The sequence below is a fragment of the Pelagibacterium lentulum genome (assembly GCF_003992625.1).
Lineage (GTDB): Bacteria > Pseudomonadota > Alphaproteobacteria > Rhizobiales > Devosiaceae > Pelagibacterium > Pelagibacterium lentulum.
Window position 1 is genome coordinate 57,672 of the sequence record NZ_RZMW01000029.1, and the last position, 54,022, is coordinate 111,693.

The 54,022-nt window shown below is 58.4% G+C and carries 61 protein-coding genes (2 of these 61 only partly in view); 23 read left to right on the forward strand and 38 right to left on the reverse strand.

Going from position 1 to position 54,022, the window contains the following annotated elements; all coding sequences use genetic code 11:
- On the reverse strand, positions 1 to 1,024 hold the 5' portion of the coding sequence (gene ccmI, locus EO133_RS07450; protein WP_244640811.1) for a c-type cytochrome biogenesis protein CcmI. It extends 62 nt beyond the left edge of the window; the window shows 1,024 of its 1,086 coding nt (coding positions 1-1,024); it begins with the start codon at positions 1,022 to 1,024; its stop codon lies beyond the left edge, outside the window.
- Positions 1,025 to 1,142: 118 nt separating this feature from the next.
- Between ccmI and EO133_RS07455 the strand changes: the two genes are divergently transcribed.
- The gene (locus EO133_RS07455; RefSeq protein WP_127072018.1) at positions 1,143 to 2,207 is read left to right on the forward strand and encodes an FAD-dependent oxidoreductase; all 1,065 of its coding nucleotides are present in this window, start codon (positions 1,143 to 1,145) and stop codon (positions 2,205 to 2,207) included.
- The gene (locus tag EO133_RS07460) at positions 2,204 to 4,201 is read left to right on the forward strand and encodes an FAD-dependent oxidoreductase (protein WP_127072019.1); all 1,998 of its coding nucleotides are present in this window, start codon (positions 2,204 to 2,206) and stop codon (positions 4,199 to 4,201) included. The genes EO133_RS07455 and EO133_RS07460 overlap by 4 nt, the downstream gene beginning before the upstream one ends.
- 5 nt (positions 4,202 to 4,206) lie before the next feature.
- Here the strand turns inward: EO133_RS07460 and EO133_RS07465 are convergent, their stop codons facing one another.
- From EO133_RS07465 to EO133_RS07530, 15 genes are all read right to left on the reverse strand, one after another.
- Complete coding sequence (locus EO133_RS07465) at positions 4,207 to 5,451, reverse strand: hypothetical protein (protein ID WP_127072020.1); 1,245 nt, start codon at positions 5,449 to 5,451, stop codon at positions 4,207 to 4,209.
- A 250-nt stretch (positions 5,452 to 5,701) separates the two neighbouring features.
- Positions 5,702 to 6,181 (reverse strand): hypothetical protein, encoded by a 480-nt coding sequence (locus EO133_RS07470; protein ID WP_127072021.1) that lies wholly within the window; start codon positions 6,179 to 6,181, stop codon positions 5,702 to 5,704.
- Between the two features lie 144 nt (positions 6,182 to 6,325).
- Positions 6,326 to 7,678, reverse strand: a complete 1,353-nt coding sequence (locus tag EO133_RS07475) for a sensor histidine kinase (RefSeq protein ID WP_127072022.1) — start codon at positions 7,676 to 7,678, stop codon at positions 6,326 to 6,328.
- 5 nt (positions 7,679 to 7,683) lie between these two features.
- Complete coding sequence (locus tag EO133_RS07480; protein ID WP_127072023.1) at positions 7,684 to 8,343, reverse strand: response regulator transcription factor; 660 nt, start codon at positions 8,341 to 8,343, stop codon at positions 7,684 to 7,686.
- 24 nt (positions 8,344 to 8,367) lie between these two features.
- Entirely contained in the window at positions 8,368 to 8,667 is a 300-nt protein-coding gene (locus EO133_RS07485; protein ID WP_127072024.1) for a hypothetical protein, read from the reverse strand.
- A gap of 171 nt (positions 8,668 to 8,838) precedes the next feature.
- Complete coding sequence (locus EO133_RS07490) at positions 8,839 to 9,075, reverse strand: head-tail connector protein (protein ID WP_127072025.1); 237 nt, start codon at positions 9,073 to 9,075, stop codon at positions 8,839 to 8,841.
- A 144-nt stretch (positions 9,076 to 9,219) separates the two neighbouring features.
- A complete protein-coding gene (locus EO133_RS07495; RefSeq protein ID WP_127072026.1) occupies positions 9,220 to 10,461 on the reverse strand; it encodes a phage major capsid protein in 1,242 nt (413 codons plus the stop codon).
- 17 nt (positions 10,462 to 10,478) lie between these two features.
- Entirely contained in the window at positions 10,479 to 10,961 is a 483-nt protein-coding gene (locus EO133_RS07500) for an HK97 family phage prohead protease (RefSeq protein WP_127072027.1), read from the reverse strand.
- On the reverse strand, positions 10,961 to 11,119 hold the full coding sequence (locus tag EO133_RS20195; RefSeq protein ID WP_164734923.1) for a hypothetical protein: 159 nt from the start codon (positions 11,117 to 11,119) through the stop codon (positions 10,961 to 10,963). The genes EO133_RS07500 and EO133_RS20195 overlap by 1 nt, the downstream gene beginning before the upstream one ends.
- A gap of 2 nt (positions 11,120 to 11,121) precedes the next feature.
- A complete protein-coding gene (locus EO133_RS07505; protein ID WP_127072028.1) occupies positions 11,122 to 11,322 on the reverse strand; it encodes a hypothetical protein in 201 nt (66 codons plus the stop codon).
- A 196-nt stretch (positions 11,323 to 11,518) separates the two neighbouring features.
- Positions 11,519 to 12,679, reverse strand: a complete 1,161-nt coding sequence (locus EO133_RS07510) for a phage portal protein (RefSeq protein WP_127072029.1) — start codon at positions 12,677 to 12,679, stop codon at positions 11,519 to 11,521.
- 349 nt (positions 12,680 to 13,028) lie between these two features.
- A complete protein-coding gene (locus EO133_RS07515) occupies positions 13,029 to 13,463 on the reverse strand; it encodes a type II toxin-antitoxin system HicB family antitoxin (protein ID WP_127072030.1) in 435 nt (144 codons plus the stop codon).
- 12 nt (positions 13,464 to 13,475) lie between these two features.
- The gene (locus tag EO133_RS07520) at positions 13,476 to 13,664 is read right to left on the reverse strand and encodes a type II toxin-antitoxin system HicA family toxin (RefSeq protein ID WP_127072031.1); all 189 of its coding nucleotides are present in this window, start codon (positions 13,662 to 13,664) and stop codon (positions 13,476 to 13,478) included.
- Positions 13,665 to 13,716: 52 nt separating this feature from the next.
- Positions 13,717 to 15,018 (reverse strand): DNA-packaging protein, encoded by a 1,302-nt coding sequence (locus EO133_RS07525; RefSeq protein WP_244640813.1) that lies wholly within the window; start codon positions 15,016 to 15,018, stop codon positions 13,717 to 13,719.
- Positions 15,005 to 15,394 (reverse strand): hypothetical protein, encoded by a 390-nt coding sequence (locus EO133_RS07530; protein WP_127072032.1) that lies wholly within the window; start codon positions 15,392 to 15,394, stop codon positions 15,005 to 15,007. Before EO133_RS07530 ends, EO133_RS07525 begins: the two co-directional genes overlap by 14 nt.
- Positions 15,395 to 15,563: 169 nt before the next feature.
- Here EO133_RS07530 and EO133_RS07535 point away from each other — a divergent pair, with 169 nt between their 5' ends.
- Entirely contained in the window at positions 15,564 to 16,550 is a 987-nt protein-coding gene (locus EO133_RS07535) for a M23 family metallopeptidase (RefSeq protein WP_127072033.1), read from the forward strand.
- Between the two features lie 79 nt (positions 16,551 to 16,629).
- On the opposite strand, the gene EO133_RS07540 is transcribed toward EO133_RS07535, so the two are convergent.
- Positions 16,630 to 17,523 carry a LysR family transcriptional regulator gene (locus tag EO133_RS07540; protein WP_127072034.1) on the reverse strand — a complete coding sequence of 298 codons (894 nt, stop codon included), beginning with the start codon at positions 17,521 to 17,523 and terminating at the stop codon, positions 16,630 to 16,632.
- A gap of 111 nt (positions 17,524 to 17,634) precedes the next feature.
- Between EO133_RS07540 and EO133_RS07545 the strand changes: the two genes are divergently transcribed.
- Together EO133_RS07545 and EO133_RS07550 are read left to right on the forward strand one after the other, a co-directional pair.
- Complete coding sequence (locus EO133_RS07545; protein WP_127072035.1) at positions 17,635 to 18,288, forward strand: class I SAM-dependent methyltransferase; 654 nt, start codon at positions 17,635 to 17,637, stop codon at positions 18,286 to 18,288.
- A gap of 54 nt (positions 18,289 to 18,342) precedes the next feature.
- Entirely contained in the window at positions 18,343 to 19,005 is a 663-nt protein-coding gene (locus EO133_RS07550; protein WP_127072036.1) for a helix-turn-helix domain-containing protein, read from the forward strand.
- On the opposite strand, the gene EO133_RS07555 is transcribed toward EO133_RS07550, so the two are convergent.
- Complete coding sequence (locus tag EO133_RS07555) at positions 18,957 to 19,352, reverse strand: VOC family protein (protein WP_127072037.1); 396 nt, start codon at positions 19,350 to 19,352, stop codon at positions 18,957 to 18,959. The two genes, EO133_RS07550 and EO133_RS07555, sit on opposite strands and share 49 nt — an antisense overlap.
- Positions 19,353 to 19,574: 222 nt before the next feature.
- Here EO133_RS07555 and EO133_RS07560 point away from each other — a divergent pair, with 222 nt between their 5' ends.
- The 3 genes from EO133_RS07560 to EO133_RS07570 all read left to right on the forward strand — a co-directional run bounded on the left by EO133_RS07560 (position 19,575) and on the right by EO133_RS07570 (position 22,293).
- Positions 19,575 to 20,918, forward strand: coding sequence for a hypothetical protein (locus tag EO133_RS07560; RefSeq protein WP_127072038.1), 1,344 nt, complete (start codon positions 19,575 to 19,577; stop codon positions 20,916 to 20,918).
- Between the two features lie 64 nt (positions 20,919 to 20,982).
- Positions 20,983 to 21,864, forward strand: a complete 882-nt coding sequence (locus EO133_RS07565; RefSeq protein WP_127072039.1) for a bifunctional helix-turn-helix transcriptional regulator/GNAT family N-acetyltransferase — start codon at positions 20,983 to 20,985, stop codon at positions 21,862 to 21,864.
- Positions 21,865 to 21,927: 63 nt separating this feature from the next.
- Positions 21,928 to 22,293: a hypothetical protein gene (locus EO133_RS07570; protein WP_127072040.1), complete on the forward strand. Its 366-nt coding sequence runs from the start codon at positions 21,928 to 21,930 to the stop codon at positions 22,291 to 22,293.
- Here the strand turns inward: EO133_RS07570 and EO133_RS07575 are convergent, their stop codons facing one another.
- Positions 22,294 to 22,890 (reverse strand): TetR/AcrR family transcriptional regulator, encoded by a 597-nt coding sequence (locus tag EO133_RS07575; RefSeq protein WP_127072041.1) that lies wholly within the window; start codon positions 22,888 to 22,890, stop codon positions 22,294 to 22,296.
- A gap of 147 nt (positions 22,891 to 23,037) precedes the next feature.
- Here EO133_RS07575 and EO133_RS07580 point away from each other — a divergent pair, with 147 nt between their 5' ends.
- Positions 23,038 to 23,436, forward strand: coding sequence for a RidA family protein (locus tag EO133_RS07580; protein ID WP_127072042.1), 399 nt, complete (start codon positions 23,038 to 23,040; stop codon positions 23,434 to 23,436).
- A gap of 61 nt (positions 23,437 to 23,497) precedes the next feature.
- Here EO133_RS07580 and EO133_RS07585 read toward each other — a convergent pair whose 3' ends face one another.
- Together EO133_RS07585 and EO133_RS07590 are read right to left on the reverse strand one after the other, a co-directional pair.
- A complete protein-coding gene (locus EO133_RS07585; protein ID WP_371870922.1) occupies positions 23,498 to 23,791 on the reverse strand; it encodes an Atu4866 domain-containing protein in 294 nt (97 codons plus the stop codon).
- 71 nt (positions 23,792 to 23,862) lie between these two features.
- Positions 23,863 to 24,585 carry an SDR family oxidoreductase gene (locus EO133_RS07590; protein WP_371870928.1) on the reverse strand — a complete coding sequence of 241 codons (723 nt, stop codon included), beginning with the start codon at positions 24,583 to 24,585 and terminating at the stop codon, positions 23,863 to 23,865.
- Positions 24,586 to 24,747: 162 nt separating this feature from the next.
- Here EO133_RS07590 and EO133_RS07595 point away from each other — a divergent pair, with 162 nt between their 5' ends.
- Positions 24,748 to 25,650, forward strand: a complete 903-nt coding sequence (locus tag EO133_RS07595; protein WP_127072045.1) for an AraC family transcriptional regulator — start codon at positions 24,748 to 24,750, stop codon at positions 25,648 to 25,650.
- Positions 25,651 to 25,745: 95 nt separating this feature from the next.
- Entirely contained in the window at positions 25,746 to 27,353 is a 1,608-nt protein-coding gene (locus EO133_RS07600; RefSeq protein ID WP_127072046.1) for an MFS transporter, read from the forward strand.
- A gap of 42 nt (positions 27,354 to 27,395) precedes the next feature.
- On the opposite strand, the gene soxR is transcribed toward EO133_RS07600, so the two are convergent.
- Positions 27,396 to 27,848, reverse strand: a complete 453-nt coding sequence (gene soxR, locus EO133_RS07605) for a redox-sensitive transcriptional activator SoxR (protein WP_127072047.1) — start codon at positions 27,846 to 27,848, stop codon at positions 27,396 to 27,398.
- 155 nt (positions 27,849 to 28,003) lie between these two features.
- On the opposite strand from soxR, the gene EO133_RS07610 reads away from it, so the two are divergent.
- Positions 28,004 to 28,258, forward strand: a complete 255-nt coding sequence (locus EO133_RS07610) for a GlsB/YeaQ/YmgE family stress response membrane protein (protein ID WP_127072048.1) — start codon at positions 28,004 to 28,006, stop codon at positions 28,256 to 28,258.
- Positions 28,259 to 28,311: 53 nt separating this feature from the next.
- Here the strand turns inward: EO133_RS07610 and EO133_RS07615 are convergent, their stop codons facing one another.
- Entirely contained in the window at positions 28,312 to 29,637 is a 1,326-nt protein-coding gene (locus tag EO133_RS07615) for a HipA domain-containing protein (RefSeq protein WP_127072049.1), read from the reverse strand.
- Positions 29,637 to 29,903 carry a helix-turn-helix transcriptional regulator gene (locus tag EO133_RS07620; protein WP_244640814.1) on the reverse strand — a complete coding sequence of 89 codons (267 nt, stop codon included), beginning with the start codon at positions 29,901 to 29,903 and terminating at the stop codon, positions 29,637 to 29,639. Before EO133_RS07620 ends, EO133_RS07615 begins: the two co-directional genes overlap by 1 nt.
- A gap of 246 nt (positions 29,904 to 30,149) precedes the next feature.
- Here EO133_RS07620 and EO133_RS07625 point away from each other — a divergent pair, with 246 nt between their 5' ends.
- Entirely contained in the window at positions 30,150 to 30,944 is a 795-nt protein-coding gene (locus tag EO133_RS07625) for an ion transporter (protein ID WP_127072050.1), read from the forward strand.
- 6 nt (positions 30,945 to 30,950) lie between these two features.
- Here the strand turns inward: EO133_RS07625 and EO133_RS07630 are convergent, their stop codons facing one another.
- A complete protein-coding gene (locus EO133_RS07630; protein ID WP_164734924.1) occupies positions 30,951 to 31,586 on the reverse strand; it encodes a type VI secretion system-associated protein TagO in 636 nt (211 codons plus the stop codon).
- Between the two features lie 174 nt (positions 31,587 to 31,760).
- Between EO133_RS07630 and EO133_RS07635 the strand changes: the two genes are divergently transcribed.
- Entirely contained in the window at positions 31,761 to 34,667 is a 2,907-nt protein-coding gene (locus EO133_RS07635) for an insulinase family protein (protein ID WP_127072052.1), read from the forward strand.
- Between the two features lie 50 nt (positions 34,668 to 34,717).
- On the opposite strand, the gene EO133_RS07640 is transcribed toward EO133_RS07635, so the two are convergent.
- The gene (locus EO133_RS07640; protein WP_127072053.1) at positions 34,718 to 35,068 is read right to left on the reverse strand and encodes a DUF1428 domain-containing protein; all 351 of its coding nucleotides are present in this window, start codon (positions 35,066 to 35,068) and stop codon (positions 34,718 to 34,720) included.
- Between the two features lie 82 nt (positions 35,069 to 35,150).
- Positions 35,151 to 35,654, reverse strand: coding sequence for a winged helix-turn-helix transcriptional regulator (locus EO133_RS07645; RefSeq protein ID WP_127072054.1), 504 nt, complete (start codon positions 35,652 to 35,654; stop codon positions 35,151 to 35,153).
- Positions 35,655 to 35,738: 84 nt separating this feature from the next.
- Between EO133_RS07645 and EO133_RS07650 the strand changes: the two genes are divergently transcribed.
- Together EO133_RS07650 and EO133_RS07655 are read left to right on the forward strand one after the other, a co-directional pair.
- Entirely contained in the window at positions 35,739 to 36,290 is a 552-nt protein-coding gene (locus EO133_RS07650) for a dihydrofolate reductase family protein (protein WP_127072055.1), read from the forward strand.
- Positions 36,287 to 36,745, forward strand: coding sequence for an SRPBCC domain-containing protein (locus tag EO133_RS07655; RefSeq protein ID WP_127072056.1), 459 nt, complete (start codon positions 36,287 to 36,289; stop codon positions 36,743 to 36,745). Before EO133_RS07650 ends, EO133_RS07655 begins: the two co-directional genes overlap by 4 nt.
- On the opposite strand, the gene EO133_RS07660 is transcribed toward EO133_RS07655, so the two are convergent.
- From EO133_RS07660 to EO133_RS07675, 4 genes are read right to left on the reverse strand one after another with little or no spacing between them, the layout of a single operon-like run.
- Positions 36,740 to 37,249: a DUF1697 domain-containing protein gene (locus EO133_RS07660; protein WP_127072057.1), complete on the reverse strand. Its 510-nt coding sequence runs from the start codon at positions 37,247 to 37,249 to the stop codon at positions 36,740 to 36,742. The genes EO133_RS07655 and EO133_RS07660 overlap by 6 nt on opposite strands.
- Positions 37,246 to 37,752, reverse strand: coding sequence for a DinB family protein (locus EO133_RS07665; protein WP_127072058.1), 507 nt, complete (start codon positions 37,750 to 37,752; stop codon positions 37,246 to 37,248). The genes EO133_RS07660 and EO133_RS07665 overlap by 4 nt, the downstream gene beginning before the upstream one ends.
- Entirely contained in the window at positions 37,749 to 38,945 is a 1,197-nt protein-coding gene (locus EO133_RS07670; protein ID WP_127072059.1) for an FAD-binding domain, read from the reverse strand. Before EO133_RS07670 ends, EO133_RS07665 begins: the two co-directional genes overlap by 4 nt.
- Positions 38,942 to 39,502 carry a TetR/AcrR family transcriptional regulator gene (locus tag EO133_RS07675; protein WP_127072060.1) on the reverse strand — a complete coding sequence of 187 codons (561 nt, stop codon included), beginning with the start codon at positions 39,500 to 39,502 and terminating at the stop codon, positions 38,942 to 38,944. Before EO133_RS07675 ends, EO133_RS07670 begins: the two co-directional genes overlap by 4 nt.
- A 337-nt stretch (positions 39,503 to 39,839) precedes the next feature.
- On the opposite strand from EO133_RS07675, the gene ilvD reads away from it, so the two are divergent.
- Positions 39,840 to 41,687, forward strand: coding sequence for a dihydroxy-acid dehydratase (gene ilvD, locus EO133_RS07680; protein ID WP_127072061.1), 1,848 nt, complete (start codon positions 39,840 to 39,842; stop codon positions 41,685 to 41,687).
- 73 nt (positions 41,688 to 41,760) lie between these two features.
- On the opposite strand, the gene EO133_RS07685 is transcribed toward ilvD, so the two are convergent.
- Positions 41,761 to 42,720: a hypothetical protein gene (locus EO133_RS07685; RefSeq protein WP_127072062.1), complete on the reverse strand. Its 960-nt coding sequence runs from the start codon at positions 42,718 to 42,720 to the stop codon at positions 41,761 to 41,763.
- A 152-nt stretch (positions 42,721 to 42,872) separates the two neighbouring features.
- Positions 42,873 to 43,184, reverse strand: coding sequence for a hypothetical protein (locus tag EO133_RS07690; protein ID WP_127072063.1), 312 nt, complete (start codon positions 43,182 to 43,184; stop codon positions 42,873 to 42,875).
- A 158-nt stretch (positions 43,185 to 43,342) separates the two neighbouring features.
- Here EO133_RS07690 and EO133_RS07695 point away from each other — a divergent pair, with 158 nt between their 5' ends.
- Both EO133_RS07695 and EO133_RS07700 read left to right on the forward strand, forming a co-directional pair.
- Positions 43,343 to 44,284 carry a DMT family transporter gene (locus tag EO133_RS07695; protein WP_127072064.1) on the forward strand — a complete coding sequence of 314 codons (942 nt, stop codon included), beginning with the start codon at positions 43,343 to 43,345 and terminating at the stop codon, positions 44,282 to 44,284.
- A gap of 317 nt (positions 44,285 to 44,601) precedes the next feature.
- Entirely contained in the window at positions 44,602 to 46,407 is a 1,806-nt protein-coding gene (locus tag EO133_RS07700; RefSeq protein WP_127072065.1) for an ABC transporter ATP-binding protein, read from the forward strand.
- Positions 46,408 to 46,531: 124 nt separating this feature from the next.
- Here the strand turns inward: EO133_RS07700 and trhA are convergent, their stop codons facing one another.
- Together trhA and EO133_RS07710 are read right to left on the reverse strand one after the other, a co-directional pair.
- The gene (trhA, locus tag EO133_RS07705; RefSeq protein ID WP_127072066.1) at positions 46,532 to 47,218 is read right to left on the reverse strand and encodes a PAQR family membrane homeostasis protein TrhA; all 687 of its coding nucleotides are present in this window, start codon (positions 47,216 to 47,218) and stop codon (positions 46,532 to 46,534) included.
- 179 nt (positions 47,219 to 47,397) lie between these two features.
- On the reverse strand, positions 47,398 to 48,459 hold the full coding sequence (locus tag EO133_RS07710) for a GGDEF domain-containing protein (RefSeq protein ID WP_127072067.1): 1,062 nt from the start codon (positions 48,457 to 48,459) through the stop codon (positions 47,398 to 47,400).
- Positions 48,460 to 48,564: 105 nt separating this feature from the next.
- On the opposite strand from EO133_RS07710, the gene EO133_RS07715 reads away from it, so the two are divergent.
- Positions 48,565 to 49,056, forward strand: a complete 492-nt coding sequence (locus EO133_RS07715; protein WP_127072068.1) for a GNAT family N-acetyltransferase — start codon at positions 48,565 to 48,567, stop codon at positions 49,054 to 49,056.
- Here EO133_RS07715 and EO133_RS07720 read toward each other — a convergent pair.
- Positions 49,053 to 50,276 (reverse strand): lytic murein transglycosylase, encoded by a 1,224-nt coding sequence (locus tag EO133_RS07720; RefSeq protein WP_127072069.1) that lies wholly within the window; start codon positions 50,274 to 50,276, stop codon positions 49,053 to 49,055. The two genes, EO133_RS07715 and EO133_RS07720, sit on opposite strands and share 4 nt — an antisense overlap.
- A 214-nt stretch (positions 50,277 to 50,490) precedes the next feature.
- On the opposite strand from EO133_RS07720, the gene aac(3) reads away from it, so the two are divergent.
- The 3 genes from aac(3) to EO133_RS07735 are packed head-to-tail and all read left to right on the forward strand — an operon-like array spanning position 50,491 to position 52,444.
- A complete protein-coding gene (gene aac(3), locus EO133_RS07725; RefSeq protein ID WP_127072070.1) occupies positions 50,491 to 51,297 on the forward strand; it encodes an aminoglycoside 3-N-acetyltransferase in 807 nt (268 codons plus the stop codon).
- 51 nt (positions 51,298 to 51,348) lie between these two features.
- Positions 51,349 to 51,696 (forward strand): ArsR/SmtB family transcription factor, encoded by a 348-nt coding sequence (locus tag EO133_RS07730; protein ID WP_127072071.1) that lies wholly within the window; start codon positions 51,349 to 51,351, stop codon positions 51,694 to 51,696.
- Positions 51,697 to 51,715: 19 nt separating this feature from the next.
- Positions 51,716 to 52,444, forward strand: coding sequence for a DNA alkylation repair protein (locus EO133_RS07735; RefSeq protein ID WP_127072072.1), 729 nt, complete (start codon positions 51,716 to 51,718; stop codon positions 52,442 to 52,444).
- Positions 52,445 to 52,459: 15 nt separating this feature from the next.
- Here EO133_RS07735 and EO133_RS07740 read toward each other — a convergent pair whose 3' ends face one another.
- Entirely contained in the window at positions 52,460 to 53,512 is a 1,053-nt protein-coding gene (locus EO133_RS07740) for a dipeptidase (protein ID WP_127072073.1), read from the reverse strand.
- A 118-nt stretch (positions 53,513 to 53,630) separates the two neighbouring features.
- Positions 53,631 to 54,022 carry the 3' portion of a curlin gene (locus EO133_RS07745; RefSeq protein WP_127072074.1) on the reverse strand. It continues 19 nt past the right edge of the window, so 392 of the gene's 411 nt are visible here — the last part of the coding sequence; its start codon lies beyond the right edge, outside the window; its stop codon occupies positions 53,631 to 53,633.

Consider the following 54,022-nt stretch of genomic DNA (forward strand, 5'->3'; position numbering starts at 1 on the left):
CAACTTCTGCAAGTGCGCGCGAAAGATCGTCCTGTGCTGCATCGGCGCCATCGAGCACGTTGCGTGAGCGGACAAGCTGCATCCATTCTCCGACCGATCCGCCCTCGTCATATAGCCTTGCGGCCAACCCTTCCACCATGCCCCGGATCAAAACATCCTGAGTGGCATCGGGCACAGGTTCATCCAGTTGTCCAACGAACAGCCCCGCCTGCGCTGCCGAAAGGCCGGATTGCGCCGTTGGAATCCATGGCTCCTCACCGGTAGCCAGCGATAGCAGATATTCCCACGCCGGCACGGCTTCCTCAAAGGCCCCGATGCGGGTCAGTTCACCTGCGATGTAAAAGCGTGAGCGAACATGCTGGCTGTCGCGTTCGGCGGCGCTTTGCAACAACCCCATCGCTTCCGCGCTCAACTCGCCATCATTGGCCATGATTATGGCCTCTGCAAGATCGGTTTCCCGGTCCGCCGTCGGCTCCTCAAGGCTCAGGACACGTCGATAGGCATTGGCAGCTTCCTCAAAGCGGCCGGCCTGCATATAGATTGGCGCCAGTGCGAGCCACCCGCGAATATCGTTGGGTGTTTCCTCCATCCGCGCCTCAACCTGGGCGATGGCGGTTTCCAGCGTCAATTCCTGTTCGGACCCGGCAAAGCTGCGTTCTGCAAACGGCTGTGCAGGCAGATCGGCGCGGCCGATAAGGACGTAAAGCCCGATGGCGGCAATCGCCGCGATTGGCAAACTGGCGAGAACTACGCCCGTTGCAATTCGGCTGGTGCCCGAGGATGGCGCGGCCTTTTTGGCGCGCATGACTTCGCGGGCAAGCTCGGCCTTGGCCGCAATCGCCTCGGCTTCCGAAATGCGGCCACCCGCGAGATCTTCTTGGATGCCCTCAAGCTGACTCTTATAGAAAAGACGCGCAGCTGCATCGTCAGGCGTCTCATCCTGATGATCCTGCCGCTTGCGCACCGCGATCAGCAGAGCGACGCAGCAGGCAATTGCCACACCAATTGCAATTATCCAGAGCAATGCGTTCCCTAGCCCTTGAAAACAAACACGATCCTGCTTCTATAAGCGAAATCGTCACAAAATGCAGGTGGTTGCGGTAGCGCGCTTTGCCGCACCATAGGAGATATTTTATTTCGCCATGCCTGATACGCCGCAAACCATAGCCGTTGTCGGCACGTCTGTATTTGCCGCCTTTCTGGCAGGTTTGCTGGCCGGGCACCATTCAAAAGATGTTGTTCTGATCGCTTCCGTTGCGAGCCCTCATCGCCTGCCGCGCTCGATTTCGCTCTCTGTTGCACCGGTGCTTCGGCCCGAGACATGGCAGGTCGCTATTGCTCAATGGCCTGAAACCCGCAAGCTGCTTGCCCGGATCGGCCCCGAAATTGTCTCGCGCACCGATCCGGTTATCGCTGCCAGCGGGCTTGAGGCAGAAACAGCGCTATCGCATCTGCGCCATCTTGCCGCTGGCTTCGGTTTTGCCACCGAACCGGTCGCCCCGGCACCTGGCGATGGGACCAATGCGATTCGGATGCGAGATGTGGAATGGATCGATCATATCTGGCTGTCGACTTATCTGCCCGCGTGGCTTGAAACCACTGGCGTTCGATCCATCCTGCCGCAAGTCGCACAGCTATCGATCAAACGGGACGGCAGTGGCCGGATTGAGGATCGCAGCGTGGATTGCGTCATTCTTGCTGACGATGACGCTATGATCGCCCATATCGCTCCTGAAATTCTCGCCGAAGTTGCCCAGACGACAAGCGCTCTGGCCGTTTTGAGCGAACCGTCACCCCGACAGTCCATGGCGCATGTAATGCGCCTGGACAGCGCCACTTCGATCTACCAGCAGGCCGATGGGAGCCTGCTTTGCCATGCCCTTGATCCCGATGGCTTTGGCGAAACACGTATCGCCAATGCGTTCGCCGCATCTGCAAATACTCGTCAGGCAGCCCGTGTGCGTTATGAACGTTTACTGTCCCATGACGGCGCGCCCCTGATCGGCTCCATGCGGCAGTTCCGCGTTTGGACCATGAGCGCATTGGGTGGTCTCGATCTCACGCTTGCGCCGATGTTGGCGCGCTTTGTGGCGGGTGTTGCCAGCGCTGAGGAAATGGAATGGTGCGTTGCGCGCCGCCCCACCCGCTCCTTTGACCGGAGCAGCGTGGCGGAGTTGGCGCTGAAAGCCCACGAGCGTGCCGCATGACGCTCAATCGACGGCTCATCCAAACCGGCGCAGCGGACTTTTCGCGTCCTGTCGTCGATCTGCACCAGCCAATCCGGTTCCATCTCGATGGACGGGAAATCAGCGGCTATGCCGGGGACAGCGTTCTTTCCGCCGCCATCGCAAACGGCATCGACACAGCCGGAATGTTCCGGAACAGCCCTGTTGCGCTGGACACCCATAGTGCTCCGCCTGTCGCGCTTAAGGGCAATGAAAGACGCCCCGACCTGGCCATGCCCATGGCCCTTTGTCCGGCAATTGATGGCGCACGCTATGTCACGCGGGGCAGGCGTATGCGACGCTCCCCCCTTGGGCAGATTACACAGGTGCTGCGCGGTAGGCAGAACAGTCTTGACCTCGATCTCAATTCGGGCCTTTCCGCTCCTGTCCTCTGGATGCAGACACCTGCCGCGCAAGCCCTCTCGGCAGATATCGTTGTCATCGGCGGCGGCATTGCAGGGCTTGCCGCCAGCCTTGAAGCCGCTAAGCATAAGGCTTCGGTTATCCTTGTCGACCGGAACCCGACGCTTGGCGGCATTGCGGCCCTTTTCGGTAAGGTCGAGGGCCAAATGCCGCCCGCCGAGCTTATTGCCGATCTTACCCGGCAGATATCAGACCATCCGTCCATAGCGGTGTTCTCAGGCACCGAAGTCTTCGAGATTGCCGACGGCACGGCCCATGCCATTCGTACCGTGACGGAAAATGGTGCGCCTCGCCCCGAGCGGCTGGCGATCTCGGGCAAACACATCGTCATGGCAACCGGCACGGAAGAACGCCTGCCCGTCTTTCCGGGCAATCGGTTGCCGGGTGTCATGGGGTCCGGTTTTGCCTGGAGCCTTGCAGCCCATTATGGCATCTGGCCGCGCGAGAACGTGCATCTGCACACGCTGACCGGCGCGGGCTATCGGTTGGCGTTGCTCGGCACCGATAGCGGCCAAACCATCAAGCGAATTTCAGATCCGCGATACGAACCACAGACGCGCTTTATCGACTATGCCAAGGCTTACGGCTTCCGGCTGTCATGGGGTCGCGAAATCGATAATGTCAGTTTCACAGGCCGAATGGGTGCCAGGCTTGCGATTGTTCATCGTGATAGCGAACGGCATGTCGTTGTCGGCGACCCTGTTCTGACCGACGGCCTCATTATTTCAGGCGGCTGGCAACCCGCGCTTTCGCTCTGGCTGGGCGCTGGCGGGACCGTCACATGGAACAGCCGCACCGGTCAGGTTGTCGCGACAGGCAGTTGTGGCAATGTTGTGCTTGCCGGTTCTGTGGCGGGGTTTCTCAGTGCGCCCGGCTGCCAGCAATCGGGTGTTGCCGTTATAGACTGGCTCCTTCTTGGCAACGAGGCGACAATCGAAGACCCACAGATCGACCCCATGTTCGAGACAACCGATAGCGCGCTGACCGTCGCGCCTCCGATGACTGGCAACATGGCGCCTGCGTTTCTCAGTCCTGGCCCGGCTACACTTTGCCTGCCCGAACCGCAGACCAATAGACTTTACAAGTTCATCGCGAGCCCCACGCCCAACGTCATATCTTCTCTGCCCCGAGCGCTTTCGGATCTCGACCTTATAGGCGCGTTGGCCACAGGTACGATCAATGGGGATGAGCTTGAGATTATCGCCCGCGAGCGGTGTATCCTGCCACGCGGTTTGCGCGCACAGCAGGGAAAGATGCCCGGTCTTTTGCCGGCATCCGATCCCATGCCGACTTATCTCATCGGCCGGTTCGGGTCCAATCAGACGCTCTGGAGCCTGTCGACAGGCAGTGGCCGGATATTCGATCCCGGATGCCTTGTCTTTGCCAACAGCGACGACCGCTCGCCGCTTTCGGCAGTCGGCGTAATCGTCCGTCAGGATACGACCGAACGTCCTCTCGCCTTGATGGCGCATACCGGCCTTGGGGAGGGTGATACGATCTTTGTGCGGGACGGGCTGGTGTCGGTTCCGGCCTGGCTTGGCGAGCGGTTTTAGCGGTCCTAACCCTGTGCGATCCGCTTTTCGGCACCGTCGCGCGCTTTGCGCAGAATATCGGCATATTCCGGGTTGAAGCGGATTTCTGCCATTTTGATCCCTGCTTCGAGGCGCTCGCGCAAAACACTATCGACCGGATTGGCACGGAATGTATCGAGCGCCCGTGTCACCAGCACTTCCAGTGCCTGACCGGTTTCGGTCCAGGCCTGATCGAGCAAAGCATTGACCGCAAGCGAGTCCCGGCAACGGCGAACGACGGTCAGAAGATAAAGGCCGTTGAGCGCCGCAAGCACTTCATCGGGATCAACGCGGTCAGCGCCATCGCGCGGACGGCGCAGCGATTGCGTGACGCTAGGGCTGACTTCACGTATCGGACGTTCAAGACGTTCGGAAATGCGGCCAATGAGCCCGGCAATCGTCATGCCCCATTCCGATTTGCGTTCAATCTCGACAATATTGTTTATCGCGCGCATTAGCCGGTGGTAGCGATCCACCGCCCGGCAGGCGAGATCAAGGTCGTTGAACACGCCCGGCTGTGCCGCCAACAGGCTGATCTGGCTTTGCGCATGGGAAAGCATTGCCTGAACCAGCGGCGCATATTCCGAACTGCTTACCAGTGAATCGCTTTTACCCCCAACCAGCTTGACTGCGGCGGCCATAACGCGACTCGGATTGGAAATATGTCCGACCATCGCCTGCATCCACAGCGCGCGGGTTATCGGATTGGTGATGGTTATGTTCTGAAGCGCCGTTGCAACGATGGCTTCGTCCTGCAGTTTGCCAATGCTCGTGCCGAAGGCGGCGGCCTGTTGCAGAAGCGGGCGACGGCGCATAGCCATGATGACAAGGGCCAGCTTGGCACGATGTTCATCGCCGCCCATCTGGATAGTATTGCGGCGCTCGAGTTCGATATCATCCTGCTCGGCATCCAGAATGGCTTTAAGGTTATCCAGGATTTCCGTTATGACGAGATCGAAGGCAGCCACCGGCTCTGAGCCCGAGGCAATTGCCTCACGCAGGCGCTGACTGGCCTCCTCGGCCACATCGCGCTCGATCCATGACCAGATCGAAGCCGCAACATCACGCTCGATCGCGCCGGGGAATTCATAGTAGATCGGCCCTGAAACCAGAACACTCTCAATAGCGGCAAGAAATGCGGCTTCGGAAACCGGATTGCCTGCCCGCGTCGGGCGCACGTTGGCTTTGCCTGCGGCGGCTTGCTGGTCCTGCGGTGATTGGCCCTTTTGCATAAACGTCCCGGCTCTCTTGCAGTCTGGCACGGCACCGGACGTTGGCATTCCAGCATACGCTTTGGAGCCGTGGCGAAAACGATGGACTGAGGCGGATCGGCGCTGAACTGCGAATCAACCCGGAATCAAAGCCCTGCAATGAGCGTACCGCCTGAGGGTAAATAATTTTTGTATATATCGTTTAAGGAGATATCAAAACGCCGGACCTGCTGGCCCGGCGTTATCACTATCTGTGAGGACCAACTGCCGATCAGGCGTCCACGACGTTCCATGCGCCGTCGGTTTCACGGCAGGCGGTGCCAGCGCGGGTATAGGTTTGACCGCTAACGGTCACGCGATGGCTGAACTCACGGCAATCAAGGTTGTTGACCCGGACATAGGGGCCAACGGAAACCTGACCCGAAGAACCGCCGGAGGACCAGCTCCGCGGCGCGCCGGGACGTCCGAACTGAAGCGCATAGAATTGCGCATCGGTTGCAGCCGAGCGCGCGCCTGCACTGAGCAGTGGCAATGCCGTTGAATCAATATAACGGAAATCGCCCTGGGTCAGGCGCGCCTGCTGAATCTGGGGCTCGGCCGTAACCCTGGGCTGCGGAAATTCCGGCTGGGTCAAAGTAGCAGGCATGGAGCTTACGGTTGGCCCTTGGGGCGTTGGCATGGTCCCTGTGCGCGCACAACCGGCAAGAACAAGCGCAAGACCGGCAACGATAACTAACCTCGTAATATTCATTGCATTTCCCTTTTTGCGGACTTTTGGTCCAAAGCTTCTTAAAACCGCCCACCCAGGACCGCAGCAATACCATGTTTGCCGGCCCAAAGGGCGAAAAACCAAACTGTAACGCCGTCTATATCCGCCATTGCGGCCAAATTGCGTTTAGTGCCCCGAACGCGCGGCTGGCAGTACCAAAACGGCTTTAACCCCCCCGAGTTCCGAGCGAGACAAAGAAAGCGCGCCCCCATAAACGTCAACAAGTTCCTTGACGATATCCAGACCAAGTCCACTGCCGGGTGTTTTTTCATCGAGCCTGACACCGCGGCGCAACACTTGTTCAACCTGTTGCTCGGACAGTCCCGGTCCATCGTCTTCGATGCAGATCACCACCTGCCGGGTTTCATCTTCTATCGAGCCTGCGGCGGACAGAACGACATTCGAGCGCGCCCATTTGCAGGCATTGTCGAGCAGGTTGCCCGCCATCTCCTCAAGATCACTTTCATCGCCGCGAAACCACGGTGTGTCCGGTGCAATTTCAATCCCGACATCGAGTGACTTGTGCAGTTTGCCCATGACACGGCCCAGCCGATCCATGATCGCGGAAGTGTCGGAGCGTTTACCGACAACCGAAGAGCGCGCCGCAAGCCGGGCCTTGTCGAGATAGGTCGAAACGATGCGCGACATATTCGTTGTCTCGATCATCACCGATTGCGCCAATTGCGATTTCTGCCCGTCGGCCTCGTTGCGCAGCACCGCAAGCGGCGTTTTCAGCCCGTGCGCCAGATTGCCGACCTGATTACGCGCGCGTTCAATGATCTGGCTGTTGGAGCGCAGCAATTCGTTGACTTCATCGGCAAGGGGGGAAATCTCCTGAGGGAACGCACCCTCGACCGCAGGCGCCTCGCCCTCGCGCACTGCTTCCACTGCCTCGCGCAGTTTTTCGACGGGTCGCAACGCAAAGCGCGCGATCATCGCGCTCATGCCCGCAAGCATGATGCCGACCACACCAAGCACGATAAGTGCTTGCCCGCGAAAGGCTATGACACGTTCATCCACGTCCGAGAGATTGCCTGTCACCAGAATGGAGACCCGGCCCACCGATTCAACGTTGATAACACGCTCGACCGCGCGCAGGCGTAGGCCAGTGGCATCTTCAATGACTGCCGAGCGCATGGTGCCGGAGAAATCGGCCGTCAATTCGGGCAGAACCGTACCGACAAGCGAAGGGGAAAAATTGATGATCTGGCCAAGATCGTTTCGGATTTGCCAGTACCAGCCCGATGTAGGGCGCGTGAACCGGGTGTCGGCCACCGCCAGTTCCTGTGAGGATGGCGACTGGGTTTCCAGCGTTTGGCCGACAAGGCTCGAAATGTGGAAATCGAGGCTTTCGCTTAAATCCCGGTCAAGTGCCTGAGAGTAAAGCTCGGTCAAAAGGAACGCTGTTGCGACAAGCGCAATGATCAGCCAGCTTGCAGCGAGCCAGAAAAGCCGAAATGCTATCGAGCCACGCTGCATATCCGCTATTCGGCCAGTATCTGGTAGCCGAGACCCCTGATGGTCTGAATGAGATCTTCAGGCAGTTTCTTGCGCAAGCGCCCAACAAACACTTCGATGGTGTTGGAATCGCGGTCAAAGTCCTGATCGTAGAGATGCTCGGTCAACTCCGTGCGCGAAATGACCTTGCCGCGATGCATCATCAGATAGGCGAGAAGCCGGAACTCATGCGATGTCAGCTTGATCGCCTGCCCATCGACCGTAACCCGCCCGGCCTTGACGTCGAGGCGTACCGGACCGGCCACAATTTCATTGGATGCATGACCGGCAGCGCGGCGCACCAGCGCGCGGATGCGGGCCAGCACTTCTTCCATATGGAAAGGCTTGGCCACATAATCGTCGGCCCCGGCATCGATGCCCTGCACCTTGTCGCTCCAGCGGTCGCGCGCGGTTAAAAGCAGCACCGGCATGGTTTTGCCGTCGCGCCGCCAGGCTTCAAGCACGCTGATCCCATCCATTTGCGGCAGACCGATATCGAGCACCACCGCGTCATAGGGTTCGGTATCGCCAAGAAAGTGCCCATCCTCGCCATCGGACGATGAGTCAACGACATATCCGGCATCGGTGAGTGCTTCACACAATTGCCTGTTCAGATTCTCATCGTCTTCCACAACAAGGATACGCATGGCCGCCCGCCCTATTTATCGTTGCTATTGCGCGTTCAGCGTCAGATTGCGCGCTTCGCCCGATGATTCCAGCACCGCAAGCACATATACCAGCCCCCCGCCCTGTTCGCATACCCGCACGTTGAGCACCTGGGTCGAGGGCGAAATGCCCTCGCGCGCCAGAACGCTTGCGACAGGCTGGATACGCCCCTCGGCCAGCGCTGCCTGAATGGTGGAATTGTCCCAGCAGCCGCCCTGCGCAAAGGCTGCTCCCGAGCCGGCGGGAGCAAGCAAAGCTGCGGTGACAATCACAGATAAGATGCGGCTAAAAAGAGCGTTTTTCATAGCCGCATCTTTAGCGCGATCTTTCTGAACTTCAAATGAACGTTTGCGTTCATAAAGCGGCGACTACCTGATTGTCAGGCCCGTCCGATATCGGTTTTGAGGCCGCGCCGCAGAAAGATCACGGCAAGCGCTTCCATAATAAGCTGGGTGCCGGAATAATCCCCGAAGGCTTCAACAGGCGATTATGCCTTTGACACACCAAGTCGAATCGGGCCAGGCGTCGAGCACGACCCGCCAGGTCTGGCGCAGCAATGCACTGCCGGTAATCGCTTCAAGATGGGTCCGCGCAGCGGCGATCAGGCTTTCGATCAGCCCATCCTCTGCATCGTCCTCAATGCGCAAATGAGCCTTGGCCTGGGCGAGCGAAATCGGCTCGTCCACCGGCCCGGCAACAAGATAGGAGGCCATAGAAATGTTCTCTTTGATTATTTGGTTAGGATTTCAGCCCGAGGGAAAGGGCGAACTGGACCCCGGGATAAACCCCGGAGTGACATCTGCAGTGATCTTACCGCGTTGCAAAAAAGCGCCGTTCGCAGTCCGCCCTCAGCCGTTCTAGCTCTCGCTAAACTTCAGCAGCTTGATCGCGTCATAATCGGCAATTCCTCCGCCCACGCGCTTGGTCGTGTAAAACAGCACATAGGGCTTGGCCGAATAAGGGTCGCGCAGGACGTTCACGCCCTGCCGATCCACGATAAGATAGCCGCGGCGGAAGTCGCCAAAGGCAATCGGGGTTGCGTCGACATCAATATCGGGCATGTCCTCGGCCTCCACCAGCGGAAAGCCCATCAGCGTTGCACGGCCGTCGGCGCGGGCAGCGGGTTGCCAGAGATAATTGCCATCCGCATCCTTGAGCTTACGGATCGCCCCCTGCGTGCGCCGGTTCATCAGCCAGGTGGCATTCTGGCGATAGCCCGCCTTGAGCGTATAGACGAGATCGATCAGCACATCCGACGCATCGACCGGATCGACAGTGCCGGAAAAGCTACCATCGACGCCGGTTGGGACATAGCCGAGCTTGTTCCATTCCCAATCGCCTTCCGGCACAATATCGGCATCGAGAAAGCCGGTCGGCTTGTTGACGCCATCGCCCAGAATGAACGCTGCCGTTTCCTGTTCGGCAAAAGCAGCATTGACCTCCTCTGCAATCCACTGGCCCACATCGACCGCCGCATCGTCGAGGAAGTTTTGCGTTGCCGCCGGCATGGCGTAAAGTTCAGTCGTTGGAAAGCTCAGCTCGTCGAGCACCTGGCTGTTGGTCTGGCTGCGGGCTGTGGTTTCGCCGACCCAGCCCACCTGTGGACCCGAGACCGTCACCGGGCGCTTATAGATGGAGCCGGAGACCCGCCGCACCCCGCAGATTGCGCGCATCGGGGAAATCGCGGCCAGCAGCCGGTTGATTTCGGTTTCCGTTTCAGCGGGCGCGAGATAGCCGCCATCCTCGCTTGAACCGACCGAAAGCGCCTTTTCCTCACCGCGCTTCACATAGGCCGAAAAGGCATCCTTATATTCATCGCCGCCACGCACGCGCCCGGCTTCCAGCGTTGGACGTGCCTTTTCGATTGCGGCCCTGTCGAGAGCCGCCTTCTGCCCATCGAGCAGGGAATTGAGCCGTTCAAGCTTGTCCTCGATCAACACATCTGCGCTGCCGCGCTTTTCCAGCGTTTCGATCCGCTGGTCGTTTGTGGATTTGAACTCCTCGAAGGCCGACATGAATTCGGCAAACATCGTGGTGACATCGCCAGCGGGAAGGGCCGCCGCCTTGTTCTCAAGGCGCGGTTCGATAGATTTTGTCATTCCTGATCCTTTTGGAATTAAGACTTCAAAAGCCTGGTGGCTGCACCCAGCGAGGCGGCAAGCCGACTGCCCGGCGCGGAGGCAATCCGCGCCGCATCCATCATCGGAAAGGTAACGATGGATATTTCCCAGAGATCGACAGCCCAGAGCCGCCGAAATCCGCTGCGGGGTTCGCGGGTGGCACGCACCGCCCGAAACCCGATTGAAAGCCCGTCAACCGCGCCCTGCGCGATCAGGGCCTTGAGGCTGGCGGCGCGTGGCACGCCATCGAGCAGCCGCCCGGACACTCTGAGCCCGAACGCATCCTCCTCGATCGTATCCCAAAGCCCGATCGGCTCTTTCGGATCGTGCTGGAACAGCAACCGGACAGCGCTTGGCCTGCGCTTTGCCAGCGAGCGGGCAAAGGCTCCGGCCATGACAATATCGCCGCCCTGATCGACTTGCCCGAACACCGAGGCATAGCCGGAAAACCGGCCATCGGCATCGATTGCGACCGCCATCAGCCCAACGCCTTTTTGCCGGCACTTTCGGCCTTGCCGCGTATCGGCCGCGTGCCGGCCCCGTCCTGCTTTAACCGCCCCGCAAGGTTCCAGGCGAATTGCCGGAACACCTGATCGGCCTCGGGTTTGGCAAGTTTGCTCGTTTTGGCTTTGCTCATGTTCAGTCCCTGTCTTTTGATGATGCGCTGAAAAGCCGGTTGAGATGGGCGATCTCGGTCACAAAGGTATTGAACCGCCGGTTGGCCGCAGCCACTTCCCGCAACAGCAACAGCGCCGCCGCGCTCGCACCGCTGGCCCACAAAAACAGCGCCAGATGCGCCAGATCGCCCTTTTCAAGCACCGTGCGTGTGATTTCATCCATTGGGGTTACTTGTCTTTTGAGTTGCTGCCGCTTGGCTGATCATAGGGCCCCCCTCTCCCCTTGAGGGAGAGGGGCCGGGGGTGAGGTGTTCATGAGAGTCAGCAAAGCGACCCCTCATCCGACCTCTCGCTGAAGCGAAAGCCCACCTTCTCCCTCAAGGGGAGAAGGGTAGCGACGCACAGCCCTGTCCTCTCCCCTACCTCCCGAACCCCAGCAATTCCCGCTTTTCCGTGTCGGTGAGAAACCTCGCATTATCGATCCGCTCCCAGTCGAGTTTGCGGTCGGCGGCAAGGGCTTCGATGCCGTCAAAATCGGGCAGCAAAACCGCCCCGTCAAAGCCGGGCGATAGCCATTGGCTGAGCGATTGGGTCACGGCATTGACCATGGGAATAATTGTCTGCCGCCAGAGTGCCCGGCTCGCCTCGGCATAATTTGCGTAGGTGTTGTCGCCCGGTATGCCGAGCAGCATCGGCGGTACGCCAAAGGCCAACGCGATTTCTCGCGCCGCCGCATTCTTGGCGTTGAGAAAGTCCATATCCGATGGCGAAAGCCCGATGGCCTTCCAGTCCAGCCCGCCTTCGAGCACCATGGGTCGCCCGGCATTGATGGATCCAGAAAAGCCGTCTTCCAGTTCGGTCTTCAGCCGTTGATACTGGTCTTCGGTCAGGTTGCCTGCCCCGGCGTTGTAAACCAGCGCGCCGGACGGCCTTGCGGCATTGTCGAGCAAGGCCTTGTTCCACTGGGTTGCCGCATTATGGGTTTCAAGGCTTGCCTGTGCCACCTGCAAGGGCGCCATGCCGTAATGGTCGTCAAGCGGATCGAACAGCGACAAATGCAGCACCCGGTTGATCGGGCCGTCCTCCAGCATCAGTTTTTGCGTCTTGCCACCGGCTGTATAGGCATAGCCGACCGGCCAGCCGTCACGCCCTGCGATTACGCTCATCCGATCCGGCCGCAGCCCATAGATGCCCTTGACCGCACCATCGAGCATCGCTGCATCGAGATAGGCATTGCCTGCCGTCAAAAGGTACGCATAGGTTTTTTCCAGAAGCGCCGCGCCAGTCTCACGCCGGTTAGGTTGCGCCAGAAGATCCAGCATAGGATGGGTCGTCAGAACCGCTGCTCCGTCCCGCACTTCCAGCGGCACCCGCGCGGCGGCTTCGGCTACCATGCGCACGCAGCGATAAACCACCGGGTTGCGCGCAAACCCCTCATTGGCCAGCGCCGCAAAGCCCTTTTTGGCCGAGATGCCATCGCCCAGATGCGAAAGCGTAAAAAGTGTCTGGCTCCCTGCCATCTTGGTTTCAGACGGCAAGGGTGATCGCCCGGCGAAAAGCCGGTTGAACCAGTTTGGCATAGCACTGATGTCCTTGAATTTATTTGTGGTCAGATGTGTCGGCTCAGGCTCGAAACCGCACCGAAAGCGCCGGCTTAATCTATATCAATTCTGCTTTTCAGTGAATCGCAGCTTTGATCTAAGTCTTTGATTTTTCGCGCGTCCGAACCGGAAAACCGTTTCCACCCTCGCATCAAGTCCAAGGGCATGCTTTTCCTGGACGCGCTCTAGCCAGCCCGGCCCTGGCCGCATTTTTCCGACCATGCCATAACCATACCCCAGCGCCGTGACGCGGGGATAAGTTTGGCAGAAAAAATTGCTCGCTGAATTTCGGGCAATAAAAAACCCCGCTGGATGCGGGGTTTAGTGGCTATGTGGCATCGGGAAAATTCATGTCGAAGCGCAACGGCTCTCCAAGAGCCTTGAAGGCTTCTTCAAGACTGTCGAGTCTTGAATTATGTTCCAGCCGGAACAGGCGATCCACATGCTCTCGTTTGCAGCCAAGCGCACGCATCAAATCGGCGCGTGTCCAGCCTTTGGCCCGCATGTTCATGTAAAGTGCTGCCTTGAGCAGAACAATTGCTGGCAATTCAACGAACCGCCCCTGCTCCAGGGACGACGAAAGCGGAACGGGAATGCTTTCGCCGCGCGCAATACGTCCTGCGATTGCCTCTTCGATTGCATTGCGAGCGTTTTCGCGAGCCTCTTGCTGTGTCTCGCCAAAACTTACCACTTCGGGAAAAGCAGGCGCGGCAACCAACCACGTATCGTTGTCGTCCGGTGTCAGGACAACTTCATACCACATACCGTGTCCCTTCTATTTGAGGTTCAGGTCCTTTTTGATCTTGTTGACCAATCCTGTACCGAGTTCTTTTCTGCCGCCGTGCATAGGCAATTGTGAAGTCCTGCCATTCAGATGCACAGTAAGATGGCCACTGCCGCCACGGTGGGTTTCAAAGGTACAGCCCTGTTTGGCTAGCCATCTTTTCAGTTCGCTGGCATTCATAAATATACGCTATTCCACACATCTGTTGAAGTCAACACAAGTGTGGAGCACCTCACCACCGCACCCTTGGCACAGCGCCATCGCGCAGCAGCAACTCGCTCAGCGCCCAGACAAGCGCGTCCAGCCGGTCGGGGGAATGGCCCTCAGCCAACCCGTCCGGCCCGAAGGCGCAAAGCTCGTCCTCAAGCTCGGCCAGCATCCCCACATGATGCACGCGGCCTTGCGCATAGAGCGCGGCGACCGGCTCGGCCCGCACCCATTTGCCGCGATTGGCGCGCACTGCTTTGACCGGCACCAGCGCGTCGATCTGGTTGAAGATTTCGCGCACCAGATCGCCGCCCTGATTGACCTCGGCAATCACCGCATCGGCACCGAATTCATGGAACGCCTTGATGGCCACGCGCGCCCAGCCCATGGGCGTCACACCCTTGATGGTGCGGTCGGCCAAAACCACCGCGCGCGTTCCGCTCCGGCCCGCAACGACAATGCCGCAGGCATCCGATTTCGGCCCGCCTGTCACTGGCGGGTCCACCGCCACGACGATACGTTCAAGTTCGGGCGCGGTTTCGAGCCGGGCGGTATCGATATCGACACGGCTCCAGAGCGCGCCGGGAATGTCCTCGATCATTTCGCCCTCGATTTCCTGTCGTCCCAGCGCGGTGCGACCGTAAAGCTCCTCAATCGCCGCCAGAAAATTGGGCGCCAGATTTTCGGCATTCGCCGTTGTGGGCATGCGCGTCACCACCGTGCGCTGCGCCACCATCAGCTTTTTTAAAAGACGTGTCGCTTTGGGGGTTGTCGTCACCAGTTGGCGCGGCATCGGCCCCAGCCGCAGCCCGAATTGCAGCATGTCCCAGGTTGCTTCCGCCTTGGGCCATTTCGCCAGTTCGTCGCACCATGCTGCGGCAAATTGCGGGCCACGAAACCGGTCCGGATCGTTGGCCGGCAGCAACAGCCCCTTGACCCCATTGGGCCAGATCACCATTGACCGCGCGGCATCGAACCGTGGCCGGTTTTGCGGCGGATGGACTTCCAAAAGCCCCGAGGGGCCTTCCACCATCACCGCACGTGCCTCGCTCATGGTTTCGCCCACAAGTGCGATCGGTGAGATGGGCCGTTCGGAACAGGCCAAACCCCGCACCCATTCGGCGCCGGCTCGTGTCTTGCCCGAGCCGCGTCCGCCAATCAGCAGCCAGGTCATCCAGTTGCCTTGCGGCACCTCCTGCAACACATTCTGCCAGATACCCCAGTAATACTTGAAAAGCTCGATTTCCTCCGCGCTGGCTGTCTCCACCGCATGGATCATCGCCGCCTTTAGCTCGGGCGTCAGCTTTGGCAGCTCATTCGGTTTCAAGGGCGCGCACCTTTGCCAAAAGCCGGTCACGGACATGGGCAAGTTCGGGGCTGATCTGGGTTGGCTGGTTGTCCTTGGCGGCATTAGCCTTGTCGAGCGCAATCAGTCTGTCCATGGTCTTGGTCATGGTTTCAAGCTGGCGCAGTTCGCTCTCGCTCATCAGTCCGTCCTTTTTGATTTTTTCCTCCAGCGCCGCGATCTGCCAGGCAATGAGCTTCATCATGCGCGCGACAATCGCGCCTGCCGTGGCATCGGGCACGGGCTTGGGATAGTTCAGTATGTCCTGGATCGACATTGCACTGTCTTTGAACAGGGAAAAGAAGGGATGGTGAGCGTGGCGCGGTCCAGTCCCTACCGGGCGGAGGGAATCCGGCATTTCTTTCGCCGCATCTCGCTCACCATGCCATGACTGTACCCCCATTGTGTCACGCGGGGATAAGTTTGCTGGCTGCTTCAGTTCCGTATTAAAGATTGAGCAAACCCGCCGATCTTGCTTTATCACATGCCCAATTGAACGGACAAAAGCCCCCACCGAGGAAGATGTTATGCGCATTCTGCCTGCCATTGCCGCCATTCTGGCTCTTGTCACTCCGGCCCGTGCCGACGAGCAAGCGATTCTCGAAAAGGGCCGTAACGCGACCGATGCGTTCATCGCAGGCAATCTCGATCATCTCTGGCAGGCGATGACGCCGGGCCTGCAGGCGGTGTTCGGCGAGCGGGCGGGACTGTCGAGTTTCCACGAGCAAGTTCTTGCCGGCCTTGGAGAGCAACGCGAAATCGAGAGCGAAACTGTCTCCCTGGAAAACGGGTTCAATATCTACCGCCAGGTTGCCGGATGGTCCGAGACCCCGACCGGCGTGATGACACAATGGAGCTTCGATGCCTCAGGCGCAATTGCCGGCTTTCTGATTACGGAGGTCCAGGGGGCAGCGTCGGATTATCTCGATTATGAAACACAGGCCGATCTGCGCCTGCCCTTCAACGGGGAATGGTATGTGTTCTGGGGTGGGCGCGTGCTCGAAGACAATTACCACATAATCGATGTCGGGCAGCGCTTTGCATACGATTTCATCATCCACGATGCGGATGGTAATTCCTATTCCGGCGAGAAGGATCGGCTTGAGAGTTACTATTGCTGGGGTGCGGAAATCCTTGCGCCCGCCGATGGCCGCGTCATTGCGGCCGTGGGCGATTTGCCCGACCAATTGATCGGAGAAACCGACGCTCAGAACCCGGCGGGTAATCACGTCATCCTCGAACTGGCCGAGAACGAATATGCCTTCCTCGTGCATCTACAAGCGGGCAGCCTGAGGGTGCGAGAAGGCGATACAGTCAGCCAGGGCGATGTTCTGGGGCTTTGTGGCAATTCGGGCAACACGTCCGAACCCCATTTGCATTTTCACCTGCAAACCACCCCGGACCTGATGAATGGCGAGGGGCTTCCAGCCCAGTTCCAGTCCTATCTCGCCGATGGCGAACCCGTGGATCGCGGCGAGCCAATCCGCGGCCAGATCGTCGCGGCGCAGGATTAGTCTTGGCGCCCAATTCGTGATTCCCTCAATGGTCGTCCCTGGGCTTCGACCCAGGGATCTTTCTTTGCCGCAGAAGGTCTCAACCACCCCGCACATTCCGGCGCGAAAGCTCCTCGTAAAGCGCATCGTAAACCAGCCGGATTCGGCGGCTGGTATGCAGTTCTCTATGCGTGACAAGCCACATCGGCGCCTTGATCGGCTCCATATCGGGCAGCAATTCCTCTATGCCGGTCATGTCCTTGGCGGCCTCGCGAAACATGATGCCGATCCCGTAGCCCTGCCGGACCAGTTCCCCGTTTATCATCACGCTCGCGCAGCGCCAGCGTATGGTTTCCTCGCGCAGCGGGATGCCGCGGGCGGCCAGTTCATCGATCAACATCTGGTTTTCGGGAAAACCGATGATTGGCATATTGGCGATATCTTCGGCACTTTTGGGCCGCCCGATCGCGTCGAGCAGTTTTGTCGCCGCATAGAGCCCTACATCGCTGTCAGGACATCGGCGAGCTATAAGGTCGGGCTGGTCCGGCTGCATATGGCGCAGCGCAATATCGGCCTCGCGCCGCATCAGATCGTCGATTGCGTTGGTTGCGATAACCTCGAGCACGATCCCCGGCGCCATCATGTTGATCCGGTGCAGGAGCGGTGGCAGGACATAGGCGGCGACAAGATCGATGGCCGTGATCCGCACAATACCCTCGATTGTGGACGATTGGCCCGAAGCGGCCAACCCGATCCGGTGCGCCGCTGCGCCCATTTCGCGCACATGAGCGGCAAGCTCGCGCCCCGCATGGGTCAATTGCAGCCGCTTGCCCACGCGCTCGAACAACAGCAGCCCCAACTCGTCCTCCAGTGCCGCGATCTGCCGGCTCAGCGTGGGCTGGGTCAGCCCGATTTGCCGCGCAGCTCCAGAAAGCGTGCCCGCTTCCACGGTCGCGAGAAAGGCCCGCATGTGGTTCCAGTCAAAATCAGCCATGGCGCTTATGCAATTCCGTATATCGAAACTGCCAAAATACACGATTTCCAGCGCGGCGCAGCCGGTTTAATATGCGCGCACTGAATAAAACAGTGTCGAGGGACGCCAACAATGGACACGACCAGCCGGTTCTGGGACAAGGCCGCGGACAAATATTCGCGCTCCAAAATTTCCGATGAAGCCGCCTACCAGAAAAAGCTCGAGATCACCCGCCAGCTTTTCCGGCCCGATATGGAATTGCTTGAACTCGGATGCGGCACGGGCAGCACGGCCATTCTGCACGCCCCGCATGTGCGTCATATCACTGCCACCGATTTCTCCCGCGCCATGCTCGATATTGCCGAGCAGCGCGCCAGCGATGCCAATGTCGAAAACATCACGTTCAGGCAGGCCGACATCAACCATTTCGATGCGGACGGCAGGACCTATGACATGGTTTTGACGCTAAGCGTTCTGCATCTGCTCAAGCGGCCGGATCTGGCCATTACCCGCATCCACAAGATGCTCAAGCCGGGCGGCTATTTCGTTTCCAGCACCGCCTGTCTGGGCGATAGTCTGCTGCGCGTGCTTGGCTGGGTCGCCCCGCTTGGCCGCGCCATCGGCCTTTTGCCGCAATTGCGAGTCCTCACCGACCGGGAACTGGTCTCGATGATCGAAAAGACCGGCTTTACCATCCGCCATCACTGGCATCCGGGCGGCCACGCTGCCGTTTTCATTGTCGCACAGAAGGCAGAAGCCGACGCAGTGCCTACCTTTAAGTCATAAACCGGGCCACCGGATGGGGTTGCACGCTCTGCGACCAGCAGTTAGAGGCGACCCATGACAGGGAAAATTGCGTTCCAGAAATGGCATCATCGGGCAGAGGGCGAAACGCACTCCCTCGTATTCCCCGATGGCTGCCGCGACGTGCTGATTGTAAGCAGCGTTGGCGTACGCAACCACATTGTCCTGACCGAATTCGATTTCCGGCCGCGTGGTGTAAGACTGCGCCCTGGAACCAAAATTACCGGCTATCGTCTGCGCCCCGGCGCCGTTATCAATCCCTCCACCCTTGACGCCATCGCAATGGAGGGTGCCGACGTGGAGGAAATCCTCGGAAACGCGTTGGCACTGGCAAATGAACTGGATGACGTGATCGCGGCGCTGACCTTGCCAGGTTCGACGGTGCAATCTGTCTCAAAAAGCTGTGGTATTTCAGTAAGGACGATGCAACGGCGTTTTCGACAGTCTTGCTTGCCGCCCCCGGACTACTGGCGACTCCTGGCGCGTGCGCGTCGGGCCGCAAGCATGCTTTCTTCGCCGCTGCCGCTGGCCGAGCTCGCCTGTGCCTGCGACTTTTCCGATCAGGCGCACATGACACGGGAACTCATAAGCTGGTTCGGTGGAGCCCCGACGCAGTTGCGTCGGGATCCCGCCATTCTCGACCTGTTGCGTCAACCCGCGCTCGGCAACTGGACGGGCGAGCAGATTTCGACAAGATAGCCATTTGGATCGCTGACATAGGATGTCGTTTGTCCCCAGGGTTCCTCCCTGACATCCTGCACGAGCTTGGCACCTGTCTTTACAGCCCGTTCGAGCGCTCCGCGAACATCCTGGGTCTCGAATGCCAATTCGAATACCGGCGCATCGGCGATGGGTTTGGCTGGCGCCTTTCCAAGTTGCCGCATCAGGGCCGTGGACGAAAAAGCGAGCTTGGTCTCACCGGTCGAAAGCTCTCCGTAATCGCCACTTTCGTGTAGAAGCGCCCTTTCAAGCCCAAAGGCGTGCTCATAAAAATCCAGCGCGGCTGCGACATTGTCCACATAAAGGATCGTGTATCTGAAGATCATAGTTTTCTCCCAAACTTATGTTGCGCGGAATTGCTAGGCCATGACCGTCCACGCGTATTGAATGATCGCGACAAGAAAGAACGTATGGGTCCATTCTTCCGTTTGGCGGCCACGCTGTTGTTTTTATTGTCGCGCAGAAGGGGGAGTAAAAAATCATTCTGACGCTAGGTGCTTGCCTCGCGTCAAATTTGATGTTTCCATTCAGTTGACAGGGGGAACATCATGAGTTTACCAGACAGTTTGCTGCGCGGCGAGCGCTCTCGATTGTTTCCAGTTTTAGCGGATACATCAAAGGAAGGTCGAACCCTCTCCATTTTTCTGTCGTGTCTCGAAAACGTACAGGAATTTGGCGCTGCAATGCTATCGGCGGTCGGTCAACGCACGGGAACGCGCACACGGATCGAGACTTACACAGAAGTCAGTTTAAAAAAGGGAACCGAGAAAAAGCACCGGCCGGACGGTCTAATTGTCGTTACCACCGGTTCGCGGCGCTGGACTGCCTTGGTTGAAGCAAAGGTCGGGAACACCGATCTCACACAAGAACAAATCGAAAGTTACCTCGATCTTGCCAAGCTCAATGGCGTAGATGCACTGCTGACCCTCTCCAATCAGTTTGCCCCTCTCCCTACGCACCACCCCATTGCATTGCCTGCAGCAGTTCGCAAAAAGGCGGCGCTGTTTCATTGGTCGTGGATGTTCGTCGTAACCCAAGCCAACCTTCTGTTGAGCAATGATCAAGTCGCCGACGATGATCAACGGGTTATTCTCAAAGAAATGAGCCGGTTCCTTACTCATCCCAGTGCAGGCGTTCGCACGTTCGACAGCATGCCTGCTGCTTGGCCGAACATCGTCTCGAAAGTTCAGACTGGTGGCAAAATTACTGCGTCGGCAGATGAAACGCGGGAAGTTATTGGCGCTTGGCATCAGGAAGTACGGGATCTCAGTCTTGTACTCAGTCGGCAACTCGGAACCGAGGTAACGACACGCATCTCAAGAGCGCATGCTGCCGATCCCGCGGCGCGCCTCAAGGCATCCATTGCCGATCTTGCGCGCAACGAATGCCTCGAGGCAACGCTGAACGTGCCTGATGCAGCGGCGCCGATCGACATCATTGCTGACCTGAAGACAAGGTGCGTAACCGTCTCTATGAAAATCAAGGCCCCTGCCGACCGCAAAAGCACTAAGGCGCGCCTTTCTTGGTTGTTGCGGCAATTGCAGCGCAGTAACCCCGATCAACTCCATATCCGATTGTTCTGGCCGGGGCGCTCATCTGACACTCAACATGAACTGACGGTCTTGCGCGAAAATCCCGAGCTAGCTGGGTCGGACAAGAATGGGCAAGTGGCTGTTTCTTTTGAAGTGCTATTAGTGCGCGATCTTACTGCTCGTTTCGCTCAACGTAAGAATTTCATCACCGATCTTGAGGCAGCAGTACCCGACTTCTACGAGCAGGTTGGGCAATATCTCAAAACTTGGGTAGCTCCCGCACCGCGCCTGAGAGGCGATAAGTCAGAACCGGATATGGTTTCGATAGAGGCTATGGCCGAAAAGGATTTGGACAACTGAACGAATAGATTCGCTCCACTCCACGACTTGACGAAACCATATTATCTGACCTAAGTCAGGCAATATGAGTACAGATGCCATTGCCCGCATTCGCCGTTTCAATCGCGCCGTCACCTCCGAGGTCGGTGCGCTCGATGAGTCTTTTCTGGGTCGCGGGCGTCCGCTCGGTGCGGCGCGGGTGCTCAATGCCATCGGGCATGGCTATACCGATGTCGCCGAAATCCGTGATTATCTCGGTCTCGATTCCGGTCTGATGAGCCGACTATTGCGGTCGCTCGAAGCCGAGGGGCTCGTCCTCACCACACCGCATCCCGACGATGCGCGCCGCCGCATCGTCAGCCTTACGCCCACAGGCGAAGCTGAATATGCCGCCTATGAAAGTCTCTCGGACGCACAGGCCGAAACTATCCTTGCACGGCACCCGAAATCCGAGGCCCTGCTCGCCGCGATGGATTTGATCGCCACGGCCCTTGGGCGCGACAGGATTATCCTTGAAACTGTCGATCCGAACACGCCGGACGCCCTTTACTGCCTTGACCAATATTATGCCGAACTGGGCCGACGTTTTGCCACCGGCTACGATGTTTCGCTCGCCGCTGCGCCCGATGCCAGGGAGATGTCTGCCCCGCTCGGCGCCTTCATTCTTGCACTGTCGGACGATTTGCCTATCGGCTGTGTCGGCCTCAAGGGCAAGGGCACTGAAATCGCCGAAATCAAGCGCCTCTGGGTGGCGCCTGCCGCCCGCGGACTTGGCCTTGCCCGCCGCTTGATGCAGGCCGCCGAGAATGCGGCCCGCGCGCTTTCGATCACCACCTTGCGCCTCGATACCAACAGCGCCCTGCCAGAAGCTCTGGCACTTTATCAAAGCTCGGGCTGGGTCGAAATCGACAGGTTTAACGACGACCCCTATCCCGATTACTTCTTTGAAAAAACACTAAATTCGTGATTCCCCGCAATGGCTTGGGCGCTATACCTTGCATCTTGAGTCAATGCGTTGCCATAAAGATTCATGAGCGATTCAGCGCCCCGCTATGTCACCATTGCCCGTGCCTATGGCCCGTCGGAAGCCGCCATCGCCATAAGCCTGTTGCGCGGTTCGGGCATCGAAGTCGTCTCCGATGGCTGGCAGACAAATGTCGTTGTCTGGCATTGGGCGCACGCCATGGGCGGCACGCATTTGCGGGTCAGGCCGGAGGATGTGAGCGCCGCGCTTGAATTGCTCGATGCTCATGGTCCCGTCGCCCCTGATCGCTCGGCCCTGTGGCGGTTCATTGTGGCGCTCATTGTCGTGTTCTGGGCCGGGATACCGCCTCCGCCCACCGGGTTCTATCGGGCCGAACCGCAAAATGTCGTGACACGCCGGAGCCAATCGTAACTAGTCCCTGACGCGCAGCAACCCTGCCGCGAGCGTTTGGAAGGCTTCAACGGCCTTTTCAAACACGGCTTGCGGGTCGTCGGACGCGGCAATCCAAAGTGCCGCATTGAGTGCCGCGCCGTTGAGCAATCGTGCCACCGCTTCAGCGTCGACCGGCATGATCGTTTCGTCCCTCATAAGCCCGCGGATTATGTCTTCGGTCCTGCGCAGGCAGGCGGTCTGGTTGGGCCATTGCGACGGGTCCCCCAGAACGGCCGGCCCGTCGAGCAGCATTATACGCTGAATTTCAGGCTCCAGGGCCATTTCGATATAGGCCTTGTTTTCTGCCATAAACCCCAGCCAGGGCGTCTGCGCCTTTTCGTTTGCCACGCGCATACGGGCGAGCATTTCAGCATCGATCTGATCGATGACCGCCTGCAGCAAGCCTTTCTTGTCGCCGAAATTGTGGTAGAGCGCGCCGCGCGTCAGCCCCGCTTCTGCCGTAAGCTCATCCATCGAGGAGGCCGCATACCCCTTGGCAGCAAAGGCGCGGCGCGCAGCCGCAATCAGTTTGCCCCGCGTTTCTTCCACCATTTCAGAACGCCGTCTCGCGGCCATGACCGTCTCCACCATCACTAACATACGCAACGTATGCTTATTGACATACGCAGCGTATCTCTTATCTAGGAACATACGAGACGTATATCAATCAAGCGCTCGTCAGGCCAGGAGCCTGTCTTGCCCTTCCACACTCAGGAGTTCACAGTGACCAAGCGCCAAGCCGTATTTCCCGAAAACCGCCACGCACTTTATGAGGCGCACGGCTATTCTGCCGCCATCCGCTCGGGCGATCTGCTGTTTGTTTCCGGTCAGGTCGGCAGCCGCGAAGATGGCTCGCCCGAACCCGATTTCGCAAATCAGGTCCAACGTGCCTTCGACAATCTTTCCAACGTGCTCAAAGCGGCAGGCTGCACGTTCGATGACATTATCGACGTGACGACCTTCCACACCGATCCCGAGGCCCAGTTCGAAACGATAATGGGCGTCAAAAGCAAGGTTTTTCCCCAAACCCCCTATCCAAACTGGACCGCCGTCGGGGTCAACTGGTTGGCCGGTTTCGATTTCGAGATCAAGGTCATCGCGCGCATTCCGCAGGTGGCATAAAACAATACACCCCGCGACCGATCAGGTCGCGGGGCATCGATACCAGCGCGAGAACCGGCACTTACTCCGGCTTGTTGCCATCGCGGTAAAGCACCATTCCGGCGTGATAGAGTACGTCGTCGATAAATTCGCCATCGGCGGTAAAGCCGGTATCGTCCCAGTAATAGATATAGTTGCCCCGCACCTCATAGCGCCCCTGATAGGCGCTTTCGCGCGTGCCCCGCGCTTCGTCGTAGCGCCCGCCGGGGAGCAGGTTGTGCCTTATGCGACCGTCCTCGGTAATCCACATGGCCGCATAGGGATGTTCGGTATCGGCCGGCTGCTGCATCAGGGCCAGCTTGTCGTTCTGTGTCATTTGGGCAAGTCCTTTCTGGGGTAGGAAAGCAAGCGTCATTGCTGCCACGAGGGAAAGGCCGTTCATCGCGATCACATGGACGCCGTTGGGCGAACCACGATCTCACTGGTATCGACATCTGCGGGCTGGCCGATCACATGCGCGATTGCGTCGGCAATCGCCTCGGGCTTGAGCGCGATCTGGCGGTATGCAGCCACCGCTTCGGCCGCTACCGGATCGGTGATCGTATTGGCAAGCTCGGACTCCACAACGCCGGGATAAACGCAGGTCACGCGCAATTTGTCATTTTCCTGCCGCAGCCCGTCCGAAATGGCCCTAACCGCGAACTTGGTCGCGCAATAGACCGCCGCCGTGGGCAATACCACCAATCCACCGATCGAGGATACGTTGATGATCTGCCCGGCCCCTTGCCTGTTCATCACCGGAAGGACGGCGGCAATGCCGTAGAGCACACCCTTGATATTGACGTCCACCATGCGGTCCCACTCATCGACCTTGAGTGAATTCATCAGCGAGAGCGGCATGATGCCTGCATTGTTGACGATGACATCGATCCGGCCGAACGCTTCAATTGCGGCATCGGCAAAGGCCTGAACGTCATCGGCGCTGGTCACGTCGAGCTTGCGGTACAGCACCTTGCCGCCTTCCGCCTCAATTTCCCCGGCCAGCGCTTCGAGCCGGTCAACCCGGCGCGCACCCAGCACAACGGTGGCGCCTTTCCGTGCAAGCGTTCGGGCTATCGCTTCGCCGATACCGCTGCTGGCGCCGGTAATGAGCACAATCTTGTCGAACATTTCAGCCATAGGAATACCTCTCCATTGGAAATCATCGGATAGGCCTTCCTCGCAGATCGCAGCGTCAGGGCGATAGACCCGAACTCCGCGATGCTTGCACGATCCTCCAGAAGCGGTGAATTGCTTCTTGCACATTTGCGTAAGGGATGGGAATAAAAAGCCATGCGCAATATTCAAGATCTTGCCGATTGCATTGCCCAACACGCGCGTGAGGATGGGTTCCATTCCACTGCTTTGCCCCATGTGCGGCTTGCCCGGTCGGCTGCACCGACATTGCCCATGCCAGCGGCCTACACACCCTCGCTTTGCCTTATTGCCCAAGGCGAAAAAGAGGCCCAGCTTGGCAGCCATCGCCTTTCATACGCGCCGGGCCAGTATTTGCTTGCCGCAGTCGATTTGCCCGTCATGGGTTCGGTCACAAAGGCAAGCCGGCAAGCCCCGTATTATTGTCTCATCCTCGACCTTGATCGCGCCGCAGTGGCCGACCTTGTCGCAACCGATCCTGCCCCCGGCACGGATAGGCCGCCCCCCGCGTTTGGCCTCATCGTCGCTCCCGCGCATCCCGAACTGGTCGATGCCGCCTGCCGGCTCCTTGCCCTGCTCGATGACGAAAAGGATGCCACCGCTCTCGCACCGCTTATTGAGCGTGAAATCCTGTGGCGGCTTTTGCGCAGCCCGGCCGGGCCCATATTGCGGCACATCGCGGCCACCGACAGCCATGCGGCGCGTATAGAGCGCGCCATTTCATGGCTGCGCGAACATTTTGCCAAAACGGTTTCGGTCGATTACCTCGCCGCGTTGGCAGGCATGAGTCCTTCGGCCTTTCACGAGCATTTCAAGGCCGTAACGGGCCTCAGCCCCTTGCGCTATCGCAGCCAACTCCGGCTGCAGGAAGCGCGCCGCCTGATGTTGTCCGAAGGGTTGGAAGCGGCACATGCCGGGTTTGAGGTCGGCTATAATAGCCCCTCCCAGTTCAGCCGTGAATACAATCAGGCCTTCGGACTGCCTCCGGTGCGCGACATCACCCGCCTGCGCACGATTGGTGGCCTGCAATCGGTGGCGTGAACCGGATAAAACCAAATCATGCCAATTCTCGCTTGAACTCAAGTTCACTTGAACTTCTATAACGATCTTCGCCTCCCCTCTGAAAGGAAAACAAAATGACTGGCGAAGATAGTTTCAGCGCCGCGCCGCGGGTCCCGATCCGGCGTGCAACACGTCGCGAATGGATCGGGCTTGCGGTTCTTGCCCTGCCCACATTGCTGCTTGCGATGGATATGACCGTTCTGCATCTGGCCGTACCCAGCCTGAGCGCGGCGCTGGAGCCCTCCAGCTCCCAACTGCTCTGGATCGTGGATATTTACGGCTTCATGATCGCGGGCTTTCTCATCATCATGGGCAATATCGGCGACCGGATCGGTCGGCGGCGCCTGCTTCTGATCGGCGCCACCGCCTTTGGCTTTGCCTCGGTGCTCGCGGCCTTTGCGCCGACGACCGAGACTCTCATCGCGGCCCGCGCATTGCTCGGCGTTGCCGGGGCAACGCTGATGCCCTCCACCCTTTCGCTGATCCGCAACATGTTCGAGGATCCTGCCCAGCGCACCACCGCCGTTACGGTCTGGATGACCAGTTTCATGGTCGGCACCATCATCGGCCCACTCGTTGGCGGGCTCATGCTGGCCTGGTTCTGGTGGGGATCGGTCTTCCTGCTTGCGGTTCCGGTCATGGTGCTGCTGTTGATCGTCGGGCCGATGTTGCTGCCCGAGTACCGTAACGAGGGCAAGGCCCGGCTCGATCCGCCTTCCGCCGTCATGGCGCTGGCCGCGATCCTGCTTTTGGTCTTTGCGCTCAAGGAAGTGGCAAAATACGGGCTTATCTGGCCAGCCGGGCTGGCAGGTCTTGCCGGGCTCATCGTCGGCACAATATTCGTGCGCCGTCAGATGCGGCTCGCTGACCCGCTGCTTAATCTCAAACTGTTTGGCAATGGCGGCTTCACCGCGTCGCTGGCCTCGCTGGCGCTGGCCATCTTCACGATCTCGGGCGCCATGTTCCTGATCTATCAATATCTGCAAGGCGTCGCGGGTCTCAGCCCACTTGAAGCCGGGCTGTGGCTGTTGCCCTCCACCCTTGCCGGCCCGCTTGTGGCTTTTGCCGTTCCGGCCCTTTCGCGGCGCATCGCGCCCAACCGCCTTCTGGCAGCAGGGCTTGCCATTGGCGCGGTCAGCCTTGCCTCATTCGGGCTTGTGGGCCAGCTCAACGGATTGGCGGTCATCGTGTTGGGTATGATCGTTCTCAGCATCGGGCTGACGCCTGTGACCATTCTCGGTACCGATCTCATCATCAGTTCGGCTCCGGCAGAACAGGCAGGCGCGGCCTCGGCCATCTCGGAAACCGGGTCCGAACTGGGCATGGCGCTTGGCATTGCCGTTTTTGGCAGCCTTGCGACCGCGATCTACAAATCCGGCTTTGCCGCAGGCATCGCGCCAGAAGTGCCAACGGGCATTGCCGATCGGGCTTCGGAAACGCTTGGCGCGGCCATTGCTGTTGCCAGCACCGCCGAAAGCGGCATCGGTACATCGGTTCTGGAAGCAGCGCGCAATGCCTTTACGTCCGGCTTGCAGGTCTCGGCCATTGCCGGTGCCGTGGTTATGACACTGGTTGCGCTCATTGCGCTGCGCTATCTTCCCAAAACCATTCCAGCCGGCCGTGACGATAGTCCCGATATTGATGCGCCAGGCGAGGAAGAACCTACACCAATCGGGATATAGCTGAATGAATAGGGCGCGGCCTGCTCTGCGCCTCTTTTCTCCCTAAAATTCGGGCAGATCCGTGCAAATCCAACTGCGCGGGCCTGCCCCTTCCTGACCATAGACGTCGCCCGGATTGATGACTTTGCAATCCTTGAGCGAGAGGCATCCGCATCCGATACATTCGGTCAGTCCGGATTTAAGCCGTTCCAGTTGAGCAATCTGCGCATCCACCCGTTCGGTCCATTTGCCGGAAAGCTGCGCCCAGTCGGCGCCTGTCGGCACATGATCGGTGGGCAGTTTGTCGAGTTCGACCTTGATCTCTTGGAGCCGCATACCGAGTTTCTGCGCAAATACGATGAAGGCCAGCCGCCGCAGCACATGCCGGGGGAAACGTCTATGCCCCGCCCCCTTGCGTTCGGACTCGATCAGCCCCTTTTCCTCATAATAACGCAAGGCCGAAGCTGCGACGCCGCTACGTCGGGCGATGTCCTGAATAGAGAGCGTGGTTTCCATCGCTTCAAATTAAGGGCATAGGCAATAAAGTTCAATCACACTTTAGCTCTCAAGTGCCTCAAATTTATAGGTGAACATCGCAAAACACCCTCTTGCATTGCAAAACAGGTGTGTCACCCTGTCGCAGTCAGAACCCAAAACGTTAGGAGGACGATATGGAATTTGACGGTGTAGGCTGGATTGCAGCCATCATCATCGGCGGCCTTGCCGGGTGGCTGGCAAAGATGTTCATGAAAACCAACACGGGCCTACTGCTCAACATTGTGCTTGGCATTGTGGGTGCTGTTTTGGCCAGCCTGCTACTGGGTGTCGTCGGCATCTCTTTTGGAGGCTGGTTCGGTTATCTCATCGCAGGCTTTATCGGCGCCTGCATCATCATAGCGATTGCCCGCGCGGTTACTAATCGCTGACCAACACTCTCTTGGCCGACCGTTGCACAGCGGCCGGCCAGCATGAGATAGTTCTACCGCACGAACGTATCGCGCTGCGCTGCGCCCGCCGGAACCGGCAATTGCATATTGGCGCACAATGTCCGGATATTTGTCGCGACCAGATCGGCGAAATTCTTGCCGCCGGTGTGATGCAGTCGATCGAGGACAGCGGCAAGCTCGGGCACCACGTTTTCGATCAGCCTTGCCATGATGCGACGTCGGCCTGCCGGTGCTGAAAAGCCCAGATCGGCCAGAAACGCATCGAAGTCCGCGGCTGTCATCGCTTCAAGGCTATCGGCCTTACCTATCCGGAACGCAAATTCATCGGTCGTATTGCGATCCAGCATTGTCGGCATCACGTCATAGCGCGGCGTGGTTGCGTATCGGCCCTTCGCGAGATGAAAGATCGAGAAGTTCTTGGCATGACCGTCAACATTGCCGATCAGCATGTCGAACAGACTTGCCTGCGCAAATTTCAGCCGTTCGCTGGCGGGGTCGGTGGTTTTCGCCAGTATCCTTGCGATAGCCTCGGCACTGAACTTGCGTCCCCCTTCGCCGTAGCGCTCGTATTTCTGCCGCGCGTTGAGACCCAGCGCCTGACAGAAATCTTCCTGATGACGCCGGACGATCCGCCCCTCATCATCGAGCGCTCGGTCATAGCGGGTTATGACCAGCACCTCGATGCCTGCGATTTCCCTGATTTCGGTATGGGCCGTGGGGAAACCGATCTGGTTCGAGAGTGCCATGGCATGATGCTCGTGCCGCGCATCGTTGCGATGCCGCTCGTCGGGCACCTTGATTATATGGGTGGTTGGCGCGCCCGATCCCGGCTTGGGCAGGCCAAATTGCCCGTTGGGCAGCAGCGTCAGGGCGATCTTGCTTTGCACCCCCGCAAGCGGCGATGGGTCCACGACCTCTTGCGGCATTGGTTCACGGCGATGCAGCGCTATGACGATATCGGTCAATTGCTCCGCGTCCAATCCGTCATAATCGTGCGGCAATTCGCCGGGCACTTTGGCTGGCGGCTGGCCCTCGGGCAGGACAGACACCGCACCGGGGCAATCCTTGCCAAGATGGAAAAGGATTCCCGCAATATCGGAGGCTTCCAGTCCATGCCGTGCGATAATGTCAGCGCGGGCACTGTCACGCTCGGGCAGCAGATTATCGAAAAAGCCGCGTGTTTCATAATCGCCGAACCGACCATCAGCGAGCGGAAACGAGAGCGAGAGCGCCAGTGCATCGGCGCGTGCGAGATAGGCGTCTGCATAGCCAAACGCGAGGTCGCCCCGATCGTCCCGGCGCAACCGCCCTATCGGCGCATCGAACCCGTCCAGCCGGACATCGAGAACCAGCGCCATCAGCGAGACCGGATAACGAGATCAAGCCCAAGTGTATTGAGCACCCTGAGCGTCTTGCCGATTTCAGCCGTGGGCTTTCCCCGCTCAAGTTCGGAAACGAACCTGCGCCCCACCCCGGCGAGGTCGGCAAAATCCTGCTGGCTCAGCCCGCGCGTCTTGCGCCGGGCCGCGACCATCGCGCCAATTTCTGCGAGATCGTCAATAGTGCGCTCGACACTGGGATCCTGCCCTCGCGCTGACTGCAGTTTCAAACCTTCGGGCATCATCGCCCTATCCTTCTCGCTTGATATTGCTCCCGAACGGGAACAAATATAACACGAGTTGCAGGAAACGCAAGGTTTGCTCCCGTTCGGTATCAATTGCTGCGTAAATATCACCCTGCTCCCGAACGGGATCATTACGCTTTATCGCACGAAGTTCACCGGCCTATCCTGTTAATTGGCAACGCCCCTTGACCAAGGATCGCAAATCCGCTTTCCCTCAGCGCAGTCAATGCCGGATTGTCCAGAGCCATGCGCGAACGCCTGATTACCCTGATTTCCTCCCGCAACTGGGAGCGTTTCATCATCACGATCATCATAATTAACGCCATAACGCTCGGCCTTGAAACCGTGCCGCCCGTCATGGATTCGGCAGGCTGGTTTCTCGAAGCGTTCGATCAGTTCATTCTCGGCATCTTTGTCATCGAGATAGCCTTACGGCTTTACGCGCACCGGCTGCGCTTTTTCCGCGATCCGTGGTCGATTTTCGATTTCACCATCGTCGCCATTGCGCTTATGCCGACTACAGGCGCTTTTTCGGTGCTGCGCGCGCTGCGCATCCTGCGTGTCCTGCGCCTGATTTCCGTCGTACCATCGCTTCGGAAGGTTGTCGGCGGCCTCATCAATGCCCTGCCCGGCCTCGCCTCCATTTTCGTTCTGCTGATGCTGGTCTTTTATGTTTTCGCCGTTATGGCGACCAAACTCTACGGGCAGGATTTCCCCGAATGGTTCGGCGACATCGGCAAGTCCTTCTATTCACTGTTCCAGATCATGACCTTTGAAAGCTGGTCGATGGGCATCGTGCGCCCGGTGATGGAAGTGCATCCCTGGGCCTGGGCGTTCTTTGTGCCCTTCATTGCCTGTACGGCCTTCACGGTGCTCAATCTCTTCATCGGTGTCATCGTGTCAGCCATGCAAGAAGAGCACGAGTCGACCGCTGAGGCCGACCGCGCTGCCATTCACACCGAAACAGGGTTGGTGCTTGCAGAGGTTCGCGCCCTGCGCGCCGAAGTGGCCGAATTGCGCAAGGAGCGTGAAACCGGGTAAACGCCCCTACCAGCCGCAGGCTTCGCGCACCGGCAGCAACGCCTGATCGATGCCGTCGATTTGAAAACTCACGGTTGCAGAGCGCTGCCCCTGGGGTTGCGCCCGCACGATCAGCCGTTCGGTCTGGCGCAACTGGTTGATAAAGGCCATCGCGTCCTCATTGCTGAAAAAGCTCAATGATGTCCGGTCGGCACTCAATTGCAGGGACTGGCTGCGTCCGGGTAGCCGGTCGAACTGGATAGTGAGGATGCCGCTGTTGGAATTCTCGGTGCCTAACGTCTGACCTGCAAAAGCGAACTGCACCTGGGTCTGCCCATCAATGCACAGGATCGTCAAACGCGCGGGCGCGCGGCCGCGGGGCAAGGCTGGAATGAGTTGCTCGGACTGGAGCGCGGCAAAGGGCCGTTCGGTGCCTTCGATCTGGGAGACTTCTACTCCGCTTGCCCACATCCCCATTTCCGGCACAGGTTCATCCTCGGCCTCGCCGGTGAACTGCCCGGAGCGGAAAAGGGAATCATAGCAGGCAAGCCGTTCGGTGGCAGGGCCGATCAGCGCGCACCGCTCGGGTGTTTGTGCAAGAGCAACACCGCCGCCCAGCGTGCCTGCAATCATCACGCTTGCAGCGATAGCCGATTTGAGCATCGAAACGTTTTCCTTCCTATTCTTCTTATCGCTGTCAATTTGGTGTCCAGCTCTCGCCAAGTCCATAGCATTTCACGCGAATGTGGCCACCGGCTTTTCCGCTTCATGGCTTGGCAGATCGAAACCAACTGCCTACATGTTTGTGCCAATGGCAAGAACAACGGAGTGTGCCCCATGTCAGCAGCAGCCGCTTTTGACCTTATTGCAGAAGAAAATGTCGCTGAGGTCAACGCGCTTGCGCGCTACTACAGGCACAAAAAGACCGGTGCCGAACTGCTCTCGCTCATCAATGACGACGAGAACAAGGTTTTTGGCATTTCCTTTGCTACTCCGCCCGAAAACTCCACAGGCATCGCCCATATTCTTGAGCATTCGGTGCTTTGCGGTTCGGAAAAGTTCCCCGTCAAAAAACCCTTTGTCGAAATGCTCAAGGGCTCGCTGCACACCTTTCTCAACGCGATGACCTTTCCCGACAAGACCGTCTATCCGGTCGCCAGCCAGAACCTGGCTGACTTTTACAATCTTACCGAGGTCTATCTCGACGCCGTGCTGTTTCCACTTCTGAGCCGGGAGACTTTTCTTCAGGAAGGCTGGCACTATGAGCTCGAAGACCCCAATGCACCGCTGATTTACAAGGGCGTGGTGTTCAATGAAATGAAGGGCGGCTATTCCTCGCCCGATCAGGTGTTCCGGGTTTACGCGCAAGGCTCGCTTTTCCCTGAAACCACCTATGGCCACTCTTCGGGCGGCGATCCAAGGGTGATGCCGGAATTGACTTTTGAGGACTTCTCGAACTTCCACAAGCGCTACTATCACCCCTCGAACGCGCAGATCATCTTTTATGGTGACGACGATCCCGAAAAGCGCCTGGAAATCCTCGATGCCTATCTCTCGCGCTTCGAGAAGTCCCAGCCCGCCGAACCAATTGCGCGGCAACCGCAATTCGATGCGCCGCGGCGGGTGGAAAAGACCTATCCGGCTGACGATACCAATGCGCGCAACGCTTTCGTTTCGGTCAACTGGATGCTCGAACGCACCGAGGACACTGAAGACAATCTGGCCCGCACGCTGATGTATCTCGCCCTTTTGGGCAATAGCGCAGCCCCGCTTTACAAAGCCCTGACCGAGTCCGGGCTTGGTGAAGCTGTTATTTCAAGTACGAGTTCAAGCTATAACCAGCCTTGGCTCTATATGGGTATGCGCGGCGTCGACGCCAAAGACGCCGACAAGATCGAAAACCTGATCCTTGATACGCTGCGGACACTGGCAAAGGACGGCATTGATCGCGAAACAATCGAAGCAACGGTCAACACCTTTGAATTCCAGCTTCGTGAGAAAAATACCGGCGGCTATCCCCGCGGCATCATGTATTTCTTCTCCGCGCTTGGCGACTGGCTCTATGGTGGCGATCCGATCAAGGCCCTCAAATATGAGGAAGCCCTTGCCAGCTTGAAGCAACGGCTCGATAGCGGTGAAAAACTACTGGAAGCGCTTATTTCGGACCTGTTGCTGGACAACAGCCACCGCACCACGCTTGTGCTGAAAGCCGACAAAGATCAGTCCGCCCGCGAAACCGCCGCGGAACGCGCCAAACTCGATGCAGCGCGCAGCGCCATGTCGGACGACGATGTTTCTGAAATCATCGACACCACCAAACGTCTCAAGGCCCTGCAGAACGCACCGGACAAGCCCGAAGACCTCGCGAAAATCCCGACGCTGACGCTTGAGGATCTTGATCGCAACATCACCACGGTCCCGACCGAGGAACAGGCGATCTCCGGCGTTCGCACGCTCTATCATCCGCTGGCAACCAACGGCATCGTTTATCTCGATCTTGCCTTCGATCTCAAAACACTGCCGCGCGATCTTTTGCCTTATCTGCCGCTGTTTTCCCGAGCGCTCACCCAGACCGGAACGGCAAAAGAAGACTTTGTTGCGCTAAGTCAGCATATCGGGCGCGTAACTGGGGGAATTGGCGCAACACGGCTCATCGCCCCGATCCTTGAGAGCGAGGAGGCTGCCGCCCATCTTGTGATCCGTGCCAAGGCAACGCCGGACAAGACCGGCGATATGCTCTCGATCATCGAAGACATCCTTACCAGCGCCCGGCTGGACAATCGTGACCGCATCCGTCAGATCGTAGGGGAAGACAAGGCGCGCTTCGAGGCCAGTCTCGTGCCAGCAGGGCACCAGTACGCTTTTTCGCGTTTGCGTGCCAGCTTCCATCAGGCCGACTGGCTCAATGAAGAACTTGGCGGGATTACGCAATTGTTCTTCCTGCGCACACTGGCCGAAAAGATCGACAATGACTGGGAGGGCGTGGTCCAGGCGCTCGAAGACATCCGTTCTCACCTCATCAACGCAACCTCGGCGACCGTCAACGTCACGACAGATCGTGCCGAATGGGCGAGCTTTACCGGCGAGCTTGAAGCCTTCCTCTCGGCTCTGCCCCGCAAGCCTGTTGTATCGCAGGATTGGGGCAAGCCCTCCCCCAGCGTCAACGAAGGCCTGACGATACCGGCACAGGTCAATTACGTTGCCAAGGGCGCCAATCTCAAGGCATTGGGGCACGAGCCTTCCGGCGCGCTGAGTGTTGTGACCAAATATCTTGGCACCAGCTATCTCTGGGACAAGATACGTGTCGAAGGTGGCGCTTATGGCGGCTTCGCACGTTATGAGCCGGTGTCGGGAAGCTATGCCTTCGGGTCCTATCGCGACCCGAATCTTCTCGCCTCGCTCGATGTCTATGACAAGGCAGCCGATTATCTGCGCAACGAGCTGAGCGAAGCGGATCGGGTTCGCTCGATCATTGGCACCATCGGCGACATGGACCCATATCAATTGCCCGATGCCAAGGGCTATTCAGCCTTTGCGCGGGCACTGACGGGCGTGAGCGACGGCTACCGGCAGGAACGCCGCGAGCAGGTTCTCAACACGACCAAAAGCGATTTCAAGGCCGCTGCCGATGTGTTGGCGGCGGTTGCCCGGCAGGGCCATGTGGTCGTTATCGGGTCGCCTGAGGCAATCGAGGGCGCCAATCGCGAACGCAACGGCTTTATGAACGTCACCAAGGTTCTGTAAAACACCCAAGCATGCAGCCCGGCTAAAAGACCGGGCTGCACAAGTTCATTTCATTGGTCGACAATGGGCGTAAACCCACCAAAGATCATACGGGAGCCGTCGAACGGCATCTTTGCAAAATCGTCTGGACTGAACTCTTCCATCATCTTGCGATTGCACTCGTCATAGGTCGCCCTGTCGGGAAACTCGACCCAGGAAAAAACCACGGCTTCGTCTTCCTTGGCCTGCACCGCCATATGGAAATCGGTCTTTTCCCCCTTTGGCACATCGTCGCCCCAGCACTCAACGCAGCGGGTTGCACCATATTTTTTGAAGGTCTTGTACGCCTCCAGAGCCTGGTCGATATAGGCTTGCTTGTTAGCAGTCGGCACTGCCGCAACAAATCCTTGAACGTAAACCATTTTCCTCTCCTTTGCCGGTGATGCACGATACCAAGGACGCGTTCGGCCGCCGGAAACCGACACCCCGTTCAAAAAAACTGTCTCAACCGCCTTTGCGTTCCCGCGCGGCAACTTCCAGATATGCTGCCGTCAACTGATCGAGCACCGATGGCGGCGGATCGTTCTGCCGGTGCCCCAGATGCAGATAGCGAAGCTCCTCCATAAAGCCCTCCCACATTTGCGGGCCGCCCTCTTCCAGAAGCTGGGCGCGAATGGCCAGTTCCGGCGTCACGGCAAGATGCTTGCGGCCCCACGCGCCGATCATCGCCATGATCGGCACCAATTCGATTGCCTGCTCGGTCAGGCTATAAATGACCTTCTGCTTGTGCGCACTATCGGCAGTCCGCGTGATCATCCCGCTGTCGGTCAATCGCTTGAGACGCGCTGCAAGAATGTTGGAAGCAATGCCTTCCAGCGAATTTTCCAGCAGTTCGCCAAAATGCCGTCGATTGCCGAACATAATATCGCGAAGAATGACCAAACTCCAACGATCTCCGATGACCTCCATGGTCAGGTTGATCGGGCATCCGGACTTTTCCTGGCGCATATTCACCTCGCATAAAACCACTTGCATAATACAATTGGTTTGCCCTAACATCCAGTTGCAAAATGCAATCTGAGGACGATTATCATGCGCAAGGTTATTGCCTGGAACGTTATGAGCCTTGATGGATATTTCGAGGGAGACGCACCTTGGCAGCTCGACTTTCACGCGTTGGTCTGGGGTGAAGAAATGGAGGCATTCTCGCTTGAGCAGGGCGACGACATGGACATTCTTGTATTCGGGCGCCGGACATATGAGGGCATGGCCGCGCATTGGCGCACCGAAACCGGCGCTGTCGCCGATTTCATGAACGCGGTCGACAAGCGCATTGCCTCACGCAGCCTGCAATCGGTGGACTGGAACAATTCCGCGCTCATTGAAGGGGACGTTTCCAAGGCCATCGGCGCACTAAAGCAGCAGAAGGGGAAAAACATATATGTCTTTGGCAGCGCTGATCTTCTTGAAACGCTGTTGGCCGACAATCTCGTTGACGAATACCGCATCTGCCTTGCGCCAATCGTGCGTGGATCGGGCACTCCGCTGTTCAAGCCAGGCAGCAAGACCGGCGCCATGGATCTGCTCGAAGCGCGAGCGCTCAAGACCGGCGGCGTCCTCTTGCGTTACGGTTTAAAACCATGAGTCGGATCGATAGCGCGTCCCGGTTTATCGAGGCGGACGCGCAAACCCTCTACGCCGCGCTTACCGATCCCCATGCCATGGCACAGTGGCGCGCGCCCGGCGGCATGCGCGGCGAAGTGCTGTCCGCAGACGCCAAACCCGGCGGCGGTTTTCGCATGGCACTGCACTATGATGACCCGGACCACAAGGGTAAGTCGGGCGGCAATTCGGATATTTTTGAAAGCCGCTTCATTGAAATGGTCGCAGGAGAAACGGTAGTCGAGGAAATCGACTTCGTTTCTGACGACCCGCAGTTTTCCGGCACCATGACCATTGCGACCACACTGGTGCCACGTCCTCAAGGCACCGACGTAACCATCACCTGCAGCAATGTTCCGCCGGGCATCAGCAGGGCTGACCACATAACCGGCCTAACCTCGTCGCTGGACAATCTCGCGGCCTTTTGCGCATCATAGTCGTGCCATCTCGACCAGCTTCGCGATGGTATTGATATTGCGGGCCGTGCCCTTCCCGGCTGCGGGGATCTTGAGTTTGGACTGCCCCATACCCTCGCCGTAATGCACATAGATTTCCCGCTTTCCCAGCGCGATTTCCTCATCTTTCCGGTGCGTTGCCGCCTCAATTGTATCCACTGGCGGCGGGCCGTCGAGAAAGATTGCCACCACACGGTTCGGCGCGGCTTCGGGAAAAGGATTGTCCGCCAGAACCTGCGCCATTTCCGCTCCGCTGCGCACTAGAACGGCTTGCGGCTTGCCCGCATAGGCGGTCAGCCGTGCTTCCAGCTTGTGCTTGACGGCCTCCTGATCGAGCGGGCTGGAAAAAACGACATTGCCGCTCGCGATATAGGTTTTTACATCCTCAAAGCCGATCTCTGCACATATGGCGCGCAGTTCTTCCATCGGCAGCTTGCCCGTACCACCGACATTTACAGCCCGCAGAAGGGCGATATGCCGGGTCACGACGAGCCCAGAACAAAGGGAAGATCGGTATCGCCCGTCTTTTCGCCCAGCGCTGTAAGAACTGCGTGTACCTGTCCGCGATGATGGGTCTGGTGGTTGAAAACCTGCATGATACACAAGGCTTTGGATTTGGTCATATCCTTGCCTGCCGCGCCGCTAAACCAACTCAGATCGCCCGCAATCGCTTCTTGCGTGAGAGCCGCCGCCCAGTTTTCCATTTCGACATCGAAGGCCTGCCGTTGCGCCCAAAGCTCGGCGAAATCGTCGAGAACCTTGCCGCTGTCGCGGATGGGCAGACCGGTTGGGTCTCCAAGCCCGAAGCGCGACAGCCAAAGCCGGTCGGCCCAATAGATGTGGTTGAGTGTGCCGTGGATCGAAGACCAGAACAGTCCGTGATCCTTTTTCCGAGCGGCATCGTCGAGCCGCAATGCCGCACCATAGATGCGCCGGTTCAATTCCGAATTATAGGCAGCCATCGTCTGCGCGTATTCAGGCGTAATCACGACTCACTCTCCGCCATTATTCTGTGAGAGGTATAATCGGGCAGATCAAAGTCCGATGTAAAGCTGCGCGCCACGATCTTCCGGCCGAGCCACGGGACGGCAATCAGCAGGTTCAGCGCGTCTCTCGCAAATAATACCGGCCAGTTTGGCGGGGCGAAAAAGTTTCTGAACCGCAACGCATTGTCCTGCTTTGCCTCAAGCAAGGGCCTCAACCTTGCCTCATAGGCTGCGAACGCGCTTTCGTAGTCGCCCTCGGCCCGCGCCAGCTCGCCGGCCAAAACATAGGCTTCGGTCATGCTCAGCCCGGCGCCTTCACCGCCCAGCAATGAGATACACGCTGCGGCGTCGCCAAGCAGGGCCACGCGGCCTCGCGACCAGCGGTCCATTCTGATCTGGCAAATGCTGTCGGAATAAAAGTCTTCCGCCTCGCCGAGCCGGTCAAGGATCGCCTTTGCCTCCCACCCTGCATCTGCAAATATCGCGCGAACCATGTCCTCTGGCTCGGCTGTGGCATCGTCCACCAGTTCCTCATTGAACACGAACAGAAACAGCGAGCGATCGCCCCGCAGCGTCGCGCGCGCAATCTGCCGGTTTGGCCGCGTGTACATTACATAATGCCCCTCGTCCCGTGGCCGGTAGCCGCGCAAGGTAAGGGCGGCTATGCGCAGGCCCATGGGACGTTTAAAGGCCCCGCTGTTTCCAAACACCTTGTTTCTGACGTTCGAGTGCAGGCCATCAGCGCCGATGAGAAGGTCAAATCGCTCGCTTTGACCACTCTCAAAGGTCAACTCAAGGCCGCTATCGTCCTCGCTCACGGTTGCAATCGAGGTTGAAAACCGCGTCTCCACGCCCTCGCACACTGCAAGAATGGTCCTGGAGAGGTCGCTTCGCGCGATGGACAGGTATCGACCGCCTGTCATGGCCTCGAATTTTTCGAGCGGCACTGAGGTCGTGGTGCGTCCAGAGGATGTGACGGTCCGCAATCTCTTGAAATGATAGCCGTCACGCTCAAGCGCCGGGATCAACCCCATGCGCGCTGCCACATCGAATCCGGGACCCCAGAAGTCTATAATATAGCCGCCTTGCCGTGCCGCCGGCGCGCGCTCGATCAGAACCGGCTGGAACCCGTAATGCTTGAGCCAATAGGCCAGCGTCGGCCCGGCTACACCGCATCCGCTGATCGCGATTTTCATCTGGCAGCACCTTTCGCTAGCAAAGAAACATAACCCGCCCACATCGCCCGGACGTCATTCTCCTCTCCCAGCAACAGCACATGCAGCATTGCGCCATCCATAAGCGCCAATGTCATGGTGGTGAGATTGCGCGCCATTGCCCGATCTTCGACCCTTGCCGCAATCGCCAACTCGACTTGCGCTTTGGCTTCGCCAAGGGAGGTTCTGACCTTTTCTTTGAGGGCGGGATCGAAAACCGCGCGCGCGAGGAATGAAATATAAGCGGCGTAAAAGCTCCGGTGCTCTTGCAACGATGCAAACGCCACTTCGCCCATTGCAGCAACAAAATCTGCCGCACTGCCGCCCTCACGCGTTTGCGGGATCGCGATCTGGTTCGCGATCAGTTCAAAGGCGGCGATTGGCACATCATCCATCGATCTGAAATGATGGAACAGGTTCGCTTTGGAAATTCCCGCAGCGCCAGCAAGGCGCGAAGCGCTCAGCCCCTCGTAGCCGTCCCTGCCCATGATTGTGATCGCGGCCTCAAGGATGGCCGTTTTTGTGCCCTGCTTTTTCATTCGTTCAATCTATATACTGACCGATCGGTCGGTCAATATTAAAATGGCCTTCGACCCAACCAACACCTTTTGCGCCTGTCATAAGCGGCGCAGGGCACGCGCGGCGCGAAACATACCGCTCTCCTGACGCCCTTATCTCCGAAACTACACATGGCTTGAAATTTACCGTACCGTACGTTACGGTACGGGCCGTCTTTACTTCGCCTGTTTCCCGTTCTAGAACCAATGTAACGGGCGAAGCACAGGCAAAATGCGGATCAGGGAGGTCCGCGGCAGTGTCGGCTTCGCAACAAGCCAGGCCTCGTTTCGTCTCCCGCAATCAGGTGAGTTTAATTCAATGCCCGCATATCGTTCACGCACCACCACTCACGGCCGCAACATGGCTGGCGCCCGCGGCCTTTGGCGCGCCACCGGCATGAAAGATGGAGATTTCGGCAAGCCAATTATTGCGGTGGTCAATTCCTTCACCCAGTTCGTGCCCGGTCACGTACATTTGAAGGATCTTGGCCAGATGGTGGCCCGCGAGATCGAGCGCGCTGGCGGCGTGGCCAAGGAATTCAATACTATCGCTGTTGATGACGGCATCGCGATGGGCCATGACGGGATGCTCTATTCCCTGCCCTCGCGCGAAATCATTGCCGATAGCGTGGAATATATGGTCAACGCCCATTGCGCCGATGCGATGGTCTGCATTTCCAACTGCGACAAGATCACGCCGGGGATGCTCAATGCCGCCATGCGGCTCAATATCCCGGTCGTTTTCGTTTCCGGCGGCCCGATGGAAGCGGGCAAGATTCTGCATAAAGACCAGCTCAAGGCGCTCGATCTAGTCGATGCGATGGTCGTCGCTGCCGATGACAGCTATACCGATGAGGAAGTGCAGGCGATTGAAGAAGCGGCCTGCCCCACTTGCGGCTCGTGCTCGGGCATGTTCACCGCCAATTCGATGAACTGCCTAACCGAAGCGCTGGGCCTTTCATTGCCTGGCAATGGCTCGACGCTGGCCACTCATGCGGACCGCAAGCGCCTGTTCCTCGAAGCGGGGCACCTGATCGTCGATCTCGCCCGCCGCTATTACGAGCAGGACGATGAAAGCGTCCTCCCGCGCTCTATCGTCACCAAGCAGGCGTTCGAGAACGCAATGGCGCTCGATATTGCCATGGGCGGTTCGACCAATACGGTTCTACACATTCTCGCCGCAGCCTATGAGGGTGAGGTCGATTTCGGCATGGACGACATCGACAAGCTGTCCCGTAAAGTGCCTGTGCTTTGCAAGGTGGCTCCGGCCAAGCAGGACGTTCATATGGAAGACGTTCACCGCGCCGGCGGCATCATGTCCATTCTTGGCCAGTTGGACCGCGCCAACCTTCTGCATCGCGACCTGCCGACCGTCCACAGTGCCACGATTGGCGATGCGCTGGATCGCTGGGATATTTCCCGCACCAATTCGGAGAGCGTTCGCGACTTCTTCCGCGCGGCGCCAGGCGGCGTACGGACCACGCAGGCCTTTTCGACCGATAACCGCTGGGAAGAACTTGATCTGGATCGTAAGGACGGCGTTATTCGTTCAGCCGAGCACGCTTTCTCCAAAGATGGCGGGCTGGCCGTTCTCAAGGGTAATATCGCACTTGATGGATGCGTCGTTAAAACTGCAGGTGTTGATGACTCGATCCTGAAATTCACCGGCACTGCCGTTGTTTATGAAAGCCAGGATGCCGCCGTTTCCGGCATTCTCACCGGCAAGGTCAAGGAAGGCGATGTAGTCGTCATCCGTTACGAAGGCCCCAAGGGCGGCCCCGGCATGCAGGAAATGCTTTACCCGACCAGCTATTTGAAATCGAAAGGTTTGGGCAAGGCCTGTGCCCTGCTGACCGACGGACGGTTCTCGGGTGGGACTTCGGGCCTTTCCATCGGCCACGTTTCGCCCGAAGCGGCCAATGGCGGCGCTATCGGGCTGGTCGAACAAGGCGACAAGATCGAAATCGATATTCCTAATCGCACGATCAACCTGCTTGTCCCGGATGCCGAGTTGCAGCGCCGCCGCGAAGCAATGGATGCCAAGGGCGCTGACGCCTGGAAGCCTGTTGAAAAGCGCAAGCGCAAGGTCACGACGGCACTCAAGGCCTATGCGGCCTTTGCGTCCAGCGCCGACTTGGGCGCGGTGCGGATTCTGCCGGACAATTAAGCCGGAAAGTTGCGGGCGGAGGCATCGCCCCCGTCCGCATTCGAGATCATATATTGCGGCCTGAAATCGCCGGTCAGTGCCCGGCAATCTCGCTTGCCAAGCCCGTGATCAGGTCGAGATCGGGCTCACCCCAAAGCGCGCTTTCGATGCGTTCGGCAAGTGCTTCGTCGGCAGCCAATGCTTCGGCCGCCGCGAGCCAATAGCCGGCGGCGCGCGCCCTCAAGCTCGGCAAGGTATCCGCATCGGCCAATGCGGCTACGTTCAAGGCATCGGCAAACAACACTATGCTGGCCTCGTCGAGCACCGTTTTGACCCGCTCCGCCTCAACATCGGCCCAAACCTCTGTCAGCAGCACGTCCTGGCCTTCTGCCAGCGCATCAAGCAGCACTGCGTTTATCGCTTCACCGCCATCAATCGCTGCTACCGCTTCAAACGCCGAATACTGGCCATCGGGGCCCCAATAGAACGCGAAAATCTCGTTCCAGTTCTTGGGCGAACCGTTCTGCAACGACCAGTTGGGCTCATCCATTAAAGCCTTGCGCTCGGATTCGCCCAACTCGTATCGCGCCCAGTTGATGGCAACCGAGATCAGTGCCGTTTCTATAAAGCCAGTGCGAATCTCATCGTCGACCCGCCGGAATGCGCCGCTGCCCACCAGCGCAGCGTTGATCGCGTGGTTCTGGAAGGATGGACTGCCGAAATGCTCGGTGCTGACCGACAGATGCGTTGTCAGCCGCCCGTTGTAATTGTCGGTGAAGATCGCGAGCGAGTGGTTGGCGAAATGGCCGCCAAACGCAAAACGAGACAAGGCTTCGGACCAGTCCGGTTCCGCGCCGGCAAGGCTGGCATTCACATCCGCAATATCGAGCGGCATCCTGTTGTGATTGCTTACATCGGCTGCGGTCGTAAAAGGCCCAAAGCTGAGTTGCCAGTCTTGCGCAAAGGCTGGCGGGATGCTTGCGGCCGCCGCAAACCCGGCAAGGCTGATAGCGGCAATCCGCAAGGTGCAAGGCCTCAGGATACCTGTAAACATAGTCGGTCCTTTCAGAAACGAGATGAGAACGCAGTAGCGCTATAAAACATGACTACAAGAGTCAAGTTATTATACTTCACGTCTCACTCGCGCCCATCGCAGCGCCTGGCTTGCGCCTATGACGCGCAACAGGACCTGAATGTCGATGTGTCTTAGGCTTCGGCGTTCACCCGACGCGCTGCTTCCTTATTGGCGCGCTGCAAAGCCTGAGAGAGAACGCTCATCTTTTCCTTATTGCCGCGCTCGGCACCTTCTTTTGCCGTACCCGTGCCCTTGCCACGCACATTACGGCGTTGGGATTTGGCAATGTCGCGGGCGCGGTCGCGGCGCTCGCGCAGCAATTTGATCAGCTTGGCGAGGTCCTTTCCGGCGATTTCCCCCAGCGCGGGGTGACGGGTCTGATCGACGAGTTCCATTTCGGACTTGTCCAGAATACGATCCATTTGACGGCGACTGGTGCTCATTTGGGCCTCCTTGTTCTTGTAAGCTGGCATACAAAGACCAACTCTTCCATGTTTGGCAAGTTCCCAAAGGACGGGCACCTAACATTTTACTTGGCCGGTATTGAGCGTTGCGCTAGGGTCCGGCAACACTGTCTTCCCACTTGTCCAGGCCAATACCGATGACTACCATTGCCGCGCCGCCGACTGAGCGCCGCCTGTTCGCCATCGGCATCGTACTGACCACATTTGTTTTCTTCACCGCTTGCGACGTGGCCGCAAAGTGGATGGTGGTTTCGGGCATCCCGCCGCTTCAGGTGGCGTTTGTGCGCTACATGGTGCAGTTCGCCTTCATGCTGGGGCTGGCCCTGCCACATATCGGCGAGGGCGTGTTTCGCTCGGGCAATACGCCGCTTCTGGTCATACGCGGCGCGGCGCTATTGGGCATGACGGCACTCAATTTCTTTGCATTGGTCCATTTGCCGCTCACACTCACCTCGACAATCATGTTCTCGATCCCGCTGCTGGTGACTGCGCTTTCAGTACCCTTTCTTGGCGAGAGCGTCGGCTGGCGGCGCTGGATGGCGGTATTCATGGGCTTTGTCGGTATTCTGGTAATCGTCCAGCCGTGGGATGCTCAATTCCATTGGGCCGTATTGCTCTCGCTGGGCTGCTCTTTGTGCGGCGCGCTATATTTCATCCTGACGCGCAAGCTCGCTGGCCGCACATCAACAATGTCGATGCAACTTTATGCAGGCGGCGTCGGCGCGATCGTGTTGCTGCCCTTTGCACTCATGGATTGGGTGTGGCCGGATGGTCCGGTGGCTTGGATAATCCTGCTCAGCGTCGGGGTTGCCGCAATGATCGGGCATCAGATTTCGATTGCCGCGCACCGGCTGGCCCCTGCCTCCGTGCTGGCGCCATTCGCTTATACCCAGATCGTCTGGATGAGCCTGGCGAGTTGGTGGATTTTTGCCGAACCGCCCACTGCCTGGCTATATATCGGCGCCCCTATCGTGATCGGCTCAGGCCTTTATATCTGGCTGCGCGAGCGCGTGCTTGCAAAGCCCGTAGTAACCCCGGTGGCTCCACATGCGACCGGGGACAAGCTCGGGCAGGCTTGAGCGGATGTGGCCATTTCGCATCAATTTTGCGTAAGGCAAATTTGACCCTTGGCGAGGCAAAATGTCTCAGCTATAAGAGTCGTCCTGATTCAACCGCCAACTTGGGAGGCGTTCGATTGATTGACATGTCCGTTCGTTTCCCGGGTTATATGCGGCCCGGCCTCGATTAGAAGGCCACTGGCCCGCCGCGTCCGCGTAGTCGGAACGCCGCTTCCCACACTTCCCCAATCTGTTTTCTGACGCGCTCTTTTCGCGCTCGGATTTTAATTTTTACTCTTTGCAGGACCGGTGCGCCCTTTTGCGCCCGGAATCGGAAAATGGCTCGCAAGAAAGTTGAATTTCACGGCAAGACCTACCGTGACGTACTTGGTTTTACCGCGCGGCACTGGCGTCGCCAGCCCGGACGCATAAGTTTCATTTTTGCTTCGATCATGGTTGCCACTCTGGCCGCCGTACTGACGCCGTACTATGCAGGGCAACTCGTGAATGCCGTGGCCTCCGGTGCAGCGGACGATCCGGCTTTGCTGGACGCGGCAATAATGGCCTTTATGAGCCTTCTCGGCCTGGGCGTGGTTCATGTGGTGCTGCGTTTTGTTGCATTCCGCCAAACAATTGCGCTGACTCTTCGGATGATGGGCGAGATCGTCAACGAGACCTTCTTCAAGGTTCAGCGATTCTCGACCGACTGGCACGCCAACACCTTTGCCGGTTCGACCGTGCGCAAGGTCACACGTGGCATGTGGGCGTTGGACCTGCTAAACGACACCATTCTGGTGGCGCTGTTCCCATCGCTCATCATGCTGATCGGCACCACGGTGCTGCTGGCCGTCTTCTGGCCCGTGATGGGGCTCGTGGTCGGTCTCGGGTCCCTGATCTTCATTGTCGTCACCATCGCGCTGACGGTCGGCTATGTTTCGCCGGCAGCAACGCTTTCCAATGCCTGGGACACCAAGTTGGGCGGCGCGCTGGCCGATGCCATAAGCTGCAACGCGGTCGTAAAGGGGTTCGGTGCCGAGGCGCGCGAAGAAACGCGGCTCGATCTGGTGGTCGCCAAATGGCGCAAGCGGACCCTGCGCACATGGAACCGTTTCAATCTCAACGGCTTCGCCCAGGATGTGGGTATTCTCCTGCTGCGCGCGGTGATCCTTGGTACCGGCATCATGCTCTGGCAGCAAGGCGTAGCCAATGCGGGCGACATTGCGTTCGTCTTGACCGCCTTCTTCGTCCTGCAGGGTTATCTGCAGGATGTAGGTATGCACTTCCGCAATCTGCAGCGTTCGATCAACGATATGGAAGAACTCGTTGCGCTTGACGGCGAACCCTTTGGCGTCGCCGACCGCCCGAACGCGACGCCGATCCGTGTTGGCGATGGTGCGATTGCCTTCAAGTCCGTCACCTTCCAGTACGGCGGTCACAATACTCCGCTCTATAAGGACTTCTCGGTCGACATTCAGTCGGGTGAGCGGGTCGGCCTTGTCGGTCACTCAGGCTCGGGCAAGACCACGTTCGTCAAGCTCATCCAGCGCCTGCATGACATCAATTCCGGTGCCATCGAGATCGACGGACAGGATATTGCCAAGCACACGCAGTCGAGCCTGCGCGGCCAGATTGCCATCGTGCAGCAGGATCCGATCCTGTTTCATCGTTCGCTGGCGGAAAACATCGCCTATGGCCGTCCCGGCGCAACCCGAGAGCAAATCGAGGCGGCCGCCGAGCAAGCCAATGCCCATGGCTTTATTGCCAAGATGCCCAAGGGTTATGAGACGCTTGTGGGCGAACGCGGGGTCAAGCTTTCGGGTGGTGAACGTCAGCGCGTTGCGATTGCCAGAGCGTTTCTTGCCGATGCGCCGATCCTTATTCTGGACGAGGCCACATCCAGCCTCGATTCCGAAAGCGAGGCGACGATTCAAGAGGCTATCGAACGGCTGATGAAGGGGCGCACAACGCTCGTCATTGCGCACCGGCTTTCCACAGTGCGCGCCCTTGATCGCATTCTCGTCTTTGACAAGGGTGAAATCGTTGAGGAAGGCGATCACATGTCGCTCATACGCCGCGAAAAGGGCATCTATCGGCGTCTGTTTGAAAAGCAGGCTCTGGAACTGACCAAAGGGCTGGTGGCTTAGAGCGTGTCCAGCAAAAGTGGAAACGGTTTTGCGGTTCGGACACGCGACAAAACAACGACTTAGAGCCGGGTTTAGATTCTAACAAAACCCGGCCCTAAGCCGCCAGTCTCCCTGTTTGTCACGCCTAAAGTCGCGAGATGACCATCGCATCGAAAATCGCGATCATGTGCAGGCTGGCGCCAATGATGACAAAGATGTGCCAGACGACATTCTGGAAGTGCAGCCTTTCCCAAAGATGGAAAACGATCCCTGCCGAATAGGCAATACCACCTGCAACGAGCAGCCAAAGGGCGGTCGTGGGCAGTGCGGCGGCAAGCGCCTGGAAGGCCACGACGCCGCTCCAGCCGATCGCCAGATACAAAATAATGGCCAGCCGGCCAAAATGCTGAGGCACCAACAGCTTGAGCGCAATGCCGACGATTGCTGCCGCCCAAACGAAGATCAGCAGTTTATCGACAATTGGCGCGGCGCTAGCGGCCGCAAGCAATGGCGTGTAAGTGCCTGCGATAAAAAGAAAGATTGCCGCCTGATCGAACCGCGCCAGCCATGCCTTGATCCTGCCGCCCGGCCATAGATTGAAGGCGGCAGAGACCGAAAGCAGCAGCACGAGCGAAGCCACATAGATAAAAAGCGCGAAAAATTCGTCGCGCGCTGTTTCCATCATCGCGATGGTCAACAGGACCGAGCCCGCGCAAAGCGCGACCAGCAGGCCGATGCCATGCACGATGCCGTCAGCGACAAGTTCAGCAAGCGTATAGGGCCTGCGCTCGCGCAGATATGCCCTGGCTCTCTGACCTATCGACTGTCGCATTCTCTCGTACTCCTCGCTACCTCTTTAACATACTGCACAATTTATAATGGCAAGTAAGGCGCAATGGTGAACGCGTTGCTTATCGCATGGTCATAATGGCCAAGCGCGGCAAAATGACACCCGATCCTGCGCTAATTGATAACGCCTGACCGGGTGGAACGGTTCGGGGATACTTGCGCTTAGTGAATATTGGCGCGAGCGCCACCGGCAGCAGCCTGTCCTTCGGACGGCTGGGCATCCTCGGCGTCGAGCGGAGGGGCAAAAACCACGCAGTTGCGTCCTGCCCTTTTGGCACCGAACATGGCGATGTCGGCCTGCGCAAACCATTGCATGGCCGAATTCAATTCGCGGGTCAGCGCAGCAACGCCGAAACTCGCTGTGATCGAGAGAACGCCTTTTTCCGTACGGAAGCGCAGCTTGTTGATGTCCTCACGGATGCGTTCGGCACATTGGCTGGCTTCATAAGGCATGGTTTCGGGCAGCAGCAGGCCAAAGGCCTCGCCACCGATCCGGCCGAAGGAGTCGCATACGCGGGTGACTTCCTTGCATCGGTTGGCCACCGCCTTGAGCACCTCATCGCCCATTTCATGGCCAATCGCGGTATTGATCTCATTGAACTTGTCTATGTCGAGAAACACCAGCGTCGCGGGACGCTCGTAGCGTTTCGCGCGCGCGAACTCGCGCTCCACATTGGCCTGAAACCGATGCCGGGTGAGAGCGCCTGTGGCGAAATCGAATGCATCGGGCTGATGGGTTGAAATATGCTCCATGGCCAATGCGGCCAGATTGACCAGGGCTGTCACATTGGCTTCAGAAAACATGCGCGGCTCGACATCTGCGATGCTGACCGTTCCAAGATGATAGCCATCCGGCGAGATGATCGGCACGCCCAGGTAAGCGCGAACATGCGGCTGGTCCTTTACCAAACGCGCTTTACTGAAGTGATCCTGTTCATGGGTATCTGCAACAATCAGCGGTCGACGCTTGCCGATCATCATGGCGCAAAGGGATTCTTCGCGCGGTATGGGCCCGGACTGCGCGCCGCGAAGCGCCATAAATATCTGTTGCTGGCGGTCAATAATCGACACCGCAGCGATTGGCGTGCCGGTCGCAGCCATTGCAACCTTGGCAATACGGTCCATCGCTTCGCTCATGTCGGTCTGAGGAATGCCGTAGCGATAGATCGCGCACAGCCTGCCTTCTTCGTCCGTCAGAGCGTCCATCATTACGCTACCCCTCATGCACGGTCTTCGCCTGCATAAGAATAAAAACTAACCTTTCCGGGAACGGATTGGTATTGTTGCGCGGTCCTATGGTTACGGACTCGTATGTTTTCGAGGTGATCGATGCCAATTTCAATCCGGGCTGCAGGCCCAAAAGACCTGCCAGCGCTCCAACTCCTATGGCAAAAGTTCAACGCTTATCTCGATACGATCGACGAACCTGAACATATTGATCCGACTTTATTCTCTCGTTTCGAGGCCCTTTGCTTCGGCCCTGACGCCGTTTGCCGCGCGCTACTTGCCGAACACGATGGCGAGCCGGTCGGGTACTCGATCTACTTCTGGGGTGTCCGCATGGAAAGTGTTACCGCCAGCCTGCACATTGCCGACATTTTTGTTGACGAAGCCGTGCGCGGCACCGGCGCTGGCCGTGCATTGATGGACCATATTCGGGAAATGGCCCGACATCGGGGTGCCGGGCAGGTTATCTGGAACGTCTGGAACAAGAACGCCTCCGCCATCGCCTTTTACAAGCGGATCGGCGCCCGCCATCTGGAGGAAGAGTTGCAGATGATCTGGCCCGTGGATCAACCGCCGGCCAGACCAATCGTTTAACGCAGCCGGGAAAGCAGCGCGCTTGATGCGTGACCGTCCGGGGTGATGCCGGCCGAACGCTGGAAGGCAATAATCCCCTGACGCGTGCGTGAGCCAATGATCCCGTCCGCTTCGCCAACATTAAAGCCACGCGCGTTGAGCGCAGACTGCAACTGGCGACGCTGATCGCGTGTCAATGCAGTCTCATTAGCCGGGAACGCGCGTTCAAACGGGCCGACGCCAAGAATCCTGTCGGCAAGATGTCCCACCGCCAGCGCATAGTTGTTGGAATTGTTGTAGCGCTTGATGACATCGAAATTGTGCAGCATCAGGAATATCGGTCCCTGGCTGCCCGATGGCATGAAAATGCTGGCCTGATCGCTCGGTCGCGGAAACTCTCGACCGCCTGTCCGGCGCGCGCCCATTGCGTGCCATGCGGACAGGCTCTGCTTTCCGGCGTCCCAAGCGCGTGCGTAATCGAAATTGGAGGAAAGCTGGACTTCATAACCCCAGGTTTCACCATTGCGCCAGCGATGAGCCCGAAGGTAATTTGCTGCCGAAGCGAGAGCATCGGGGATCGAGTTCCAGATGTCGCGGCGGCCATTGCCGTTGTAATCGACAGCATAGGACTGGAAGCTCGAAGGCATGAACTGCGTGTGCCCCATTGCGCCGGCCCAGGAGCCGACCATGTTCGGCGCAGAAACGTGACCGGCCTGCAGGATCTGCAAGGCCGTCAAAAGCTCATTTTTGAAAAAGTCGTAGCGGTAACGACCGTGGGTCAGGGTGGCGAGCGCATGGATCACGTTATTGCCACCCATATACGAACCGTAATTGGTTTCCATGCCCCAGATGGCGAGCACGATTTCCGGCTGCACGCCATAACGCTGCTGCACATTGGCAAGCGTTTGGCCCCATTCTCCGCGCATGGCGCGGCCGGTCGAGATTCGTGCGGAACTGACGGCATTGCCCAGATATTGCCCGGTGGTGTTGGTGACTTCGGGCTGGCGCTGGGTCAGCTCCATGATGCGGGCACTGGGCGAAAAGCCCGAGAACGCCTGCTCAAAGACCGTGCGCGAAACGCCGCGAGAGTGCGCTTCTGGCCATATGCCAGAAACAAAACTCTGCACATTGCCAAGCGCGACGCCGGGCAGCATCAGGCTTGCACCTGCGCCCAATGTCATGGCGAGCGCCTGTCGCCGCGTGAGACCGGGATTGGTATTCAAAGAGGCAATTTTACGCATGGATACACCTATCAGGTTTCCAGCTCAGCCCCACCTTGCCCCGCATTTGTGGCATAATGCTGTCCTTGCCCCCAAGTTCGACAGCCGGTGAGATGCGCTGATACTCAATTTCGGAACAGTTTGCCTCAATGGATTTAAGAGGGCGTTAAGCACGTTGGAAATCGGACCGTCATGGCTTAGGCTTATGTTCAAACTCTTGTGAGCGCTCCCCCGCATGCCCTCCTTTATCACCCGAAAAGCACTTTCCCACGACCTGAAGCAGCTTGGCATCAAACCCGGCGATACGCTCATGATTCACGCCGCCGTCAGCCGTGTCGGTGCGCTGCTCAATGGTCCCGACGCCCTGATCGGTGCGATCATGGATGCAATCGGAGAACACGGAACGCTCATGGCCTATGCCGATTGGGATGCCCGTTATGAAGACCTGCTCGATAAGAACGGCACTGTCCCAGAGCATTGGCGCCTGCATATCCCGCCCTATGACCCGCTGCGCTCCCGCGCCATCCGCGATAACGGCGTTTTTCCCGAATTTCTGCGCACCACGCCCGGTGCAGTCCGCAGCGCCAATCCTGGAGCGTCCGTGGTTGCGCTGGGAGCGAAGGCGGATTGGCTGACAGCCGATCATGCCCTGAACTACGGCTATGGCGAGCAGTCTCCATTTGCAAAGCTCGTGGAGATCGACGGCAAGATTGCGATGATCGGCGCGCCACTCGATACCATGACGATCATCCATCACGCCGAGCATCTGGCCGATGTGCCCAGCAAGCGGATCAAGTCCGTTGATGTGCCATTTGCAACCCCACAAGGTGTTCGCTGGCAGCGGATCGAGGAATTTGATACCGGAACCTATCTTTGTCCCGCACTCGATGATCGTGATTATTTCACCGAAATAGTCGAGAGCTATCTCGCGTCCGGCGCGGGCATAAGCGGCACTGTCGGGCAGGCCCCAACCGTCATTGTCGATGCGGAGGCTATTGTGTCGTTCGCCGTGGACTGGCTCGAGCGACACGGGCAGGCTTGACCAGAAAGGATCGCAATATTACCCTATGGCTATAAACAACAAAGCAGGCTCATGACCGAATCCGAACGTCTCGATGCAACCTTCATAGCCCTTGCCGATCCGACGCGGCGTGCCATTCTGGCCCGCCTGATGCAAGGGGAAGCGACAGTCAACGAGCTTGTCGAGCCGTTTCAGTTAAGCCAACCCGCGATTTCCAAGCATATCAAGATGCTCGAGCGCGCCGGGCTGGTTTCGCGCAGCCGTGATGCGCAACGGCGGCCGGTCAAGATCGAGGGCGAGGCGCTAAAGCAGGCCAATGAATGGCTGGCGCCTTACAGGAAAGTCTGGGAAACCAATTTTGCGCGGCTCGACGATCTGCTCGGGGATCTTCAGGAAGCACAGAAAAGCGGGAAAAACTGATGCCGCTGGCCATAGTTCCATGACTGAGCCGGCCGACCTTTCCGCCGCCGCGTTCAAGCTGCGCATGGCCGCACTGCAATCGGACGCGGAAAAAGAAAAATACAACCGCTATTTCAAACTCGGCCAAGGTGAGTATGGCGAAGGCGACATCTTCATGGGCGTGCGCATGGGGCATGTCTTCGACCTCGCCAAGCAATTCCTGACCATGGAACCGACCGAGATCGAATTGCTGCTTGAAAGCGAAATTCACGAACACCGCGCCGGAGCCATGTCGATCATGGCCAAGCAATATCAGCACAAAAAGACCACCGACGAACGCAAGCAGGCGCTTTACGAACTCTATCTGCGCCGCCATGACAGGATAAACAGTTGGGATCTCGTCGATCTTGCCGCGTGGCGCGTCATCGGTCCACACCTTGTCGAGCGGCCGCGCGAAATTCTCTATCGGTTGGCGCGTTCACCCTCGATGTGGGAACGGCGCACGGCCATTCTGGCGACATTTTCGTTTATCCGGCGCAACCAGTTCGACGATACGTTCGCCATCGCGACAGCCCTGCTGCATGATCGGGAGGAACTGGTTCAGAAGGCAGTCGGCTGGACCTTGCGCGAAGTGGGCGCCGACAACCCCCGGCTGCTGGCCTTTCTCGCCGATCATGCTGCCACCATGCCACGCGTAATGTTACGCGGGGCACTCGAAAAATTCGACAAGGATCAGCGTGCCCATTACATGGCGCTGGCCAAGCGATAGAGGTCGCCGGACTGCTTAGGCCCCCCAGGTTCGCTCAAGCAGATTGATCCAGTTGCGATGGGTGATCTTGGCGATCAACTCTTCTCCGTAGCCGGCAGCTTCCATCTCGGCAACAAGCAACGGCAGTCCCGACGCGTCCTCGATCTCCGCTGGCACTGTTGCACCGTCGAAATCAGAGCCCAGCGCGACACCATCCTCGCCAAGCATTTCCAACAGGTAATCGAGATGCCCGATCATTGTCTCAAGCTTTGTGTCCTTGCGGGCATGGTCGCCATCGTCGCGCAGAAAGCCGACCGCGAAGTTGAGTCCGACAAGCCCACCCGATTCCGCGATGGCGTCAAGTTGGTTCTCGGTGAGATTGCGCGGCGTGGGCGAAAGCGTGTGAACGTTGGAATGACTTGCAACCAGCGGCTTGTCGGTCGTCCGCGCAACATCCCAGAAACCCTTTTCGTTGAGGTGGGAAAGGTCGATCACAAGACCCCGCTTGTTGCATTGCCGGACCAGTTCGATGCCCTTATCGGATAAGCCTTCGCCGTGATCGGGCGAGCCGGGAAAGGTAAAGGGCACGCCATTGCCAAAGACATTGTTGCGGCTCCAGGTAATACCGATCGAGCGCAGGCCGCGTTCATAGAGCGTGTCGAGCGCCTCAAAATCGGGATCTATGACCTCAGCGCCTTCGATGTGATAAACCATCGCCATGGCGCCTGCATCCATCGCCTCACGAATATCGGCTGCGCTTTTGCAGAGCCGAACGGAACCGCCGCTGGCAGCAATCAGCGCATCACCCTTGTCCATCATCGCGTAGGTGAACTGCTCGGCCCGTTCGCGATCGATTGGGTCTCCCATCGTAGGCTTTCTGGGAATACCGTTGATCGAGTTCTCCGGATTGGGCGTGAACATGGCGAAAAGCCCACCAGCAAGGCCGCCCTTTTTGGCCTTTGTCATGTCGATGTGGTAGCCGTCGCACTCCCCTAGGAAATCGGGCGCCTTGCCCTTGCCTTCGTCTTCTATCAGACGCAGCAGCGTATCATTGTGGCCATCGAAAATCGGGTACTGAGCCTCAAACATGAGCGGAAGAATCCTCTTTGACACGCTCGCACCCTGCACCAGATTTTTAATCCGCGCAAACAGAAGAGGACGCAATTTGCGTCCTCTTTTTAGCAGCCAGATTTATGGTAAATTTTCCCTACCAGCCGAATACGAAACCCAGGCCGGATTGATGGCCGTTTTGCTGCACATGGGCGTTGGTTCCGGTGCCGAACTGGAACAGACCATAGGAATTTCCGTTGCCGTATTGCTCAACAGTCCCGTTGTGGCCGCGACCTTCCTGATGAACGATACCCAGGTTTCCGCGCCCGTCCTGCAGCAGGCCGGCCGCGTTGTTGCTGCCGCGCTGGTTTATTGAACCATTCTGGATGCCATTGACCAAAGCATAAATGCCAAGACCCATCTGCATGGCGCGGGCCTGTTCGGTATTGGCGGGATTGATGCCGATGGAAATCTGGCCGTTGGCCTGTGCAGGCGCGGTCAGGCTCGTCAAACCAAGGGTTGCGACAAGAAGACCTGCGACGAGGGTTT

Bases quoted from the DNA above. Each gene is read 5' to 3' on its own strand.
- EO133_RS07455 (WP_127072018.1), top strand. From the start codon at position 1,143: ATGCCTGATACGCCGCAAACCATAGCCGTTGTCGGCACGTCTGTATTT.
- EO133_RS07460 (WP_127072019.1), top strand. From the start codon at position 2,204: ATGACGCTCAATCGACGGCTCATCCAAACCGGCGCAGCGGACTTTTCG.
- EO133_RS07465 (WP_127072020.1), bottom strand. From the start codon at position 5,451: ATGCAAAAGGGCCAATCACCGCAGGACCAGCAAGCCGCCGCAGGCAAA.
- EO133_RS07470 (WP_127072021.1), bottom strand. From the start codon at position 6,181: ATGAATATTACGAGGTTAGTTATCGTTGCCGGTCTTGCGCTTGTTCTT.
- EO133_RS07475 (WP_127072022.1), bottom strand. From the start codon at position 7,678: ATGCAGCGTGGCTCGATAGCATTTCGGCTTTTCTGGCTCGCTGCAAGC.
- EO133_RS07480 (WP_127072023.1), bottom strand. From the start codon at position 8,343: ATGCGTATCCTTGTTGTGGAAGACGATGAGAATCTGAACAGGCAATTG.
- EO133_RS07485 (WP_127072024.1), bottom strand. From the start codon at position 8,667: ATGAAAAACGCTCTTTTTAGCCGCATCTTATCTGTGATTGTCACCGCA.
- EO133_RS07490 (WP_127072025.1), bottom strand. From the start codon at position 9,075: ATGGCCTCCTATCTTGTTGCCGGGCCGGTGGACGAGCCGATTTCGCTC.
- EO133_RS07495 (WP_127072026.1), bottom strand. From the start codon at position 10,461: ATGACAAAATCTATCGAACCGCGCCTTGAGAACAAGGCGGCGGCCCTT.
- EO133_RS07500 (WP_127072027.1), bottom strand. From the start codon at position 10,961: ATGGCGGTCGCAATCGATGCCGATGGCCGGTTTTCCGGCTATGCCTCG.
- EO133_RS20195 (WP_164734923.1), bottom strand. From the start codon at position 11,119: ATGAGCAAAGCCAAAACGAGCAAACTTGCCAAACCCGAGGCCGATCAG.
- EO133_RS07505 (WP_127072028.1), bottom strand. From the start codon at position 11,322: ATGGATGAAATCACACGCACGGTGCTTGAAAAGGGCGATCTGGCGCAT.
- EO133_RS07510 (WP_127072029.1), bottom strand. From the start codon at position 12,679: ATGCCAAACTGGTTCAACCGGCTTTTCGCCGGGCGATCACCCTTGCCG.
- EO133_RS07515 (WP_127072030.1), bottom strand. From the start codon at position 13,463: ATGTGGTATGAAGTTGTCCTGACACCGGACGACAACGATACGTGGTTG.
- EO133_RS07520 (WP_127072031.1), bottom strand. From the start codon at position 13,664: ATGAATGCCAGCGAACTGAAAAGATGGCTAGCCAAACAGGGCTGTACC.
- EO133_RS07530 (WP_127072032.1), bottom strand. From the start codon at position 15,394: ATGCCGGATTCCCTCCGCCCGGTAGGGACTGGACCGCGCCACGCTCAC.
- EO133_RS07535 (WP_127072033.1), top strand. From the start codon at position 15,564: ATGCGCATTCTGCCTGCCATTGCCGCCATTCTGGCTCTTGTCACTCCG.
- EO133_RS07540 (WP_127072034.1), bottom strand. From the start codon at position 17,523: ATGGCTGATTTTGACTGGAACCACATGCGGGCCTTTCTCGCGACCGTG.
- EO133_RS07545 (WP_127072035.1), top strand. From the start codon at position 17,635: ATGGACACGACCAGCCGGTTCTGGGACAAGGCCGCGGACAAATATTCG.
- EO133_RS07550 (WP_127072036.1), top strand. From the start codon at position 18,343: ATGACAGGGAAAATTGCGTTCCAGAAATGGCATCATCGGGCAGAGGGC.
- EO133_RS07555 (WP_127072037.1), bottom strand. From the start codon at position 19,352: ATGATCTTCAGATACACGATCCTTTATGTGGACAATGTCGCAGCCGCG.
- EO133_RS07560 (WP_127072038.1), top strand. From the start codon at position 19,575: ATGAGTTTACCAGACAGTTTGCTGCGCGGCGAGCGCTCTCGATTGTTT.
- EO133_RS07565 (WP_127072039.1), top strand. From the start codon at position 20,983: ATGAGTACAGATGCCATTGCCCGCATTCGCCGTTTCAATCGCGCCGTC.
- EO133_RS07570 (WP_127072040.1), top strand. From the start codon at position 21,928: ATGAGCGATTCAGCGCCCCGCTATGTCACCATTGCCCGTGCCTATGGC.
- EO133_RS07575 (WP_127072041.1), bottom strand. From the start codon at position 22,890: ATGGCCGCGAGACGGCGTTCTGAAATGGTGGAAGAAACGCGGGGCAAA.
- EO133_RS07585 (WP_371870922.1), bottom strand. From the start codon at position 23,791: ATGACACAGAACGACAAGCTGGCCCTGATGCAGCAGCCGGCCGATACC.
- EO133_RS07590 (WP_371870928.1), bottom strand. From the start codon at position 24,585: ATGTTCGACAAGATTGTGCTCATTACCGGCGCCAGCAGCGGTATCGGC.
- EO133_RS07595 (WP_127072045.1), top strand. From the start codon at position 24,748: ATGCGCAATATTCAAGATCTTGCCGATTGCATTGCCCAACACGCGCGT.
- EO133_RS07600 (WP_127072046.1), top strand. From the start codon at position 25,746: ATGACTGGCGAAGATAGTTTCAGCGCCGCGCCGCGGGTCCCGATCCGG.
- soxR (WP_127072047.1), bottom strand. From the start codon at position 27,848: ATGGAAACCACGCTCTCTATTCAGGACATCGCCCGACGTAGCGGCGTC.
- EO133_RS07610 (WP_127072048.1), top strand. From the start codon at position 28,004: ATGGAATTTGACGGTGTAGGCTGGATTGCAGCCATCATCATCGGCGGC.
- EO133_RS07615 (WP_127072049.1), bottom strand. From the start codon at position 29,637: ATGGCGCTGGTTCTCGATGTCCGGCTGGACGGGTTCGATGCGCCGATA.
- EO133_RS07620 (WP_244640814.1), bottom strand. From the start codon at position 29,903: ATGATGCCCGAAGGTTTGAAACTGCAGTCAGCGCGAGGGCAGGATCCC.
- EO133_RS07625 (WP_127072050.1), top strand. From the start codon at position 30,150: ATGCGCGAACGCCTGATTACCCTGATTTCCTCCCGCAACTGGGAGCGT.
- EO133_RS07630 (WP_164734924.1), bottom strand. From the start codon at position 31,586: ATGCTCAAATCGGCTATCGCTGCAAGCGTGATGATTGCAGGCACGCTG.
- EO133_RS07635 (WP_127072052.1), top strand. From the start codon at position 31,761: ATGTCAGCAGCAGCCGCTTTTGACCTTATTGCAGAAGAAAATGTCGCT.
- EO133_RS07640 (WP_127072053.1), bottom strand. From the start codon at position 35,068: ATGGTTTACGTTCAAGGATTTGTTGCGGCAGTGCCGACTGCTAACAAG.
- EO133_RS07645 (WP_127072054.1), bottom strand. From the start codon at position 35,654: ATGCGCCAGGAAAAGTCCGGATGCCCGATCAACCTGACCATGGAGGTC.
- EO133_RS07650 (WP_127072055.1), top strand. From the start codon at position 35,739: ATGCGCAAGGTTATTGCCTGGAACGTTATGAGCCTTGATGGATATTTC.
- EO133_RS07655 (WP_127072056.1), top strand. From the start codon at position 36,287: ATGAGTCGGATCGATAGCGCGTCCCGGTTTATCGAGGCGGACGCGCAA.
- EO133_RS07670 (WP_127072059.1), bottom strand. From the start codon at position 38,945: ATGAAAATCGCGATCAGCGGATGCGGTGTAGCCGGGCCGACGCTGGCC.
- EO133_RS07675 (WP_127072060.1), bottom strand. From the start codon at position 39,502: ATGAAAAAGCAGGGCACAAAAACGGCCATCCTTGAGGCCGCGATCACA.
- ilvD (WP_127072061.1), top strand. From the start codon at position 39,840: ATGCCCGCATATCGTTCACGCACCACCACTCACGGCCGCAACATGGCT.
- EO133_RS07685 (WP_127072062.1), bottom strand. From the start codon at position 42,720: ATGTTTACAGGTATCCTGAGGCCTTGCACCTTGCGGATTGCCGCTATC.
- EO133_RS07690 (WP_127072063.1), bottom strand. From the start codon at position 43,184: ATGAGCACCAGTCGCCGTCAAATGGATCGTATTCTGGACAAGTCCGAA.
- EO133_RS07695 (WP_127072064.1), top strand. From the start codon at position 43,343: ATGACTACCATTGCCGCGCCGCCGACTGAGCGCCGCCTGTTCGCCATC.
- EO133_RS07700 (WP_127072065.1), top strand. From the start codon at position 44,602: ATGGCTCGCAAGAAAGTTGAATTTCACGGCAAGACCTACCGTGACGTA.
- trhA (WP_127072066.1), bottom strand. From the start codon at position 47,218: ATGCGACAGTCGATAGGTCAGAGAGCCAGGGCATATCTGCGCGAGCGC.
- EO133_RS07710 (WP_127072067.1), bottom strand. From the start codon at position 48,459: ATGAGGGGTAGCGTAATGATGGACGCTCTGACGGACGAAGAAGGCAGG.
- EO133_RS07715 (WP_127072068.1), top strand. From the start codon at position 48,565: ATGCCAATTTCAATCCGGGCTGCAGGCCCAAAAGACCTGCCAGCGCTC.
- EO133_RS07720 (WP_127072069.1), bottom strand. From the start codon at position 50,276: ATGCGTAAAATTGCCTCTTTGAATACCAATCCCGGTCTCACGCGGCGA.
- EO133_RS07730 (WP_127072071.1), top strand. From the start codon at position 51,349: ATGACCGAATCCGAACGTCTCGATGCAACCTTCATAGCCCTTGCCGAT.
- EO133_RS07735 (WP_127072072.1), top strand. From the start codon at position 51,716: ATGACTGAGCCGGCCGACCTTTCCGCCGCCGCGTTCAAGCTGCGCATG.
- EO133_RS07740 (WP_127072073.1), bottom strand. From the start codon at position 53,512: ATGTTTGAGGCTCAGTACCCGATTTTCGATGGCCACAATGATACGCTG.